This window comes from Streptomyces sp. NPDC098101 (assembly GCF_044760185.1).
Classification (GTDB): domain Bacteria; phylum Actinomycetota; class Actinomycetes; order Streptomycetales; family Streptomycetaceae; genus Streptomyces.
On sequence record NZ_JBIWAS010000004.1, the window covers coordinates 631,267 to 688,937 of the forward strand.

Annotated in this window: 31 protein-coding genes and 1 pseudogene (1 of these 32 running past the window's edge); 6 read left to right on the forward strand and 26 right to left on the reverse strand. The window is 74.1% G+C overall.

All coding sequences use genetic code 11. The annotated features are described in order from the left end of the window. From ACIQVI_RS21210 to ACIQVI_RS21285, 16 genes and pseudogenes are all read right to left on the reverse strand, one after another. A protein-coding gene (locus tag ACIQVI_RS21210; RefSeq protein ID WP_403598009.1) for an alpha/beta hydrolase crosses the window boundary here: on the reverse strand, positions 1 to 813 show its 5' end (the start). The gene continues 825 nt to the left of window position 1, outside the view; the window shows 813 of its 1,638 coding nt (coding positions 1-813); the start codon lies at positions 811 to 813; its stop codon lies off the left edge, out of view. 212 nt (positions 814 to 1,025) lie between these two features. After that, positions 1,026 to 1,706 carry a 4'-phosphopantetheinyl transferase family protein gene (locus tag ACIQVI_RS21215; RefSeq protein WP_403598012.1) on the reverse strand — a complete coding sequence of 227 codons (681 nt, stop codon included), beginning with the start codon at positions 1,704 to 1,706 and terminating at the stop codon, positions 1,026 to 1,028. Between the two features lie 109 nt (positions 1,707 to 1,815). Continuing rightward, complete coding sequence (locus tag ACIQVI_RS21220; protein WP_403598015.1) at positions 1,816 to 3,117, reverse strand: MFS transporter; 1,302 nt, start codon at positions 3,115 to 3,117, stop codon at positions 1,816 to 1,818. 295 nt (positions 3,118 to 3,412) lie between these two features. Continuing rightward, entirely contained in the window at positions 3,413 to 3,754 is a 342-nt protein-coding gene (locus tag ACIQVI_RS21225) for a hypothetical protein (protein WP_403598018.1), read from the reverse strand. Beyond that, on the reverse strand, positions 3,751 to 5,037 hold the full coding sequence (locus ACIQVI_RS21230; RefSeq protein WP_403598021.1) for a glutamate synthase-related protein: 1,287 nt from the start codon (positions 5,035 to 5,037) through the stop codon (positions 3,751 to 3,753). Before ACIQVI_RS21230 ends, ACIQVI_RS21225 begins: the two co-directional genes overlap by 4 nt. Continuing rightward, on the reverse strand, positions 5,034 to 6,047 hold the full coding sequence (locus ACIQVI_RS21235) for an asparagine synthetase A (RefSeq protein ID WP_351972805.1): 1,014 nt from the start codon (positions 6,045 to 6,047) through the stop codon (positions 5,034 to 5,036). Before ACIQVI_RS21235 ends, ACIQVI_RS21230 begins: the two co-directional genes overlap by 4 nt. A gap of 64 nt (positions 6,048 to 6,111) precedes the next feature. After that, positions 6,112 to 7,428 carry a methylaspartate mutase gene (locus ACIQVI_RS21240; RefSeq protein WP_403598024.1) on the reverse strand — a complete coding sequence of 439 codons (1,317 nt, stop codon included), beginning with the start codon at positions 7,426 to 7,428 and terminating at the stop codon, positions 6,112 to 6,114. A 140-nt stretch (positions 7,429 to 7,568) separates the two neighbouring features. Beyond that, a pseudogene (locus tag ACIQVI_RS21245) lies at positions 7,569 to 7,961 on the reverse strand (cobalamin B12-binding domain-containing protein); the annotation flags it as partial. A gap of 177 nt (positions 7,962 to 8,138) precedes the next feature. Continuing rightward, positions 8,139 to 8,354 (reverse strand): MbtH family protein, encoded by a 216-nt coding sequence (locus ACIQVI_RS21250; protein ID WP_053640767.1) that lies wholly within the window; start codon positions 8,352 to 8,354, stop codon positions 8,139 to 8,141. Further along, positions 8,351 to 15,517 (reverse strand): amino acid adenylation domain-containing protein, encoded by a 7,167-nt coding sequence (locus ACIQVI_RS21255; protein WP_403598027.1) that lies wholly within the window; start codon positions 15,515 to 15,517, stop codon positions 8,351 to 8,353. Before ACIQVI_RS21255 ends, ACIQVI_RS21250 begins: the two co-directional genes overlap by 4 nt. A 157-nt stretch (positions 15,518 to 15,674) precedes the next feature. Next, entirely contained in the window at positions 15,675 to 21,320 is a 5,646-nt protein-coding gene (locus ACIQVI_RS21260) for a condensation domain-containing protein (protein WP_403598030.1), read from the reverse strand. A gap of 65 nt (positions 21,321 to 21,385) precedes the next feature. Further along, positions 21,386 to 23,236, reverse strand: a complete 1,851-nt coding sequence (locus tag ACIQVI_RS21265) for an amino acid adenylation domain-containing protein (RefSeq protein ID WP_403598032.1) — start codon at positions 23,234 to 23,236, stop codon at positions 21,386 to 21,388. Between the two features lie 8 nt (positions 23,237 to 23,244). Beyond that, entirely contained in the window at positions 23,245 to 24,279 is a 1,035-nt protein-coding gene (locus tag ACIQVI_RS21270; protein WP_351972316.1) for a TauD/TfdA family dioxygenase, read from the reverse strand. A gap of 60 nt (positions 24,280 to 24,339) precedes the next feature. Beyond that, positions 24,340 to 25,137 carry an alpha/beta fold hydrolase gene (locus ACIQVI_RS21275; protein WP_351972315.1) on the reverse strand — a complete coding sequence of 266 codons (798 nt, stop codon included), beginning with the start codon at positions 25,135 to 25,137 and terminating at the stop codon, positions 24,340 to 24,342. Then, positions 25,134 to 34,658: an amino acid adenylation domain-containing protein gene (locus tag ACIQVI_RS21280; RefSeq protein WP_403598036.1), complete on the reverse strand. Its 9,525-nt coding sequence runs from the start codon at positions 34,656 to 34,658 to the stop codon at positions 25,134 to 25,136. The genes ACIQVI_RS21275 and ACIQVI_RS21280 overlap by 4 nt, the downstream gene beginning before the upstream one ends. 202 nt (positions 34,659 to 34,860) lie before the next feature. Next, on the reverse strand, positions 34,861 to 36,219 hold the full coding sequence (locus ACIQVI_RS21285) for a helix-turn-helix domain-containing protein (RefSeq protein ID WP_403598039.1): 1,359 nt from the start codon (positions 36,217 to 36,219) through the stop codon (positions 34,861 to 34,863). A gap of 317 nt (positions 36,220 to 36,536) precedes the next feature. Here ACIQVI_RS21285 and ACIQVI_RS21290 point away from each other — a divergent pair, with 317 nt between their 5' ends. Then, complete coding sequence (locus tag ACIQVI_RS21290) at positions 36,537 to 36,797, forward strand: hypothetical protein (RefSeq protein ID WP_403598042.1); 261 nt, start codon at positions 36,537 to 36,539, stop codon at positions 36,795 to 36,797. 64 nt (positions 36,798 to 36,861) lie between these two features. On the opposite strand, the gene ACIQVI_RS21295 is transcribed toward ACIQVI_RS21290, so the two are convergent. Next, positions 36,862 to 39,915 (reverse strand): AfsR/SARP family transcriptional regulator, encoded by a 3,054-nt coding sequence (locus ACIQVI_RS21295; protein WP_403598045.1) that lies wholly within the window; start codon positions 39,913 to 39,915, stop codon positions 36,862 to 36,864. A 216-nt stretch (positions 39,916 to 40,131) separates the two neighbouring features. Between ACIQVI_RS21295 and ACIQVI_RS21300 the strand changes: the two genes are divergently transcribed. The 3 genes from ACIQVI_RS21300 to ACIQVI_RS21310 all read left to right on the forward strand — a co-directional run bounded on the left by ACIQVI_RS21300 (position 40,132) and on the right by ACIQVI_RS21310 (position 42,632). Then, positions 40,132 to 40,530 (forward strand): nuclear transport factor 2 family protein, encoded by a 399-nt coding sequence (locus ACIQVI_RS21300; protein ID WP_351972251.1) that lies wholly within the window; start codon positions 40,132 to 40,134, stop codon positions 40,528 to 40,530. A 447-nt stretch (positions 40,531 to 40,977) separates the two neighbouring features. Next, entirely contained in the window at positions 40,978 to 42,063 is a 1,086-nt protein-coding gene (locus tag ACIQVI_RS21305; RefSeq protein WP_403598048.1) for a PP2C family protein-serine/threonine phosphatase, read from the forward strand. Positions 42,064 to 42,140: 77 nt separating this feature from the next. Then, positions 42,141 to 42,632: a GNAT family N-acetyltransferase gene (locus ACIQVI_RS21310; RefSeq protein ID WP_403598051.1), complete on the forward strand. Its 492-nt coding sequence runs from the start codon at positions 42,141 to 42,143 to the stop codon at positions 42,630 to 42,632. Here ACIQVI_RS21310 and ACIQVI_RS21315 read toward each other — a convergent pair. From ACIQVI_RS21315 to ACIQVI_RS21330, 4 genes are all read right to left on the reverse strand, one after another. Then, the gene (locus ACIQVI_RS21315) at positions 42,616 to 43,374 is read right to left on the reverse strand and encodes a sortase domain-bontaining protein (RefSeq protein ID WP_403598053.1); all 759 of its coding nucleotides are present in this window, start codon (positions 43,372 to 43,374) and stop codon (positions 42,616 to 42,618) included. The two genes, ACIQVI_RS21310 and ACIQVI_RS21315, sit on opposite strands and share 17 nt — an antisense overlap. Before the next feature lie 170 nt (positions 43,375 to 43,544). Then, positions 43,545 to 44,636, reverse strand: coding sequence for a DUF1996 domain-containing protein (locus ACIQVI_RS21320; protein WP_351972247.1), 1,092 nt, complete (start codon positions 44,634 to 44,636; stop codon positions 43,545 to 43,547). Positions 44,637 to 44,776: 140 nt separating this feature from the next. Beyond that, positions 44,777 to 46,945, reverse strand: coding sequence for a discoidin domain-containing protein (locus ACIQVI_RS21325; protein WP_403598056.1), 2,169 nt, complete (start codon positions 46,943 to 46,945; stop codon positions 44,777 to 44,779). 123 nt (positions 46,946 to 47,068) lie between these two features. Beyond that, positions 47,069 to 49,261 (reverse strand): discoidin domain-containing protein, encoded by a 2,193-nt coding sequence (locus ACIQVI_RS21330; RefSeq protein WP_403598059.1) that lies wholly within the window; start codon positions 49,259 to 49,261, stop codon positions 47,069 to 47,071. 190 nt (positions 49,262 to 49,451) lie between these two features. Here ACIQVI_RS21330 and ACIQVI_RS21335 point away from each other — a divergent pair, with 190 nt between their 5' ends. Then, positions 49,452 to 50,471: a LacI family DNA-binding transcriptional regulator gene (locus tag ACIQVI_RS21335; protein WP_403598062.1), complete on the forward strand. Its 1,020-nt coding sequence runs from the start codon at positions 49,452 to 49,454 to the stop codon at positions 50,469 to 50,471. 9 nt (positions 50,472 to 50,480) lie between these two features. On the opposite strand, the gene ACIQVI_RS21340 is transcribed toward ACIQVI_RS21335, so the two are convergent. The 5 genes from ACIQVI_RS21340 to ACIQVI_RS21360 form a co-directional block, all read right to left on the reverse strand. Then, the gene (locus ACIQVI_RS21340; RefSeq protein ID WP_403598065.1) at positions 50,481 to 51,497 is read right to left on the reverse strand and encodes a phosphotransferase; all 1,017 of its coding nucleotides are present in this window, start codon (positions 51,495 to 51,497) and stop codon (positions 50,481 to 50,483) included. 87 nt (positions 51,498 to 51,584) lie between these two features. Next, positions 51,585 to 52,961, reverse strand: coding sequence for a GH1 family beta-glucosidase (locus ACIQVI_RS21345; RefSeq protein ID WP_403598068.1), 1,377 nt, complete (start codon positions 52,959 to 52,961; stop codon positions 51,585 to 51,587). Positions 52,962 to 52,996: 35 nt separating this feature from the next. Further along, complete coding sequence (locus ACIQVI_RS21350) at positions 52,997 to 53,836, reverse strand: carbohydrate ABC transporter permease (RefSeq protein ID WP_403598753.1); 840 nt, start codon at positions 53,834 to 53,836, stop codon at positions 52,997 to 52,999. 34 nt (positions 53,837 to 53,870) lie between these two features. Further along, on the reverse strand, positions 53,871 to 54,863 hold the full coding sequence (locus tag ACIQVI_RS21355) for a carbohydrate ABC transporter permease (protein ID WP_403598071.1): 993 nt from the start codon (positions 54,861 to 54,863) through the stop codon (positions 53,871 to 53,873). 11 nt (positions 54,864 to 54,874) lie between these two features. Continuing rightward, positions 54,875 to 56,179: an ABC transporter substrate-binding protein gene (locus tag ACIQVI_RS21360; RefSeq protein ID WP_403598074.1), complete on the reverse strand. Its 1,305-nt coding sequence runs from the start codon at positions 56,177 to 56,179 to the stop codon at positions 54,875 to 54,877. Between the two features lie 170 nt (positions 56,180 to 56,349). Here ACIQVI_RS21360 and ACIQVI_RS21365 point away from each other — a divergent pair, with 170 nt between their 5' ends. Continuing rightward, complete coding sequence (locus ACIQVI_RS21365; RefSeq protein WP_403598077.1) at positions 56,350 to 57,657, forward strand: ROK family protein; 1,308 nt, start codon at positions 56,350 to 56,352, stop codon at positions 57,655 to 57,657. Positions 57,658 to 57,671: the final 14 nt, after the last annotated feature.

Consider the following 57,671-nt stretch of genomic DNA (forward strand, 5'->3'; position numbering starts at 1 on the left):
GGTCCACCGCGTGAACGCCGGCTCCGCGCCCTCCGCCCACACCTGGATCATGCCCCGCCAGATCCGCTCGGGGTCGGCCGCGCTGTCGAGCACGAACCGGTCGGCCCCCTTCGGGAACAGCTGCGCGTAGACCGCGCCCAGGTAGGTGCCGTAGGAGTAGCCCAGGTACGAGATCCTCTTCTCGCCGAGGACGGCGCGGATCACGTCCATGTCCCGCGCGGTGTTGCGGGTGCTGAGGTGGGGCAGTACGGCCCCGTTGCGCTTCCGGCACTTCTCGGCGACGGTCCGCGCCCAGCGGACGTCCTTGTCGAACGTCTCGGCCTTGTAGGGGCGTTGCCAGTTGAGGTCGTCGTCGTTCAGGCCGCAGCCCACCGGGGAGCTCTGGCCGACGCCCCGGGGGTCGAACCCGATCAGGTCGTACCGCTTCTTCACGGCGTCGGGCAGCTCCGACGCCAGGTACAGGGGCATGTCGAGGCCGATGCCGCCGGGGCCGCCGGGGTTGAGGAGCAGGACGCCGCGCCGGTCCTTGGCGCTGGTCGCCCTCGTCCGGGAGATCGCGACGTCGAGCTTCCCGCCGTCCGGGCGGCCGTAGTCGAGCGGCACCTTGATCGTCGCGCACTCGAAGTTCGCCGGGGTCTGGGCGTCGCAGCGCTTCCACTTCGGCTTCTGCTGCGTGTACTGCTTCAGGGGATCGGCGGCGGCCGCCGCCCGGAACGCCGGGGCGGCCGCGGAGGCGGCGGCGGGCGTGAGGGCGGGCAGGAGCGTCGCGGCGACGCCCATGGCCACGAGGGATGCTGTTCGCCTGTTTCTCACCGTGGGTCAGATCCTTGCGGGAGGTGGATGATCCGGTCTCATGCACCCTTGCTCATACGGAAGTTGGACGAATCCTCCGCCGGGTCACGATCGTGTCCGACCTCAGGAGTAGCGCACGGCGCGGCGAATGGTTCCCGAGGCGGAGAACGCGACGGGCCGTTTTCCCGTCCGGGCCGCCCGCGCCCTCCGTGGAGGGGCGGGCGGCCCGGGCGTCACAGGCGGAGGGCCACCGCCGCGTGGTGGCCGTCCGGGACGAGGACGTCGGCGAGGAGCCATCCGGCCGGGGCGGCGGGGACGGGCCCCGCGCCCACGTAGTCGGCCGACGGGTCGGCGCCCAGGCCGATCCCGAGCCCCTTCAGATACGCCTCCTTCCTGGTCCAGACGCGGGCGAACGCGTCGGGCCTGCGGGCCGGGGCGAGGGCGGTGAGCTCCGCCGCCTCCGCCGGGTGGAGCACCTCACCGGCCTCCGCGACCGTGTGCGGCGGCGGCACCCGTTCGATGTCCACCCCGACCGGCGTGGACGCGAGGGCGATCAGGCTCAGTCCCTCGCAGTGCGAGAGCGAGAAGTGCAGGCGCCCGTCCGGGAGTACGGGACGGCCGTGCGGCTCGCCGCAGCAGGGGCACGGTGCCCGGGCGACCGACACGGCCCGGGGCGCGATCCCCAGATGGGCGCCGAGCAGCCGGCGCAGCCCCGCGTGGGCGCACAGGTAGGTGGCCCGGTCGCCGGGCCGGCGGAACTCCCCGGCGCGGGTCAGCTCTGTCCCGTCCAGGAGGAGGGACGCGTACCGGCCGACGGTCTCCTGGTGCGTCCCGGTGGCCACCAGCCACAGCTGCGGCCGCGCGGGCCGGAGGCCGGGGAGGCCGGGCAGGGCCGTGGTGAGGAGCGGGAGCACGGCGGGGACCAGGGGGGCGGAGGACGGAGGGGCGGAAGGCGGAGGGGCGGGCGGTCGAAGGGTGGGTGGTCGGAGGGTGGGTGGGAGAACCGGCTGGGTCATGTCTGCCTCACACGGAAGTGGCGGTGGGCTCCGGGACGGTACGGACGCGGTCGTCGGCACGGGGGGCGTCCGGTTCCGTGCCGTCGCCGCTCTTGTCGCCGCGCAGGGCGAGGGCGGCGGCGACCGGGGAGAGGAGGGCGAGGCCCGCGCACAGCAGCCAGGTCCCGGTCACCCCGAGGTGCAGCGAGACGGGGGTGAAGACGGCCAGGGAGAGCGGCGCCGCGCCGATGCCGGAGAGGGTGAAGGTGGACATCGCGGCGCCCATCCGGCCTTCGGGGACGGCCTGTTGGTAGGCGGTGACGAGGGCGGGCCCGTTGAGGCCGGAGAGGAGTCCGACGGCGCCGGCCGTGGCGGCGAGCACGGGGGCGGTGGGGACGAGCGCCATGGCCGCCATGCCGGCCGCGAGGCCGGTTCCGGTCACCACGAGCTTGGCGTGGGCCGGGATGCGGTGGGCGAGGGCCGCGCCGAGGGCGGCGGACGCGAGCGCGCCGGCGCTGAAGGCGGCCAGGACCAGGGCGACGGCGCCGATGCCCCAGCCCCGGTCGGCGGCGCGCAGGGGCAGGGCGACCTCGGCCGGCCACAGGAACGCCAGGTCCATGCAGAAGCAGGCGACGAACATCCACCGCAGGCGCCGGTGGGCGGCCAGGAGGCGGAAGCCGTCGCCGGACCGGGCCAGGAGGGAGGGCCCCTGCGGGACGCGGGCGGGGCGGGTCATGCCGTGGGTCACGTGGGCGGCGCACCCCAGCCAGACGACGCAGCCGATCGCGGCCGCCGCGATGGCGCCGGGGAGGCCGCCGGCGATGACGAGCCAGGCCCCGAGCGGCGATCCGGCGATGGGGGCCAGGCGCAGCACCATGGAGAAGAGGGAGTTGGCCCGGCCGAGCTGCTCCTGGGAGGCGAGGCGGGGCAGCAGGACCCCGGAGGCCGGGCCGGTGAGGCCGAGCAGGGCGCCGTCGACGAGGGCGATGGCGATCAGCGGCCACAGGCTCTCGGTGGTGACGGTGACGAGCGCCCCGGCCGCGAGGACGGCGACGCGGACGCTCGTCGCGCGGAGCAGGACGGCCCGGGGCCCGAGCACGTCGGTGAGGGCGCCGCCGAACAGGAGCAGCAGGGCGCGCGGGAGGGTGGCGGCGAGGGTGACGGCCGTGACGGCACCGCGGCCGCCCAGCTGGACCGCGGTCCAGCTCATGGCGATCAGCAGGGCGAAGCTGCCCGCCTGAACGGCGGCCTGGCCGACGACGAGGCTGCTGACGCGCGGCCAGTCGACGAAGGGCTTGTCACCGGGCGGGGCGGGGGTCGTCGTTCCCATGGGGTCGGCTTTCTGTCGTCGGAGGAGGCGGGCGCGTGCGGGCACGCGGGTGTACGGGGGGGGCGGTCCGGTGGACGCCTCGGGCCGTTGTGCGGGCCCTGGGTGGGTCCCGGATCGGGTATTTCTGGAGTCGGGTATGTCCGGGGTCGGACAGGTCTCGGTCAGCACAGACCTCGGGCCGGGCGGCCCCTGATCGGGTTCGGTCGGGTCGGGTCTCGGTCAGGAGGGGTCCCAGGCCGGGCGGACCCGGTCAGGGCGGGCCCCTGGTAGGGCGGGCCCGAGGTGGGCGGCCCCGTCAGGGTGGGGACGTCCGGGTCATGGGTGGTGGAGGGATCGGGACGTGGGCGGTTCCGGTGTCGCCGCGGAGGTACGCGGCGACGGCGAGGGCCACCGCGCGGTCGGCGGCACGGCGTACCGCGCGGCGGCCCCGCGGGGACCGGGCGGCGGTCCGGGGGGTGCGGAGTTCGACGCGGCCGCCGAGGTGGCCCCGGCCCGCCTCCGTGAGGGCGCGCTGCGCGCTGTGCCGGGCCGCCGCCGCGGCCCGCTCGTCGGGGGCGGTCACGGCGATGCCGGGCAGCTCCCGTACGGAGAAGCGGGCGTGCACGGTGCGGCAGCCGCGCGGCCGGCGCGCGGTCACGGTGTCACCCCGGCCGGAAGGCCGGGGGACGGGACGGCCGGGTGGCCGTCGGGCCACCACAGGTCCTCGGGCCCGAGGGCGGTCACGCTGTACTTGCCCAACGCGCTGACGAGCAGCCGCAGTTCGAGGGCGATGCTCTCGACGAGGCGTTCCAGGCCGTGCTCGGGGTCCTCGTCGACGGCGACGAGCGCGGCCCGGCCGAGGCCGGCGGCGGTGGCGCCGAGGGCGAGGGCGCGCAGGACGCGGCCGCCCTCCCACATGCCCCCGCTGGCGAGGAGGCACCCGGCGGGGCGCCCGACGCGGCGCAGGCATTCGCCGAGGGGCAGGCCGACCTGGTCGAGGAAGGCGCCCGGGGCCCAGCCGGTGCCGCCCTCGGCCCCGTCGACGGTGACGGCGTCCGCTCCGGCCTCCCAGGCGGTCCGGGCGGCGTGGGCGATGTCGCGGCCGGGGTGGAACTTCACCCAGGTGCGGGCCTTGGGGAAGTTGTTGCGCATGAAGCGGAGCTGCTGGCGGAGGATCTCGTCGGTGAAGGTGCCGGGGGTGGCGCAGCGCAGTTGGCGCGCGCCCTCCGGGTCGAAGACCTCGCGCACGGTGAAGCGGCGGGCGAGCCGCTCCGCCTCGGCCCGGTCGACGACGGTCATGCCCCCGAGGCCGGGCTTGGCGCCCTGTCCGGTCTTCAGCTCGAAGGCGAGGCGGCCGGTCTCCAGGAGGGGGCGGGCGGCGGGGTCGCTGTAGAGGAGGTTCCAGACCTCGGAGTCGGCGTCCTCGGTGGACTGCTGGACGACGACGCCGCCGGCGCCGTCGGGCGCGGCGTCGAGGTAGGCCTCGACGCGGGCGAGGAGGGCGGAGCGGGTGGCGTCGCCGGCCCGGCGGTAGCCGTGGACGGGGATCATGTTCTCCCCGACGACCATGGGGATGCCGAGGCGGGCGGCCTGTCGGCTCGCGTGGACGGCGAGGTCGCCGCTGCCGGCGCGGGTGGAGCCGAAGGCGGACAGGTAGAGGGGCAGCCGGGCGGTGAGGCCGCCGGTGCGGGTGGTGAGGTCGACGTCGGTGAACTCCGGTTCGCGGGCGAGGTCGATGAGCTTCTCCAGCCGCTCGGGCATGAAGACGGGCGGGACGATGCGCGCCCGGTCGAGGGCGTCCCCCGGGCCGGGGGCGGAACCGCTCGGACCGAAGAGGCGCGTGCCGTACGCGGCGGGGTCGGGGAAGACCTCGGCGGTGCCGCCCCGGGCCCGGGCGCGTACGGCCTCCTCGGGGAAGCCGGGGGCGTCGAGGCCGGTCACGGGGCCACCGCCCCGGGGAGCTTCGGGTAGGCGCTGACCTGCCAGAGGGCGTCGAGCCCGGTGAGGAAGCGGACCAGGCGCTGGAGGCCCATGCCGAAGCCGGCGCTGGCCGGAATGCCCTCGCGGGCCTCCTTGAGGTACCAGGCGTACTTGGCGGGGTTCTCGCCGCTCTCCCTCATGCGGGTGACGATGGTGGCGTAGTCGGACTCGCGCTCGCTGCCGGAGACCAGTTCGCCGTAGCCGTGCGGGGCGATCAGGTCGAAGTTGCGCAGGACGCCGGGGCGTTCGGGGTCCTCGCGGTCGTAGAAGCCCCGGGAGCCCTTGGGGTAGTCGTCGATGAAGAAGGGCCGGTCGCTCTCCAGGGAGAGGATCCGCTCGCCGGTCCAGTCGATCTCGCCGTCGGGGTTCTGCGGGTGGCCGGAGGCCAGGAGGCGGGCCACGGCCTCGTCGTGGGTGCGGACGTCGTACTTCCCGGCGCGGACGTCGGCGAAGTCGCCCTCCTGGCGCCCGAGTCCGGTGAGGAGGTCGGGGACGGCCGTCCAGACGTGTTCGGCGACGTGGGTGAGCAGCCCGGCGGCGATCTCCTGGGCGTCCTCACGGCTCGCGTCGGCGATCTCCACGTCGATCTGGTGGAACTCGACGAGGTGGCGGCCGGTGGTGGCGGTCTCCTCGGGCTCCACGCGGACGTTGGGAGCGATGTAGAAGAGCTTCGGGAAGCCGCGCAGGGACGCCTGCTTGTAGAGGATGGCGCTGGTCATCAGCTTGTAGGGGTGCCCGTAGTAGTCGACGTCCAGGGCCTTGGCGCCGCGCCCGCCGGGGTCGGTGACGGGGCCGACGAGCGGCGGCAGGAGTTCGGTGAAGCCCTGGCCGTACAGGAAGTCGCGGGCGGCCCGGAGGGCTTCCTGCTGGACGAGCATGGCGGTCCGCAACTGCGGCGAGCGGAGGTGTTCGCCGAGCGGGGGCGGTACGGCCGGTGCGGCCGGCAGGTCGGCGGGGCGGGGCTGGTCCATGACGGGACTCCTGTTCGTGACGGGCGCGGGTGGGTGCGGACGGGCGCGGGCGACGGGCGGGCGTTCAGACGGTGAGCGGGGCGGCGCGCGGGCGGTCGCGGCCGTCCTCGTCCCCGTCGCGGTGCCACGGGCCGTCGTAGCGGCCGGCGACGTGGTGGAGGGCGGTGAGCAGGCCGTCCGCCGTGAGGGGGGTGGCGTCGGCCGCCGGGTCGGCGGGGATCGGCATGGCGCCGGTACGGGCCCAGCGGAGCCGGCCGGCGGGGTCGATGAAGCCGCGGGAGCGGCCGGGGTTGTCGGGGTGGAGGCAGAAGGGGACGTCGAGCAGTCCCCGGGCGAAGGCGTCCGGCAGGGCGCGGGACAGGTCGGGGTGGAGGCCGAGGACGGTCTCGATCAGGGTGCGGGCCTCCGTGTACACCTCGCCGTCCCCGTCCGTCGCGGGGCCGGATTCCGGGGGTCCGGCGAGCGCTGCGGCCGCGGCGGCGGTCTCCAGGGCGCGGACGTTCTCCGCGACGGTGGGGATGCGGTGCGCCTCGGCGGCGGTCTTGACGATCAGCCGGCCGGCGCCGGAGCGCACGGCGAGGCGGGCGGAGGCCTCCAGGAGGCGGGTGGCGCCCCGTTCGGTGCGGGGGAAGACGCCCATGTACGTGTAGAGGACGACGTGGTGCTCGACGCCGGCGGGGAGGAATTCGGCGGCGAGGCGGCGCAGGGCCCGTACGGCCTCCTCGTCCTGGCCGGGGTCGGTCTGCTGGGCGTAGCTCAGGGAGACGCTGCGCAGCCCGTACTGGGCGAAGAACAGGCACTCCAGGACGCTGGTGGCGACCAGGAGGCCGGGCGGGCAGAGCTGGCCGAGCAGGCAGCCGCCGAAGCTCTCCAGGTGCGGGGTGGTGCCGGGGCGCGCCGTGCCGGCGAACAGCTCGCAGGCGCGGGCCCAGGCCTCGACGGACTCCCGCAGGGGGGTGCGGCCGTAGGGCAGGCAGTACGAGACGGGGCCGCCCTCGGTGGCGGTCAGACCGGCGGCGGTGAGGGCCGCGATGATCGTTCCGGGCCGGGCGGAGCCGTGGCGGACCTGTACGGGGAAGTCCTCGTCGTGGAGCCCTTCGAGGAGGTCGCGGGTGGTCTCCGGGGTGTGGGTGGCGATCGGGTAGCCGTTGAGGGAGGCGCCCTCGGCCACGGCGGCGCGGGCGGCGGCGAGGTCGCCGACGCGGGTGTAGCTGTCGACGGTCAGGGTGCCCACGGTGTGGGCGGTGGCGGCCCGCGTCCGCGCGAGCCCCGCCCGCATCAGGCCCGGGTCCCCGAAGCCCATGCGGGGCTGGACGACGAGCCGCCCGGCGGCGGCCGAGTCCGCGACGAACGCCCCGAAGGAGGAACCGGCGGCGGTCAAGCCGGCACCTCCCGAAGGGATTCGACGGCTTCCCGCCGAGGTCCGACGACTTCCGAGCGGGCCCCACCGCTCTCCGGACGCGCCCCGACGGCTTCCCGGAGCGACCCGACGGCTTCCCCGCGCGGCGCGGCGGGAGCCCGCCGCGCCCCGGCGGCCAGGAAGGCGCGCAGGGCGTCCAGGTCCTCGCCGAGGACCGCGTCGCAGCCGGCCTCGGTCAGGTGGGTGACGTCCGCCTCCTGGCGGTGTCCGGCGACGCCGAGTTTCCCGCCGAGGACCACGGGCACGGCGGCGAGGGCGGGCTCCGCGCGGAGGCGGCGGACGGCGGTGAGGCCGTCGCGGTAGCCGTGTCCGTTGACGCTGCTGAGCACCACCGCGTCGGGAGCGTGCCGCAGACAGGCGGCGGCGAGCAGCTCGGCGTCCACGCAGGGACCGAGCCCGACGACCTCGTGCCCCAGCTCCTCGAGGAAGAGACCGAGGTACACCAGATTCCACGTATGGGAATCCGACGCGGTTCCGCTCAAGAGAATCTTCATGCCTGAAGAATAGATTTCGGCACACCCCCGGAGGGGAAGTCGGACCGGCAGCAAGGACCGGCACTTTCATGTCGCGGCCGAAGCGCCGGCACCCTTGCCACGGAAAACGGAAAGGCGCCGCGTCCCGCTGCGGAAGCGGGTGCGGCGCCTTTCCGGGTCTCCCCCGGCGGGGCGGTGTCAGGCGTACTGGGCGACGAGGCCGCGCGGGCGGATGTCGGTCCAGTGGGTGGTGACGTACTCCAGGGCCTCGGCCCGGCCGGTGGGGCCGTGGACGCTGGTCCAGCCGCCGGGGACGTCCGCGAAGGCCGGCCACAGGGAGTGCTGGCCCTCGTCGTTCACGACGACGTGGAAGGTTCCCTCGGCGTTGTCGAACGGGTTGACGGAATCGCTCATGACTGGCTCCTCATTTCCTTCTTCTGCAGGGCGGAGAGTTTCTCCGAGAGAATGCTTCCGATGTGGGCGAATGGTTCTTGTCCGGCCATTTCCAGGTGCCCGCATTCGACGGTGTGATTGTCGACGATTCCCTGGACGTGGGGAATCCAGGTGGCGGCGAGGGCGCCTTCCGGTTCGCCCGGCCGGCGGGCGGTGAAGAACACCGCGTCGGTGTCGGCGACCCCCGGCACGTGCCGGGCCATGAGCCCGGCGTGGGTCTCGGAGGCCCGCAGCACCGCCCGGAGCTCGGTGTCGGAGAAGCCGGCGAGGACGGGGTCCTCGCGGCGGATCCGCGCCACCGCCTCGGCGAGGTCCCCGGCGGGTGCCGCCGCCCGTTCCTCCGGCGGCAGTACGGAGACGCTGCCGGGTCCGGTCTGGTGGACGTCCATCAGGGCGAGGAGCTCGACCCGTTCGCCGGCCTCGCGGAGCCGTACCGCCATGGTGTGGGCGACGATGCCGCCGTACGACCAGCCGAGCAGCCGGTAGGGGCCCCAGGGCTGGATCCGGCGGATCCGCTCCAGGTAGTCGTCGGCCATCTCCTCGACGCTGCGCGGCCGGTGGCCGGGGTCGCTGAGGGCGCGGGCCTGGAGGGCGTACAGCGGCTGGTCGTCGCCGAGGTGGCGGGCGAGGCCCGCGTAGGCCCAGCCGACGCCGGTCCCGGGGTGCACGCAGAACAGCGGGCGGCGGGTGCCCCGGGTGCTGAGCGGCAGCAGGACGCCCAGGGCGGCGGCCGTACCGTCGTCGCTCCCGGCTCCGTCTTCGTACGGGCCGAGGAGTCCGGCGGGGGTCGGCAGCCGGAAGAGGTCGCGGACGGTGCGCTCGACGCCCAGGACGCCGCGCATCCGGTTGACCAGGCGGACGCCGAGCAGGGAGTGGCCGCCCAGGGTGAAGAAGTTGTCGTCGATGCCGACCTCCGGCACGTCGAGGATCTCGGCGAACAGGGCGCACAGCACCTCCTCGCGCGCGTTGCGGGGCCGCCGTCCGCCCTCGGCCGGGGCGGGCCGGTGGGGGGCGGGGAGGGCCGCGCGGTCGGGTTTGCCGTTGACGGTCAGCGGCAGGGCGTCGAGGACGACGACGGCGGAGGGCACGAGGTGTTCGGGGAGCGTGGCGCGGGCGGCGGCGAGGAGTTCGGCCTCGGTGACGGAGCCGCCGGCGCGGGGGACGGCGTAGCCGACGAGGGTCTTCTCGCCGGGCCGGTCCTCGCGGACCACGGCGAGGGCCTGGCCGACGGCGGGGTGGTCGGCGAGCGCCCGCTCGACCTCGCCGGGTTCGATCCGTACGCCGCGCAGCTTGATCTGGCCGTCCGCGCGGCCGAGGAAGCGGAGTTCGCCGTCGGGGGTCCACAGGACGCGGTCGCCGGTGCGGTACATGCGGCTGCCGTCGTTCTCGAACGGGTCGGGGACGAACCGTTCGGCGGTCGTGCCGGGGCGGCCGACGTAGCCCCGGGCCAGGTGCGTGCCCGCGAGGTACAGCTCGCCGGGGACGCCGGGCGGCACGGGCCGCAGCGCGTCGTCGAGGACGTGGCCGCGGGTGTTGTCCATGGGCCGGCCGAGGTGGACGCCGGCGCCCCGCAGGGCGCGCTGTCCGGTGGTGAACCACTGGTTGTGGGAGGCGAAGGTGGTCTCGGTGGGTCCGTAGGAGTGGACGAGGACGGTGTCGGGGCAGTGGGTGAGGACCCGCTGCACGGCGGCCGGGGAGGCGACGTCCCCGCCGGTCCACACCTCGCGCAGGGCCCGGAGGGTGTCCAGGCCCTCGTCGGCCATGACGTGGAACAGGCCCACGGTGAAGTAGGCGCAGGTGACGCCGTGCCGGTGGACGGCGCGGGCGGTCTCGGCGAGGTCGGTGCCGTCGCCGGGGATGATCACGAGGCTGCCGCCGGAGAGCAGCGGCGGCCACGTCTCGAAGACGGAGGCGTCGAAGCCGGTCGCGGAGTGCACCAGCATCCGCCGGGGCCCGCCGGTGGCGAGGTCGCGGTCGGCGGCGAGTTCGAGGACGTTGCGGTGGGTGACGCCGACGCCCTTGGGCCGGCCCGTCGATCCGGAGGTGAACATCACGTACATCAGGTCGTCGCCGGTGGCGGGGGCGTCCTCGTGGTGCTCCTCCCCCGGTGCCGTGCCGGGCGCGTCGACGTCGAGCACGGCGGCGGGGAACCCCGCCGGGAGGGCGGCGGCGCGCGCCGTGTCGGTCGCCACCAGGCGGGCCCCGGCGTCCTCGGTCATCAGCCGGATCCTGGCCCCGGGCAGGCGGGGGTCCAGCGGGAGGTACGCGGCGCCGCACTTGAGGACGGCGAGCGCCGTCACGACCAGGGGCACGCCCCGGTCGAGGAGGACGCCGACGGTGTCGCCCCGGCGCGTCCCGGCCGCGCGGAGGCGGGCGGCGAGCGCGTCGGCGCGGGCGTCGAGTTCGCCGTATCCGACGGTCCCGTCGTCGGTGACGAGCGCGGGGGCGTCGGGGGTGCGCGCGGCCCGGCGGGCGATCCGCTCGTGGACGGTGTCCGGCCCCGGGGGCGGCACGGTGGCGGTGTCGTTGTGCTCGCCGACGAGCCGGAGGCGGTCGGCGTCGGTGAGGAGGTCGACGTCCCCGATCCGTACGCCGGGGTCGGTCGCGGCGGCGCGCAGGGTGCGGTCCAGGTGGGCGGCGAGCAGGGCGGCGGTGGGGGCGTCGAACAGGTCCGTGGCGTACTCCAGGCCGCCGGTCAGGCCGCCGGGGCGGCCTTCGGCGTCCCGCAGCTCGGTCAGGGCGAAGGTGAGGTCGAACTTGGTGGAGACGGTGTCGAGGAGGGCGGGTCCGCCCTCCCGGAAGAGGTCGCGGGCGGCGGCCGCGCCGGGGGCGTCGCGGGTGTAGTCGTGGTGGAGCTGGACGACGACCTGGGCCAGCGGGTGGTGGGCGGTGGTGCGGACGGGGTTGAGGTGTTCGACGACGCGGTCGAAGGGGAGTTCCTGGTGGGCGTAGGCGGCGAGGTCGGCGCGCCGGACGCGTTCGAGGAGTTCGGCGAAGGTGGGATTGCCGGAGGTGTCGGTGCGCAGCACCAGGGTGTTGACGAAGAAGCCGACCAGGTCGCCCAGGTTCTCGTCGTCGCGTCCCGCGGTCATGGTGGCGAGCGGCAGGTCGGTGCCGGCGCCGTGCCGGGTGAGGACGGCGGCCAGGGCGGTCTGGAGGACCATGAGGAGGGTGGTGCCGCTGCGCCGGGCCAGGGACTCCAGGGCCCGGTGGGCGGCGGGGTCGAGGGCGACGGGGGCGTGTCCGCCGCGGTGGGTGGCCTCGGCGGGCCGGGGCCGGGCGGAGGGCAGTTCGAGGACGGGCGGCGCTCCGGCGAGGGTCTTCTCCCAGAACTCCAGGTGGTCGCGGGCGGCGGGCCCTTCGGTCAGGTCGCGCTGCCAGAGGGTGTAGTCGGCGTACTGGACGGGCAGCGGCTCCCGGTCGGGGGCGCGGCCCTCGGCGCGGGCGAGGTAGGCGGTGGTGAGGTCGGCGAGGAGGGGGCCGGTGGACCAGCCGTCGGCGGCGATGTGGTGGACGAGGAGGACGAGGACCTGCCCGTCGGGCGCGTCCTCCCCGGTGTTCAGGAGGGTGGCCCGCAGCGGGGTGTCCTCGGCCAGGTCGAAGACGTGTCCGGCGGCTTCGGCGACGGCTTCGGGGAGCCGCGCGGCAGGGACGGTCCGCACGTCGAGCGGGGGCCGGACCCCGGTCAGGACCTCCTGGTGGGGTTCGCCGTCGACGGTCCGGTAGCGGGTGCGGAGCACCTCGTGGCGGTCGGAGAGGTCGGCGAGCGCCCGGGCGAGGGCGTCCGGGTCGAGCGGCGCGGCCGGCCGCAGGACGAGGGGGATGTTGTAGGAGGTGCCGGGGCCTTCGAGGGTGTCGATGAACCACAGGCGGCGCTGGGCGTACGAGAGGGGGAGCCGGGCGGGCCGGTCCGGGCGCGGGACGGGCCGGGGCCGGGGGGTCGCGGCGGTGCCGTCGGGGCCCGGGGCGGTCTCGCGGCCGGCGATGCGGCGGGCGAGGGCCTCGGGGGTGGGGGCGAGGAGGAGGTCGCGGACCTGGACGTCGGCGCCGAGGCGGGCGCGGATCCGGTTGGCGAGGCGGACGCCGCTCATGGAGTGGCCGCCGATGGTGAAGAACCCCTCGTGCGGGTCCACCCGGTCCAGGCCGAGGACCTCGGCGAACAGCTCGCACAGGACGTCGACGTGGGCCGGGGGCGGTTCCGTGCCGGCGTGCGCGGCGGCCAGGGCCTCCTCGGCGGCGGTCTCGACGGCGCGGGCGGCGGTGCGGGCGCGCCGCCCGTCGAGGGCGAGCCGGTCGGCGGGGGTGACGAGCGCGGTGTCCGGGACGGGGTCGCCGGGCCGGTCGGCGGCGGTGCGCAGGGCGCGTTCCAGGGCGGCGAGGAGGAGCAGGGCGGTGTCCTCGTCGAGGACGTCCGTGGCGTACTCCAGGGCGATCCGCAGTCCGGCGGGGGCGCCGTCGGCGTCGCGGAGTTCCTCGCAGGCGGCGGTCAGGTCGAACTTGGTGGTGGCCGGGCCGTCCGCGGCGAACCGGCCCTCGCTCGCGCCGAGCCGGAACGTGTCGTCGCCGGTCCCGGTGGTGCGCAGGGTGAGCATCACCTGGAAGAGGGGGTGGACGCCGGGCGTGCGGGGCGGGTTGAGGTGCTCGACGAGGAGGTCGAAGGGGAGGCCCTGGTGGTCGAAGGCGGCGAGGACGGTGTCGCGGACCCGTCGCAGGAGGCCGGTGAAGGCGGGCCCGCCGGAGGTGTCGGTGGGCAGCACGAGGGTGTTGACGAAGAAGCCGACCAGGTCGTCGAGGGCTTCGTCGTCGCGTCCGGCGACGGGGGTGCCGAGGGCGACCCGGTCTCCGGCTCCGGCCGCCCGCAGGGCGAGGCCGAGGGCGGCCTGGAGGACCATCAGCACGCTGGCGTGGTGCTCCTCGGCGAGGCGGACGAGCCGGGCGTGGACGTCGGGTCCGAGGAGGGCGGTCACCTGGGCGCCGGCGTGGTCGCGGACGGCGGGCCGGGGCCGGTCGAGGGGCAGGTCGGTCGCTTCGGGCAGGCCGTCGAGGGCGGCCCGCCAGTGGGCGAGGCCCCGGGCGGTGAGGGAGTCGGGGTCGTCCGGGGTGCCGAGGACGTCGTTCTGCCAGAGGGTGTAGTCGGCGTACTGGACGGGCAGCGGCTCCCAGTCGGGGGCTTCGCCTCCGGTACGGGCGGCGTGGGCGCGGGCCAGGTCGGTCATCAGGGGGGTGAGGGACCAGCCGTCGCCCGCGACGTGGTGGAGCAGGACGGCGAGGGTGGCGCCGGGGCCCTCGTCGGGGACGAAGAGGGCGACGCGCAGGGGCAGTTCGCGGGAGAGGTCGAAGGTCTCGGCGGTGAAGGCGGCGACCCGGTCGGGGAGTTCGGCGGCGGGGCACTCGACGGTGCGGAGCCGGACGGCGGCGGGGGCCAGGACGTGCTGGTACGGCTCGTCGTCGGGCGCGAGGAACACGGTGCGCAGCACCTCGTGCCGTTCGGCGAGGTCGGTGACGGCGGCGGCCAGGGCGGTCCGGTCGGGCACCTCGTCCAGGTGGAGGACGACCGGCATGTTGTAGGCGGCGGACGGGCCGTCGAACTGGTTGACCAGCCAGAGGCGCCGCTGTGCGTGGGAGAGCGGCACCCGGTCCCCGGCCGGCAGGGGCTCCTCGTGGACGACGGGGAGGCGCGGGGCGGTGGTGCGGAGCTTCTTCCGGTCGATCTTGCCGGAGCTGGTGCGGGGCAGGGCGACGACGACGCTGACGGCGGGCACGGCCGCGGGCGGCATCCGGTCGCGCACCCGGGCGCGCAGCTCCTCCGCGCCGGTGCCGCCCTCGGTGACGACGAAGGCGACGAGCCGCTTGACGCCCTCGGCGTCCTGCTGGGCGACGACGGCGGCCTCCCGGACGGTGGGGTGGCCGGCGAGGACGGAGTCGACGGCGGCGGGGTCGATGCGCTGGCCGCCGATCTTCACCTCGTCGTCGAGGCGCCCGTGGTAGAGGATCTGCCGGTCCTCGCCGACGGTGACGAGGTCGCCGGTGCGGTAGGCGCGCTCGCCGTCCAGGGTGGTGAAGCGGCGGGCGTTCAGCTCGGGCCGGTGCAGGTATCCCCGGGTCAGTCCGCCGCCCAGGAGCCAGAGTTCACCGGCGACGACGGCGGCGCGGACGCCGGGCAGGGGCCGTCCGATGGGGACGGGGCCCGCCTCGTGCCGGGTGAGGTCGGCGACGGTGGCGACGACGGTGGTCTCGGTCGGGCCGTAGCCGTTGAGGAGGCGGATCCGGTCGCCGGCCAGGCCGCGCCACTGGGCGATCCGCTCGGGCAGGACGGCCTCGCCGTAGACGAGGACGGTGCGCAGCTGGTCCGGGAGGCGGACGGAGCCGGTGGTCAGGACGTGGACGAGCTCGTGCCAGTAGGCGGCGGGCAGGTCGAGGAGGGTGATGCCGTGGCGCGCGCAGCCGGCGAGGAGTTCGCCGACGTCGAGCATGTCGTCGGTGCGCAGGACGAGGGTGCCGCCCGCGCCGAGGGTGGGGAAGACCTCCTGGACGCTGGCGTCGAAGTGCAGCGGGCTGAACTGGAGGACCCGGGAGTCGGGGCCGATGCCGTAGGCGGGGGTCGCGCCGGCGACGAAGTGGGCGAGGGAGTCGTGGGCGACGACGACGCCGTTCGGGGTGCCGGTGGAGCCGGAGGTGTAGATGACGTAGGCGGCGCCCTCCTCCGTACCGGGCCCGTCGAGGACGAGTTCGCCGTGCCGGGCGACCTCGGCCGGGGTGGGGGCCAGGTCGCCGCAGGCGTCCCGGAGGATGGCCGCGTTGCGGGCGTCGGGGGCCTGGACGTCGAGCGGCAGGTAGGCGGCGCCGGTGGTGAGGACGGCGAGGAGGCCGACGATCGCGTCGACGCCCCGGGGCCGGTGGAGGGCGACGAGGCGGCCGGGGCCCGCGCCCAGGGCGGCGAGCTCCCGGGCCCTGCCGTCCACGGCCTCGGCGAGCCGCGCGTACGTCAGGCGGGTGTCGGCGTGGACGAGGGCGGGGGCGTCGGGGCGGGTGCGGACCTGGTGGGCGAACAGGTCGAGCACGGGCGGGGCGGGGGCGGGAGAGGGTCCGCCGTCGAGCAGGTCGTCCGTTCCGCTGGGGGGCATTCTGGGTTCCTCCGGTAAGGGGCCGAGAGACCGGGGCGAACGGTTCCTCTCGCCTCCGTGCCCTTCACGCTAGGCGCGGCTCCCCCGCTCCCGGGGCAGTCGGACCGGCGGCTCCGGGCGGCAGAAGGCGCCGTCCGGAGCTGCCGGTGCCGGTCCGTCAGCGGCCCTGGCGCGCCCCCGCCCTGGTCCGCCGCCGCAGCGCCGGGACGGCGGGCGGACGGGGCGGCACCGGTCCGGAGGAGGCGGGCGGCACGTCGGCGGGAGCCCGGCCCGTATCGGCGGACGTCCGACCGGCGTCGGCAGGAGCCCGGCCCGCGTCGGCGGGCACCCGGTCCGCGTCGGCGAGGCGCCGCGCGAGCGAGGCCGCGGTCGGGTTGCGGAAGACGTCCCGCAGGGTGAGGTCCCGGCCGAGTTCGGCGCGGATCCGGTTGAGCAGCCGGACCGCGAGGAGGGAGTGCCCGCCGGACTTGAAGAAGTTGTCGTCCCGGCCGAGGGGCCGCCCGCCGAGGACGTCGCGGAAGAGGGCGAGCAGCTCGTCCTCCCGGGCGGCCGCGCCCGGCGCCTCCCCCTCCGGAACGAGGTCGGGGTGCTCGCCGGGGGCGGGCAGCCGGTCCACGACGACGACCCGGGCGGGGACCAGGTACTCGGGCAGCCGCTCGGCGGCGAAGGCCCGCAGCTCCGCCTCGCCGGGAGCGCCGGAGCCCCCGGGACCACCGGAACCACCGGGACTCCCGGGCGTACCGGGCGTACCGGTGACGGTGACGTACGCGTACAGCCGGTCCTCGCGGACGGCGACGCTCGCCCCGGTCACGCCGGGACGGCCGGTCAGGACGTCCTCGATCCGTCCGGGCTCCACCGGGTAGCCGCCCGCGGTGAGGACGGCGACGGGCCGCAGGGTGCCGTCGGCGGCCGGGAAGGCCCGCCGGCCGGTGGGCCGCGCGCCGCCGCCGGGGGCCGGCGCATACACCTCGCCGGGCACCCGTACGGGTGCGGGGCGCCCCTTCTCGTCCCGTACGGCCTCCGGTCCCGAGGGGGCGGCCGGGCCGTACTCCGGGCCGGACAGCGGGAGTCCGGGGTCGGCGGCGAACGCGTCGAGGGTCTCGACGAGGCGCCGGGCCAGGAGGCGGGCGGTGTCCTCGTCGTAGAGGGCGGTGGCGTATTCGAGGGCGCCGCGCAGCCCGGCCGGGGCGCCGTCCGCGCCGGTGAGTTCGGTGAGCGCGAAGGTGAGGTCGGACTTGGCGCCGACCGCGCGGAACGCGACCGGTTCGCCGTCCAGGACGCTCGGGGCGCCGGGGGCGGCCGGGGTGCTCGCGGCGTGGACCTGGAGCATCACCTGGACGAGCGGGGCGTGGGCGGCGGAGCGGTGCGGGCTGAGGTGCTCCACGAGCCGGTCGAAGGGGAGGTCCTGGTGGCTGTAGGCGGCGAGGCCCGTCTCGCGGACGCGGTGCACCAGGTCGGTGAAGGCCGGGTCGCCCGAGGTGTCGGTGCGCAGCACCAGCGTGTTGACGAAGAAGCCGACGAGGGGGTGCAGGGCGTCGTCGGCGCGGCCGGCGACGGTGGTGCCGATCGCGATGTCGGTGCCCGCGCCGTGCCGGGTGAGGAGGGCGGCGAGGGCGGCCTGCACGACCATGAAGAGGGTGGCGCCGCCGCTCCGGGCGCGGCGCAGCAGGGCCCGGTGGGTGGCGGCGCTCACGTCGAAGCCGGTGAGGGCGCCGGCCCCGTCGCTCTCCGCCGGGCGCGGCCGGTCGGTGGGCAGGGCGAGCAGCGGCGGCAGTCCGTCGAGGGCGGTGCGCCAGTGGGCGAGTTGCCCTGCGGAGAGCCCGTGTTCGCCGTCGAGGAGGTCGCGCTGCCAGAGGGTGTAGTCGGCGTACTGGACGGGCAGCGGCTCCCAGTCGGGGGCACGGCCCTCGGTACGGGCCCGGTAGGCGGTGTCGAGGTCGGCGAGGAGGCACGGGGTGGACCAGCCGTCGGCCGCGATGTGGTGCAGGAGCAGCACCATCACCTGGCCGCCGTCGGCGCCGGTGACGAGCCGGGCCCGGAAGGGGATCTCGGCGGCCAGGTCGAAGACGTGCCCGGCGGTCTCGTCGACGGCCGCCCGCAGCGCGTCGGGGCCGTCGGCCCGGACCTGTTCGAGGACGGGCACGGCGCCGTCGAGGACCTGCTGGTGGGGTTCGCCGCCGGTGGAGCGGTAGACGGTGCGCAGCACCTCGTGCCGGGCGGCGACGTCCGCGAGGGCGGCGGCGAACACGGCCGGGTCCAGGGGGCGGTGGAGCCGGGTCACCACGGGGATGTTGTAGGTGGCGGACGGCCCTTCGAGCCGGTTCAGGAACCACAGCCGGCGCTGGGCGGAGGAGAGCGGGATCCGCTCGGGCCGCGCCTCCTCCGGCACCGGCCGCAGAGCGGGACGGGCGGGCCCGGCCTCCTGCTCACCGAGCCGCCGCAGGAGCTGGCGGGGCGTCGGAGCCAGGAACACGTCACGGATGGCGGCCTGGAGACCGAGGGCCTTGCGGATCCGGTTGGTGAGCTTGCCCGCGAGCAGCGAGTGTCCGCCGAGCTTGAAGAAGTTCTCCCCCGGCAGCACCTCCTCCCGCCCCAGGATCTCCGCGAACAGTCCCCGCAGGATCTCCTCCCGGGGATCCGTGACGGCCCCGACCCCGTCCCGTACGCCCTTTCCGGACGCGGTACGGCTCCGCCCGGCGGCGGCGAGGGCCTCGTGGCGCCGGTCCAGGTCCCGGCGCTCCTCGTCGGTGACCAGGCGGACGGCGTCGAGCGGCGTGTCGGCGGGCCGCTCGGCGAGGGCGGTCAGCGCCCGCCGGAACAGGTCGAGGAGGAGGAGCGCGGTCCCCTCGTCGTACAGGTCGGTCGCGTACTGGAGTCCGAGCAGCACGCCGCCCGGTTGGCCGTCGGGGCCGAGGGTCTCGGCGCAGTGGAAGCCGAGGTCGAACTTGGCGGTGGCCAGGTCGGCGCCGTCCAGGGTGCCGGAAATGCCGCCGAGGCCACGGGCCGTGTCCTGCGCCTCCCCGGCGGTCTGGGCGCTGACCACGACCTGGAAGAAGGGGTGCCGGCCAAGGGACCGTTCGGGGTTCAGGTCCTCCACGAGCAGGTCGAACGGCAGGTCGTCGTGCGCGAACGCGGCGAGGTCCGCGTCCCGTATCCGCCCGACCAGCTCCCCGAGCGTCGGATCGCCCGACAGGTCGGTGCGCAGGGCAAGGGTGTTGACGAAGAACCCGACCAGGTCGTGCAGGGCCTCTTCCGGCCGCCCGGCGACCGGCGTCCCGACCACCAGATCGGATCCGGCGCCCGCCGCCCGCAGGGCGAGGGACAGCGCCGAGCGCACCACCATGAAGAACGTCGCCCGCTGCGCGCGGGCGAGGCCGCCGAGCGCCTTGTGGACGCCGGCGTCGACCTCCGTGGTCACCAGGGCGCCCCGCCGCTGTCCGGGCTCGGTCGTCCGGGGCCGGTCGGCGGGCAGCCGCGTCTCCGCCGGAGCGCCGTCGAGCGCCGTACGCCAGAAGTCCAGCCTGCTGCCCAGGAAGTCGTGTCCGGCGTCGAGGAGGTCGCGCTGCCAGAGGGTGTAGTCGGCGTACTGGACGGGCAGCGGCTCCCAGTCGGGGGCACGGCCCTCGGCGCGGGCCCGGTAGGCGAGGTCCAGGTCCGCGAGGAGGCGGTCCACGGACCAGCCGTCCGTGGCGATGTGGTGGACGAGCAGCACCAGCACCGCCGTCCCGTCCTCCACCTCGAACAGCCTGACGCGGAGGGGTGGTTCAGTGGTCACGTCGATCGTCGTCCGGGCGAAGTCCGTCGCCCGCGCCCGCGCTTCGCCGACGGGGGTGCGCTCCTCGACCTCCACCCGTGTCCCGGGCGCGTCCACGACCCGCTGGTACGGTTCGCCGTCCCGCGCCGGATACACCGTCCGCAGCACCTCGTGCCGCCCGGTCACGTCCCGCAGGGCCGCCTCCAGGACCGCCGCGTCGGGCAGGGCGTCCAGCCGGAGCACGACGGGCGCGTTGTACGCCGACGACGGGCCTTCGAGCCGGCCCAGGAACCACAGCCGGCGCTGGGCGTAGGAGAGCGGGATCCGTTCGGGCCGCGCCTCCTCCGGCACGGGCCGCAGGGCGGGACGGGCGGGACCGGCCTCCTGCTCGCCGAGCCGTCGCAAAAGCTGGCGGGGCGACGGAGCCAGGAACACATCACGGATGGCGGCCTGGAGGCCTAGGGCGCCGCGAATGCGGTTGGTGAGCTTGCCCGCGAGGAGGGAGTGTCCGCCGAGCTTGAAGAAGTTCTCTCCCGGCAGCACCTCCTCGCGTCCCAGGATCTCCGCGAACAGACCGCGCAGGATCTCCTCGCGGGGGTCCGTGGCGGTACGCGCCCGGTCGCCGTCGCGCGGCTCCTTCCGGGCGCCGGCGCGCTGCCGCCGGGCCTCGGCGAGTGCCCGGTGACGGCGGTTGAGCCCTCGGCGCTCCTCGTCGGTGAGGAGGTCCACCCGTCCCAGCGGCGTGCTGTCCGGCCGCCCGGCGAGGGCGGTCAGCGCCCGCCGGAACAGGTCGAGGAGGAGGAGCGCGGTCTCCTCGTCGTACAGGTCGGTCGCGTACTGGAGTCCGATGCGCAGCCCGTCCGGCCCGCCGTCCGCCCCGAACAGCTCCAGGCAGTCGAAGCTCAGGTCGAACTTGGCGGTGGCCAGGTCGGCGCCGTCGAGGACGGCCGGGATGCCGCCCAGGTGGTAGGGGTCGTCCTGCGCGGTCCGCGCGCTGACCATGACCTGGAAGAAGGGGTGCCGGCCGAGGGACCGTTCGGGGTTCAGGTCCTCCACCAACAGGTCGAACGGCAGGTCCTCGTGCGCGAATGCGGCGAGGTCCGCGTCCCGCACCCGCTCTACCAGCTCACCGAGCGTCGGATCGCCCGACAGGTCCGTGCGCAGCGCCAGCGTGTTCACGAAGAACCCCACGAGCTCGTGCAGCGCCTCCTCCGGCCGCCCGGCGACCGGCGTCCCCACCACCAGGTCCGACCCGGCGCCCGCCGCCCGCAGGGCCAGGGACAGCGCCGACCGCACCACCATGAAGAACGTCGCCCGCCGGGCACGGGCGAGGGCGGTCAGGCCCCGGTGGGTCCCGGCGTCCAGGTCCAGGGTCACCGCCGCGCCCCGCCGCTGCCCGGGCTCGGTCGACCGGGGCCGGTCGGCGGGCAGCCGCGTCTCCGCCGGGACGCCGTCGAGGGCCTCGCGCCAGAAGGCCAGTTGCTCGTGAGCGGTGCTGTCGGGGTCCTCGGGGTCACCGAGCATGTCCCGCTGCCAGAGGGCGTAATCGGCGTACTGGACGGGCAGCGGCTCCCAGTCGGGGGCACGGCCCTCGGCGCGGGCCCGGTAGGCGAGGTCCAGGTCCGCGAGGAGGCAGCCCACGGACCAGCCGTCCGTGGCGATGTGGTGGACGAGCAGCACCAGCACCGCCGCCCCGTCCTCCACCCCGAACAGCCTGACCCGTACGGGCAGTTCGTCGGTCACGTCGAGGGTGAGCCGTGCGAACTCCGTCGCCCGCGCGTCCACCTCCCCGGCGGCCACGCCCCGCTCGACCTCGAACGGCACCCCGGGCGCGTCCACGACCCGCTGGTGCGGCTCGCCGTCCCGCGCCGGATACACCGTCCGCAGCACCTCGTGCCGCTCCACCACGTCCCGTACCGCCGCCTCCAGCACCCCCGCGTCGGGCATCGACCCCAGCCGGAGCACCACGGGCGCGTTGTACGCCGACGACGGACCTTCGAGCCGGCCCAGGAACCACAAGCGGCGCTGGGCGTAGGACAGGGGGATCACGATTGCTGCTCCTCGGGAGTGGCGGAGGCGGGTGGGTGAGCCGGTGACGGGGGCGGGGGCTGCGGTCAGGCATCCTTCGCGGCCGTCAGCTCCTCGATGTGGGCGGCGAGGTCGCGCAGCCGGGGGTGGGCGTAGACGGCCTTGACGGGCAGCGCGACGGAGAGTTCGGCCCGGACCCGGGAGACCAGCTTGATGGCGAGCAGGGAGTGGCCGCCGAGCTTGAAGAAGTTGTCGTCGGGGCCGATCGACGCGGCTCCCAGGACCTGGGTCCACACGCGGGCGATCAGCTCCTCCGCCGCGCCGCTCGGCTTCCCGGCCGCCCCGGGCCCCCGGTCCGCCGGCGTGTCGACGCGGGTGGGGAGCGCGGCCCGGTCGAGCTTGCCGCTGGGGGTGGTGGCGAACCGGTCCACGGCGACGTACGCGGCCGGGACCATGTACGCGGGCAGGGCGGCGGTGAGCGCGGCGCGGAGCGCGGCGGCGTCCCCGCCCCGGTGGTAGGCGATCAGGCCGGGGGTGCCGCCCGCGTCCTCGCCGAGGACCACGGCGGCCTCGGCGACGCCGTCCACCCGGGTGAGGGCGGCCTCGATCTCGGGGAGTTCGATGCGGTGGCCGCGCAGCTTGATCTGGCCGTCGGCGCGGCCGAGGTAGACGAGCCGGCCGTCGGGGAGCCGCCGGCAGCGGTCGCCGGTGCGGTACGCGCGTCCGCCGGACGGGTCGGCGACGAAGCGTTCGGCCGTCAGGCCGGGGCGGTTGCGGTAGCCGCGGGCCAGGCGCGGGCCGGTGAGGTACAGCTCGCCGGCCTCCCCCTCCGCCACCGGGGCGAGGCGCGCGTCGAGGAGCCGGGCCCGGAGGCCGGGCAGGGCGGTGCCGATGTGCGGTTCGCCCGGCCGGTCGACCCATCCGGCGGTGGCGTCGACGGTGCACTCGGTGGGCCCGTACACGTTGAGGGCGCGCAGGAGGCCGGAGGCGTGGGCGGCGGCCAGGCGGTCCCAGAGCGCCGGGCCGATGGCCTCGCCGCCGACGAGGAGCGTCAGCGGGCGCGGGCCGCCGTCCGGGGTGAGCAGGTCGAGCAGCGGGTCCGCGTGCGAGGGGGTGACGTCCAGGTCGGTGAGGGCCTGTTCGTCGACGAGGGCCGCGAGGAGGGCCGGGTCGCGGCGGGTCTCCTCGTCGATCATGACGAGGGTGTCGCCCCGGCAGAGCCGTATCCACTGCTGGACGGACGCGTCGAACGACGGGGAGGCGTTCCAGCCGACCCGGCGGCCCTCGCCGGTGGCGGCGCCCGCCCCTTCGAGCTCGCGCAGCAGCAGGGAGACGGCGCCGCGGCCGATCTCCACGCCCTTGGGGCGGCCGGTGGAGCCGGAGGTGTAGATGACGTAGGCGAGGGTGTCGGCGGTGACCGGGACGGGGGCGTACGGGGCGGGGGCGGCGTCCCGGGCGTCCGCGTCCGTCAGCTCGGCGAGCGTCACGGCGCGGGTGCCGGGGGCGGGGGATCCGGCCGTGCCGTCCGTCACCACCAGGTCGGCGCCGGAGTCCTCGACCAGGTAGCGGCGGCGCTCGGCGGGCAGGGCGGGGTCGACCGGCAGGTAGGCGGCGCCCGCGGTGAGGGTGCCGACGATGGCGGTGACGAGTCCGGCGCCGCGCGGCAGGCAGAGCGCGACGACGCTCTCCGGTCCGGCGCCGAGGGCGGCGATCCGGGCGGCGAACGCGGCGGCCTCGGCGCGCAGTTCGTCGAAGGTGAGGGTGCGGTCGTCCGCGACGACGGCGGTGCGGCCGCCGGGGGCGGTGGCGAGCCGGGCGAGCAGGTCGGCCGCGCCGGTGCCGGCGGCGCACGTGCCGCAGGAGCAGGAGTCCGCGGCGTGCTCCCCCGGGAGGGGGGCGGGCCGGGTGGCGGGGCGCTCGGGGAGGACGGCGGTCATGGCGGGGCTCACCTTCCGTACGGGGCGGTGGAGGGGGCGGAGGTCGGGGAGCAGGCGGACAGCGGCACCGGCTCGCCCATGGCGACGAGGATCTTGCGGTCCCCGGTGTACGACTCGCGGCCGTGGGCGCAGAGGATGTTGTCGACGAGCATCAGGTCGCCGGTCCGCCAGCTCTCCCGCACGGTGACCGCCTGGTAGGCGTCGTTGACGGCGTCCACCTCGGCGTCGGTGAGGGCGGTGCCGTCGCCCAGGAGGGTGTGGAAGGGCAGGCCGTCCTCGCCGAACGTCTCGGTGAGGACCTCGCGGACGTCCTCGTCGAGGCTGCGGGCGTTCCAGAACGCGAAGTGGTTGAACCAGACGCGCTCGCCGGTCACCGGGTGGGTGATGATCGCGGAGCGGCGCTGGCGGGTGCGCAGGGTGTCCTCGTCGAGCCATTCGTAGCCGATGGCGTGGTCGTCGCAGTACGCCTCGGCGCCCGCCGGCTCGTCCGAGGAGAACGCCTTGCGCCAGGGCATCCCCGCCAGGTCGGAGTAGTTGCGGACGAGGAGCCAGCCGGCCTCGGCGAACCGGTCCACGAGGTCCGGCGGGAGCAGGGCGAGGGCCTTCCGCATGTCGCCGACGGTGGTGGCGCCGCCGGTCTCGGCGGCGGTGACGCAGCCGAAGAGCAGCACGCCGGGGAAGTCGAGGGTGTAGCTGTTCTCGTTGTGGAGGCGGATCGGCTGGGCGGCCGGGAGGTCGGTGGAGGAGAAGACGCCCTCGCCGAAGTCGGTGCGCGGGGTGGCCTTCTCCTTGTAGCCGGCGCGCTCGGCGATCAGCGCGTCCCGCGCCTCGGCGAAGGTCGCCGCGTCCGTGACGGGCAGGCCGCGCAGCATGACCGCGCCGGAGCGGTGCAGCTCGGCCTGGATGTCGGCGCGCCGGTCGGACAGCCACGCGGCGGCCTCGGCCATGGTGCCGAAGGCGGGCGTGTGGAGGATCGCCGGCTTGCCCGGCTCGCGGACTACGGTGACGCCGGCGGCGGCCGGGCTGGGGGCGAACGTGGTCATGGCGGGTTCCTCGTCTTCCGTGGGAAGGGGGTTCGATGGGTGTTTACGGGGGGGCGCGGGTCAGGCGGCCGTGGTCGCGGAGGCGCGCAGGGCGTCGAGGACCGGGTTCAGCCGGGCGAAGAAGCCGGGCAGGTCCTGCTGGAAGTAGAAGTGGTCGCCGGGCAGCACCTCGGGCTCGACCGGCCGTCCGGAGACGAGGGACCAGCCGTCGAGCATGTCGGCCGGGACGATCGGGTCGGCGTCGCCGCCGAACACCGCGACCGGGCAGTCGAGCCGCACGCTCGGGGCGGTGCACCGGTAGACGTCGTCGATGGCGAAGTCGGCGCGGATGGACGGCAGGACGATCTCGCGGAGCTCCGGGTCGTCCAGGATGCCGTCGTCGGTGCCGCCGCGCTCCTTGATGGCGGCGACGAGCTGGTCGTCGTCCAGCCGCTCGGGGTGCACCGGGCACTGGTTGGGCAGGACGGGCGCCCGGCAGGCGGAGGCGATCAGGCCGTACGGGGTGCGGCCGCCGGCCTGGAGGGCCCGGGTCACCTCGAAGGCGACCAGGCTGCCCATGCTGTGCCCGAGGACCACCAGGGGGCCGGTGTCCGAGGGGAGGGCGTCGACCACGGGGAGCGCCAGGTCGTCCACGGACTCGGGCAGGTCCTCGCTGTAGCGGGCGCCCCGGCCCGGGTACTGGCCGATCAGCAGCCGGACGTCGGCCGGCAGGTGCTCGCGCCACGTGCTGTACGCGTGGGCGTTGCCTCCCGCGTGCGGCAGCACGAGCAGCGACAGGCGGTGCGGGGCGTCTCCGGGGAGGTCCCAGACGACGTCTTCGGGGGCGGGGGCGGAGGCGGGGTCCGGGAAGGAGGTCATGAGCTGATCCGTTCTGTCTCGGTACGGCGGCGGAGGGCGGGTCGGGCCTTCTTCGCCGGGGCGGCGGTGGTCTTGAGCGCTTCGACGTGCGCGGCGAGCCGGGCGGGGGTCGGGTGCTGGAAGACGTCGCGGACGGTGAGCCGCACGTCCAGGGCACCGGCGATGTGGTTGGTGAGGCGGGCCCCCAGGAGGGAGTGGCCGCCGTGGTGGAAGAAGTCGTCGTCGACGGTGAGGTCGGCGGGGGCGTCGAGGACGCGGACGAAGAGGGCGAGCAGGGTCTCTTCGAGCGGGGTGCGCGGGGCACGGCCGGAGACGGCGACGACGGCCGGCTCGGGAAGGGCACGCTTGTCGATCTTCCCGTTCGGGGTGAGGGGCAGCCGCTCCAGGAACGTGAGGTGGGCCGGGACGAGGTGCTCGGGCAGCCGGTCCGCCACGTGCCCCCGGACCTCTTCCGGAGGGACGTCGCCGTCGGTGACGACGTACGCGGCGAGCCGGTCCTGGTGGACGGTGACGACCGCCTGGGTGACCCGGGGATGGGTCAGAAGTGCGGCCTCGGTCTCGCCGGGCTCGACCCGGAAGCCCCGGATCTTGATCTGGTCGTCCACCCGGCCCTCGTAGAGCAGATGACCGTCCCGGTCGAAGCGGGCCAGGTCACCGGTCCGGTAGAGCCGACCGGACCCGAACGGGTTCGGTACGAAACGGATGGCCGTCAGATCCGGCCGACCGAGGTAGCCGTGCGCCAGGCCCTCACCGGCGAGATAAAGCTCCCCGGTCACACCCGGCGGGCACAGGTTCAACCGGGCGTCGAGGACGTAACTCCCCTTGTTGACCAGAGGAGTTCCGATCGGGACGAGGGAGTGCGGTTCGTCGCCGGGGGCGATGGGGTGGGTGGTGGTGAAGCCCATGGACTCGGCGGGCCCGTAACCGTTGACGATCTCGATGCCGGGCTTGAGCCGCTGGAGCTTGTGCACGTGCGCCGGAGAGGCGGCCTCGCCACCGGTGAAGGCGACTGTGACCGAGGCGAACGCTTCCGGGTGCTCGTCCACCAGGAAGTTGAACAAGCTCGCCGACAACTGCAACATCGTCACACCGTGACGGCGGGACAACTCGCTGATCAGTACGGGCTCGGGCCGCTGCCCCGGCTGAAGCACGGAGGTTCCGCCATGCAGCAGTGCACCCCAGAACTCCAGACTGAACGCGTCCCAGGAGACCGGCGAGCACTGCAAGAACACCTCACCCGGCCCGAACCTGCCGTACGACTGACCACTCACCGTCGACACCAGATTCCGGTGCGAGGACAGGATCCCCTTCGGACGGCCCGTCGACCCCGACGTGAACATCAGGCAGGCGGAGTCGTCCGGGCCGATCGGCAGACCGAGGTTGCCGGTCCCGAGGGACGGGAGCTCGGCCGGGGCCTCCGTGTGGGTCGCCCAGGGTCCGTCGATGCGCGCGGCGAGGGACAGGCAGGTGAGGAGGTGGCGGATGCCGGCGTCGGTGGCGGCCGAGCGCAGCCGCTCGTCGGGGAAGTCCGGGTCCAGGAGCGTGTACCCGGCTCCCGTCTTGACCACGGCGATCACGGCCGCCGCGAAGTCCGCGCCCCGCTCAAGCAGCACACCGGCCATGTCGCCCCGGCGCAGCCCGCGCTCCCGCAGCAGCCGGGCCCAGCGGTTGGCGGTGCCGTTCAGCTCGGCGTACGTGACGCTTCGCTCGCCGTCGATCAGGGCGACGCGGTCCGGATGGCGGGCGGCCTGCTCCTCGAACCGCTCGACCAGCGAGGCGTCACCCACCTCGGCCGTCGTCCCGGCCCACGGACCGGTCAGCAGCTCACGCTCCGCACCCGACAACACGTCCAGGCCCGAGAGCCGGACACCCGGCTCGTCCAGCACCTGAACCAGCACCTCACCGAGAGCCGTCGCCAAGCGCCGTACCGTCACCTCGTCGAACAGCTCCCCGGCGAAGAGCACAGCACCGTGCAGGCGCCGGCCGTCGTCGGAGCGGAGCAGGAACTCCAGGTCGAACTTGACCGATCCGTTCGCGAGGCCCGAGAGCTCGGAGGTACGGACACCGGCCAGGTCCAGTCGCGGGGCTGTGCTCGCCTCAAGGCCGAGGCAGATCTGGAAGAGGGGGTGGCGGGAGAGCGTACGGGTGGGGTTGACCGCCTCCAGGACGAGGTCGAAGGGGGTCTCCTGATGGGCGAAGGCGTCCAGGTCGGCGGTACGGACCCGGCCCAGGAGTTCGCGGAACGTCGGGTCGCCCGCGCTGTCGGTCCGCAGGACCAGCGTGTTCACGAAGAACCCGACCAGGTCGTCCAGCGCCTTGTCCCCACGACCCGCCACCGGCGAACCGATCGCCAGGTCGGACCCCGCACCCCACCGGGTCAGGGCCGCGACCAGGGCCGCGTGGACCACCATGAACGGCGTGCACCCCTCGCTCCGGGCGAAGGCGGTCACCCGCGCGAAGACGTCCGCACCGAGATCGACGTCGACCTGACCGCCCAGGTGGGAGGCCTTCGCCGGCCGGGGCCGGTCCAGGCTCAGCCCGTGCTCCTCGGGAAGGCCTTCCAGCGCCCCGCGCCAGAAGCCGAGTTCCCGGCCGAGCACGCTGTCCGGGTCGTCCGCCGTGCCCAGTACGCGCCGCTGCCAGGCCGCATAGTCGGCGTACTGAACGGCCAGCGGGGCCAGGACGCTGGTCTCCGCTCCCCCGACCCGGGCCTCGTAAGCCCGCTCAAGATCCGCGAAGAACACCCCGCTCGACACACCGTCGGTCGCGATGTGGTGCACCACCAACAGCAGCACCGACGACCCGTCACCCAGGTCGAACACCACCGCCCGCACCGGAATCTCCGCCGCCAGGTCGAACACCCGACCCGCCTCCGCAGCCAACTCGGCATCAATGAGGCCGCCTTGGGTGCGTCGGAACTCCACGCTCACACGTGCCTGCTCCGGCGGAAGGATCCGCTGGTGCGGCTCGCCGTCCACGGTCTCGAAGACCGTCCGCAGCGGAGCATGACGCTCCACCACGTCCCCCAACGCACCCTCCAGCGCCGCCAGCTCCAGCGCACCACCCTCCAGACGCACCACCATCGGCACGTTGTAGGCCGCGCTGTCGCCGTCGAGCTGCGAAAGGAGCCACAGCCGCCGCTGTGCGTACGAGGCCGGGGACAGACCGTCCCCCTCCCCCGCCACCAGCGCCGGAAGGGCATCCCGTACGTCCCCCTCACCCGCGACCAGCTCCGCGAGGCCCGCCACCGTCGGGCTTCCGAACACGTCCCGGATCGTCAGCCGGACGCCCAACGCGTCCGCGATGTGGTTCGTCAGACGCGCCGCCAGCAGCGAATGGCCGCCGTGGTGGAAGAAGTCGTCGTCGACGGTGAGGTCGGCGGGGGCGTCGAGGACGCGGACGAAGAGGGCGAGCAGGGTCGCTTCGAGCGGGGTGCGCGGCGCACGGCCGGAGACGGCGACGACGGCCGGCTCGGGAAGGGCGCGCTTGTCGATCTTCCCGTTCGGCGTGAGGGGCAGCCGCTCCAGGAGGATCACGTGCGCGGGTACGAGGTGCTCGGGGAGCCGGTCGGCCACGTGCCGCCGGATCTCCTCCGGGTGGATGTCGTCGTCGGTGACGACGTACGCGGCGAGCCGGTCGTGGTGGACGGTGACGACGGCCTGGGTGACCCGGGGATGGGTGACGAGCGCGGCCTCGGTCTCGCCGGGCTCGACCCGGAAGCCCCGGATCTTGATCTGGTCGTCCGCCCGGCCCTCGTAGAGCAGATGGCCGCCCCGGTCGAAGCGGGCCAGGTCACCGGTCCGGTAGAGCCGGCCGGATCCGAACGGGTTCGGTACGAAACGGATGGCCGTCAGGTCCGGCCGACCGAGGTAGCCGTGCGCCAGGCCCTCACCGGCGAGGTAGAGCTCCCCGGTCACACCCGGCGGGCACAGGTTCAACCGGGCGTCGAGAACGTAACTCCCCTTGTTGACCAGAGGGGTTCCGATCGGGACGACGGTGTGGGGCTGATCGGTGGCCTCGATGAGATGAGTCGTCGTAAAGCCCATCGACTCGGCCGGCCCGTAACCGTTCACCACTTCAACGCCGGGCTTGAGCCGCTGGAGCTTGTGCACGTGCGCCGGAGAGGCGGCCTCGCCACCGGTGAAGGCGACTGTGACCGTGGCGAAGGCCTCCGGGTGCTCGTCCACCAGGAAGTTGAACAGACTCGCCGACAACTGCAACATCGTCACGCCATGACGGCGGGACAGCTCACTGATCAGTACGGGCTCGGGCCGCTGCCCCGGCTGCAACACCGAGGTCCCGCCGTGCAGCAGCGCACCCCAGAACTCCAGACTGAACGCGTCCCACGACACCGGCGAGCACTGCAAGAACACCTCGCCCGGCCCGAACCTGCCGTACGACTGACCGCTCACCGTCGACACCAGGTTCCGGTGCGACGACAGGATCCCCTTCGGCCGGCCCGTCGACCCCGACGTGAACATCAGGCAGGCCGTGTCGTCGCCGGTCAGCTCGACGCCCAGGTTCTCCCCGGACAGGTCGCCCAGCTCCCCGGGCGAGCAGGAGACGGTCCGCCACGGTCCCTCCAGGCGTCCCGCGAGGCGGGGGCCGGTGACCAGGACACCGATGCCGGCGTCGGTGGCGGCCGAGCGCAGCCGCTCGTCGGGGAAGTCCGGGTCCAGAAGCGTGTAACCGGCTCCCGTCTTGACCACGGCGATCACAGCCGCCGCGAAGTCCGCACCCCGCTCAAAGAGCACACCGGCCATGTCGCCGCGCCCCAGGCCGTACGAACTCAGGTGACGGGCCCAGCGGTTGGCGACGGTGTTCAGCTCGGCGTACGTGATGCTCCGCTCGCCGTCGACCAGCGCGACCCGCTCGGGGAACCGCGCCACCTGCTCCTCGAACCGCTCGACCAGCGAGGCGTCACCCACCTCGGCCGTCGTCCCGGCCCACGGACCGGTCAGCAGCTCACGCTCCGCACCCGACAGCACGTCAAGCCCGGAGAGCCGGACGCCCGGCTCGTCCAGCACCTGAACCAGGACTTCACCGAGGGCCGTCGCCAAGCGGCGTACCGTCGCCTCGTCGAACAGGTCGGCGGCGAAGAGCACGGTGGCCCGGAGCGACTTCGCGTCGCCGGAGCGGAGGAAGAACTCCAGGTCGAACTTGGCGGATCCGTTGGAGACCTTTTCGACGGGCCCGGTCCGCACGCCCTTCAGCGCGAAGGCCGCTTCTCCGTCGGATTCGAGGCCGAGGCAGATTTGGAAGAGAGGGTGGCGGGAGAGCGTACGGGTGGGGTTGACCGCCTCCAGCATCAGGTCGAAGGGGGTCTCCTGGTGCGCAAACGCGTCCAGGTCGACAGCTCGCACCCGGCCGAGCAGTTCGCGGAATGTCGGGTCGCCCGAGCTGTCGGTCCGCAGGACCAGCGTGTTCACGAAGAACCCGACCAGACCCTCCAGCGCCTTGTCCCCACGACCCGCCACCGGCGAACCGATCGCCAGATCGGACCCCGCACCCCACCGGGTCAGGGCCGCGACCAGGGCCGCGTGGACCACCATGAACGGCGTGCACCCCTCACTCCGGGCAAAGGCCGTCACCCGCGCGAAGACATCCGCACCCAGATCGACCTCGACCTGACCGCCCCGATGGGACGCCCGTGCCGGCCTCGGCCGGTCCAGGCTCAGCCCGTGCTCCTCCGGCAGCCCCTCCAGCGCCCCGCGCCAGAAGCCGAGCTCCCGTCCCAGCACGCTCCCGGGGTCGGCCGCATCGCCCAACACCCGTCGCTGCCAGGCCGCGTAGTCGGCGTACTGGACGGCCAGCGGGTCCAGGACGCTGCTCTCCGCTCCCCCGATCCGGGCCTCGTAGGCCCGCTCCAGATCCGCGAAGAACACCCCACTGGACACACCGTCGGTCGCGATGTGGTGCACGACCAGCGACAGCGCGGCCGACCCGTCAGCCAGGTCGAACACCACCGCCCGCACCGGGATCTCCGCCGCCAGGTCGAACACCCGGCCCGCCTCCGCGGCCAGTTCCGCGTCCAGGTGCGCCGTCTCCACCCGGCGTCGCCGGATCGTCGGCTTCGCGCGTTCGGGCGGAAGGATCCGCTGGTGCGGCTCGCCGTCCACGGTCTCGAAGACCGTCCGCAGCGGAGCATGACGCTCCACCACGTCCCCCAACGCCGCCTCCAACGCCGCCAGGTCCAGCGCACCACCCTCCAGCCGCACCACCATCGGCACGTTGTAGGCCGCGCTGTCACCGTCGAGGCCGGCGAGGAGCCACAAGCGCCGCTGTGCGTACGAGGCCGGGGGCGGCCCGTCCCCGTCTCCCTCCCCCGCCACCAGTGGGGGAAGGACGTCTCGTACGTCTCCCTCGTCCCCGACCAGTTCCGCGAGGCCCGCCACCGTCGGGCTCCCGAACACGTCACGGATCGTCAGCCGCACGCCCAGCGCGTCCGCGATGTGGTTCGTCAGCCGCGCCGCCAGCAGCGAATGACCGCCGAGCGCGAAGAAGCTGTCGTCGATGCCGATCGGGTCCGTCGTCTCCAGCGTCGTGCCGAAGAGGGCGACGAGGGTCTCCTCCGTCCGGGTGCGCGGGGCGCGCCGGGTGGTGAGGAGGGCCGTCGGGGCCGGCAGGGCCCGCTTGTCGATCTTGCCGTTGGGGGTGACGGGCAGCCGGTCGACGAGGGTCAGATAGGTGGGAACGAGGTGCTCGGGGAGCCGGTCGGCCACGTGCCCCCGGATCTCCTCCGGGTGGACGTCGCCGTCGGTGACGACGTACGCGGCGAGGCGCTTCTCGTGGACGGTGACGACGGCCCGGGTGACCCGGGGGTGGGTCAGGAGCGCGGCCTCGGTCTCGCCGGGCTCGATCCGGAAGCCCCGGATCTTGATCTGGTCGTCCGCCCGGCCCTCGTAGACGAGACGTCCCTCGCCGTCGAAGCGGGCCAGGTCGCCGGTCCGGTAGAGCCGGCCGGGTCCGAACGGGTTCGGCACGAAGCGGGTGGCCGTCAGGTCCGGGCGCCCCAGGTAGCCGTGGGCCAGGCCCTCGCCGGCCACGTACAGCTCTCCGGTGGTTCCGGGCGGGCACAGGTTCAGGTGGGGGTCGAGGACGTAGGCGGGCTTGTCGACCAGGGGGGTGCCGACCGGAATGACGGCGTGGGGCCGGTCGGCCGGTTCGACGGCATGGGTCGTGGCGAAGATCATCACCTCGGCGGGGCCGTATCCGTTGAGGACCGTGATGCCGGGCCTGATCCGCTGGAGCTTGTGGACGTGGGCCGGGGAGGCGGCCTCACCGACGGTGAAGGCGGTGGTGACGGTGGCGAACGCCTCCGGGTGTTCGTCGGTGAGGTAGTTGAAGAGGGTGGCGGACAGCAGGAGCGTGGTGACGCCGTGCCGGCGGGCCAGTTCGGCGACGAGGGCCGGTTCGGGTTTCTGTCCCGGCTGGAGCACGACGGTGCCGCCGTGGAGGAGGCCGCCCCAGAGCTCCAGGCTGAACGCGTCCCAGGAGACCGGTGAGCACTGGAGGTAGACCTGGTCCGGGCCGGTGGGCAGGTAGGGCTGGCCGATCAGGGTCGACGTCAAGTTGCGGTGGGACGACAGGATCGCCTTGGGCCGGCCCGTCGAGCCCGAGGTGAACATCAGGCAGGCCGGGTCGTCGGGGCCGACGGGGAGGCCGGGGTTTCCGGGGCCGTAGGAGAGGAGTTCGCCGGGGGCCTCGGTGTGGGTCGCCCAGGGGCCGTCGAGGCGTCCGGCGAGGGACGGGCGGGTGAGGAGGTGGCGGATGCCGGCGTCGGCGGCGGCCGCGCGGAGGCGCTCGTCGGGGAAGTCGGGGTCGAGCAGGACGTGGGCGGCGCCGGTCTTCAGTACGGCGAGGAGGGCGGTGGCGAAGCGGATGCCGCGCTCCAGGAGGATGCCCGCCAGGTCGCCGCGGCTCAGGCCGCGTGCGCTCAGGTGGCGGGCCCAGCGGTTGGCGGCGGCGTTGAGTTCGGCGTACGTGACGCTCCGGTCGCCGTCGATCAGCGCGGTCCCGTCGGGGTGCCGGGCCGCCTGCTCCTCGAAGCGTGCCACGAGGGTCGTGCCGGCGGTTCCGGTGGTTGCGGCGGGGTCGGTCACCGGTCCGGCCCACGGGCCGGTGAGCAGGGCGCGTTCGGTCTCCGTCAGGACGTCGAGGTCGGCGATCCGGCGCTCGGTCGGCCGGTCGGGGGCGAGGACGGTGGTGAGGAAGGCGGCGAAGCGGTCCTGGTGGGCGGCGACGGACGCCGGGTCGACGTCGTGGACCGGGGTGTCGAAGTCGATCCGCAGGCCGTGCGCGGCGCCGAGGTCGAGGACGGCGACGGCGAGGTCGTCCACCGGGCCGTTGCTGACGTTGTGGTTGAGGGTCGGACGGCCGCAGACGGTGAGTTCCGCGTGGAAGCCCATGATGTTGAGGACGGGCGCGGCGAGGCGGCGGGAGCCGTCGACGACCCCGGCGTCCCGGCACAGGTCCTCGTAGCGGGTCAGCTGGTGGCGCAGGCCGTGCTTGACCTCGGCGGCGGCCGCGCGGACCAGGGCGCCGAGGGTTTCTCCGGGGCGTATCCGGAGCCGGAGCGGCACCACGTTCGACGACATGCCGGGGGTGCTGCGGGCCTGCCGGGTCGTGCGGCCCGTCACCGGCAGGGCGAGGACGAGTTCCTCGCGGCCCGTGACGCGGTGCAGGTAGACCGAGAAGAGGGCCACGAGGAGGACGGACCAGGAGACCCGTTCGCCGCGGGCGACCGCCCGCAGCCGGTCGGCGTCCGCCGCGGACACCCGCACGCTGCGGCGCGCGAAGGGCAGGCCGCCGTGCGCGGCGGGGGCCCGGCCGGTGCCCCGGACGAGGCCGGCGGGCGCGTCGGGGGCGCCGACGAGGTGTTCGCGCCAGGCGGCCAGGTCGGCGGCGGCCCGGTCGGAGTTCCGGTACTCCGCGTCCTCGGCGAGCAGGTCGGTGAGGCCGCCGAACGGGGAGGGCCCCCAGGGTTCGCCCGCGACGGCCCGCTCGTACAGCTCGATCAGGCGGGCGAGGGCCATGGACACGCCCACGCCGTCGACGACCAGGTGGTGGAAGCCGTAGAAGTAGAAGTACCGCTCCTCGCCCAGTTTGAGCAGGGCGCAGCGGACGGGCGGGCGGCGGGTCAGGTCGAAGGGGGTGCTGATCATGCCGTCGATCAGCCGCCAGGCCTCGGCCTCCGGGTCGTCGGCCGCGCTGACGTCGGTGAACGGGAGGTCGTGGGCGCCGGCGGCGTCGGCGTCGGCGGGGTCGATGAGCTGCCACACCTGCTCGCCGTCGTCCTCGAAGCCCCGGACGCGGAGGAAGTCGGCCTCCTCCGCGAGCCGGCGCCAGGCCGCCGCCATCAGCTCCGGGTCGACCGGTCCGAGGATCTCGCGGCACTCGGCGACGTTGTACTTGACGCCGGTCGGGTCGAGGGCGTGTGCCGTCCAGATGTCACGCTGGGCCACCGAGAGCGGCAACCGGACGGCGGCCGGAGCGGGTGCGACGGGCGTGTCGAACGGCATGGAGGGCTCCTGGAAGAGGAAGTCGCGGCGGCTGGCTGGAGGCGGGGGCGGTGACCCCGGGGACGGTGGCCCCGGGGGTGGGCGGTGCCCCTGGGGCCGGGCGGTGACTCCGGGGCGGGCAGTGGCCATACAACCCGTGGGGGCGGGCCGGGAGCGGCAGTTGCTCCGGCGGTCCGGGAGCGGTTCGGCAGCGCGGCGGCAGTCAGGCGGCAGCGGTTCCGGCAGGAGCGGGGGCACCGGCCGTCGGTGCGCACGCGGTCGCCGAGGCGAGGGCCCGTACGACGCACAGCACGCGGAACGCGGAGCGGCCGCCGTCCGTGCTGGACCGGATGACGCCGCCGACGAGCAGGTCGCGGACCGTGCGGCCGCAGTGCGGCAGGGGCAGGCCGGTCAGCCGGACGACGTCCTCCAGGAGAAACTCGTCCCGGCCGGCCGCGCACAGCTCGGTGATCAGGCTCCGGTGCCCGGCGGGCAGCCCGGCCAGGGTCCGGCCGACGCTCTCCCGCAGGTGGGAGCCGGAGCGGCCGTCGGCCAGGTGGTCGAGGAGCGGGGCGGGGTCGGACTCGACGATGCCGCGCAGGGTGGGCAGGTCGCAGACGGTGAGCCAGGAGGCGGCCGCGGCGAGGGCCAGCGGGTGGCCGTCGAGGCGGTGGCAGACCCAGGCGATGTCGGTGAGGGCCCGGTCGTCGGGGACGATGTCGGGGCGGACGCGGCGGAGCCGGTCGAGGAAGAAGCGGGTGGCGGGGGCGTCGGGGCGGGCGGCGCCGGTCGGGGCGGGTGCCTCCAGGGGCGCGAGGAGGAAGAGGCGTTCGCCGGGGACGTTCCAGGGCGTGTCGGCGGTGACGAGGAGGCGGAGTCCGGGGAGTTCGCGGAGCAGTCGGCCCAGCCGCTGGAAGTCGAGCCGTCCGGTGTCGGCGCCGTCGAGGACGAGGAGCGCCGCACGGTCGCCGAGCAGGGCGGTGAGGGCGGGCGGGACGGTGTCGGACGGTCCGTCGCCGTGCAGGAAGCCGGCGCAGTCGGCGGCCGGGGCGGCCGCCGGGTCTTCGTCGGCCGGCAGGCAGTCGGCGACCGCCCCGGGGGCGGTGTGCCACAGGACGGGGAGGCCGGCGTCATGGAGTCTGGACGCCGCCTCCAGGGCGAGTCTCGTCTTGCCGACGCCGCTGAGGCCCACGACGGTGATCAGGCGTTCGGCGCCGGAGCGCAGTTCCTCGGTGATGACGGCGGCCTCGGCCCGCCGTTCGATCAGCGGGTGCAGGGGCACGGGCGGTGCCGACCGCTCCAGGGGCAGGTGCCGGACGCCGCCGCGCCGTACCGCGTCCTCCAGGGCCGTGCGGGCCCGGGGTCCCAGGCGCAGGGCGTCGGAGATGAGCCGGACGGTGTCGGTCCTCGGGCGCTGGGCCTTGCCCTTCTCCAGGTCGCGGATGGCGCGCACGCTGATGGTGGACAGGTCGGCCAGCTCGCGCTGGGTCAGGCCGATGCGGAGCCGGTGGCCGCGTATGAGGCTGCCGAGCGCGGCGGTGGCCGCGGTGGCGCCCTCCGGGGAAAGAATGGTCGTCGCCATGGAAAGCCCCCACTGGTCGGGTCGGGGCGGGGCCCTGGCGGCGGCCCGGTCGGGCCGCCGGCCGGCGCAAGGCCTCGCCGTCTGCTGCTCTCCATCGTGGGGACGGGGCTATCCAGGGGATATCCCGCGAATAACCCCCAGGTCAGGGGCGGTGCGCGAACTCCCGTGATAGCGGACGGGATACCGGCGGGCGCGGGGCCGTCCGGGAGGGGGCGCCGTGATAGTGGGGGGATAGGACAGCGGACGGTCCCGTGAATCCGGTCGTTCCTAGCGTGGTGGTCACAAGGAAGCACCGCCCCACCGAGAAGGAGAATCCGATGTCGAAGACCACCGCCGCCCGCACCGCCCTCCGCACCGCCGTCGCCTCCGCGCTGATCGTGCTCGTGACCGGTGTCGGCGCCCAGGCGAGCTGGGCGGACGAGCCCGTGGACACGACGCCGGCGGTCTCGTACGGAAACGGGAACGGGAACACGAACGGGAACGGGACCGACGGCAGCACCGGCACCGGCACCACCGGCGGCACCACCACGGGTACGACGGGCACCGCGGCCACCACCGACAACAACCCGTGGGACTGACCCCGCGCACCCCGGCGGTGAAAGTGCACCCCCGGGATCGGCCGGCTCCGGTTCCCCCCAGGGGTCAACCGGCTCCGAGCAAACGTTTCGCCTCCGCCAGTTCCCGCCCCATCCGCCGCTCCCGGAAGACCTCGACGGCCGGCGCGAGCAGTTCCCGGGAACGCCCCGGTTCCTCCAGGAGCCGGGCGAGGTCCAGACGCACCAGCGCGCCCCCGCTCAGGTCCATGATCTCCTCCCGCGCGGCGACGGCCCGGTCGTAGAAGTCCCTGGCCCGGTCGGGGCGGCCCATCACGGCGAACGCGTGGCCGAGGTCGCGCAGCAGGTGCCCCTCGCCGATCACGTCGCCGGAGTCCCGGCAGAGTTCCAGCACCTCGGTGAAGGTCAGGACCGCCAGATCGCTCCGGCCCTGTTCCAGGAGCAGTTGTCCGACGCGCCGCAGGGTCCGCGCCCTGCCGCCGGTGTAACCGACCCCCTCGTAGATGTCCAGCGCCTCGTCCAGCTGCGTCTGCGCCGCCTCGATCTCCCCCTGGCGCATCCGGATGTGGGCGCTCTGGGTCAGGACGATCGCCCGGCCCACCACGTCGCCCGCCCGGTCGAAGTCGGCCAGGGACCTCCGGTACAGCTCGAGGGCCGAGGTGTCGTCGCCGTTCGTGCGCGCGATGAGCGCCATGTCGCGCCGGCACAGCGCCTCGCCCCGGGGCTCGTCGAGCGCCTGGAAGACGTCGAGCGCCGAGTTCAGCGCCTGGCGTGCCGTGTCGAACTGGTTGCGGCTCATGTAGAGCGAGCCGAGCGACGCGCGGACGGCGGCGGTGCCCCGCAGGTTGCCCGCCTTGCGGACGGCGGCGAGGGCCGTCAGGTGCGTCTGCTCCCACAGGTCGTAGTGGCCGCGCACCTCGAAGAGCGTGACGAGGGAGGTGGCGAGGTCCCAGCTGAGGTCGTGGAGCCCTTCGTCGGCGGTGTGCTCGACCATCCGGCACAGGGCGGTCTGTTCCGCGTCGAGCCAGGCCAGCGGATCGGCCAGGACCGCCTCGGTGTAGGAGGCGGGCGGCTCCCAGCGGGGGGCGTCGCCGTGCAGGACGGTGAAGTCGCCCCCGTACACCGTGCGGTGGGCCTGCTGGGTCAGGTGCATCCAGCCGCCCGCCATGCGGGCCAGGGCCTCCCGCCGGACCTCCGGCGGGTGGTGCGCCGCCAGTTGCTCCCGCGCGTACACCCGGATGATCTCGTGGAAGCGGTACCGGAAGCCGCCGGTGCGCTCCACCCCGTCGACGTCGAGCATCTGCACGTCGACGAGGGGTTCCATGAGGTCGGAGGGGAAGGGGCGGTGGTCGTCGAGCAGGGCGCCCGCGAGCCAGCTGGGGAGGGTCGGCGCCTGGGCCATGCTGAGGAGCCGCAGCAGCCTGCGGTCCTCCGGGCCGAGGCCTTCGTACGTGAGGGACAGGCTGGCCCGCATCGTCATCTCGCCGTGCGTCAGCTCGTCGAGCCGGTGCCGTTCGCTGGCGAGGCGCTGCACCATGGAGGCGAGGGTCCAGTGGGGGCGGGCCGCGAGCCGGGCGGCCACGATCCGCAGGGCCAGCGGGAGCCGTCCGACCGTGCGGACCAGGGCCTCCGCCGCCTGGGCCTCCCCGGCGACCCGCTCCCGGCCGATGATCCTGGACAGCAGTTCGAGGGCCATGTCCTCGTCGAGGACGTCCAGCTCCACCCGGTGGGCGCCGGGGAGCGCGGTGAGCCGGGCCCGGCCGGTGACGAGGACGGCGCAGCCCCGGCTGCCGGGCAGCAGCGGGAGCACCTGGCCCTCGCCGGCCGCGTCGTCGAGGACCACGAGGACCCGGCGGGAGGCGAGCCGGGTGCGGTACATCTCGGCGCGCTCGTCCAGGGCCTCCGGGATCAGCTGGCCGGGGATGCCGAGGGCCCGGAGGAAGCGGCCGAGGACCTCGGCGGGGGTGGCCGGGGTGCCGGTGGTGCCGCGCAGGTCGCAGTAGAGCTGCCCGTCGGGGAAGCCGGTCTCGGCCAGGGTGTGGGCGACGTGCACGGCGAGGGTCGACTTGCCGGTGCCCGGTTTGCCGGTGATGGCGGCGAGTCCGACCGTGGTGCGGTCCGGTCCCCCGGTCAGCGCCCGTTCCAGAGCGGCCGTCCGGGCACCGTCCGACACGAAGTCGGCCACGGCGGCGGGGAGTTGGTGGGGGACGGTGTCCTGGCGTACGGCCTCCGGGGCGGGATCCGGCGCGGGGGCGGCCGGTCCTTCGTCCGCCGGGGTGCGCGCGGGCTCGTCGGGGGCCGTCCCACGCGGCCGCTCGCGGACCGCGGCGGTGGCCGGGCGGGACGGGCCCGCGGCCGGGCGGGCCGGCGCGGCGTCGGCGGCGACGGGCGGGGGCAGTTCGCCCGCCAGGATCGCCGACTCCAGTTCGCGGAGCTCCCGGCCGGGCTCCAGGCCCAGTTCGTCGGCGAGGATCCGTCGGCCGGTGCGGAAGGCCTCCAGGGCCTCGGCCTGGCGGCCCGACCAGTACAGCGCCTGGATGAGCTGACCGCGCAGCTTCTCCCGCAGCGGGTGTTCGTGGGTGAGCATCTGGAGTTCGCCCACGAGCCGGTCGTAGCGGCCGAGTTCGAGTTCGAGCTGGATGCGGAGCTCGGTGGCGGTCAGCCGTTCCTCGTTGAGCTGGCGCGCCCGGTTCGCCAGCGGGCCGCCGTCGAGGCCGGACAGGCACTCGCCCTGCCACAGCGTGACCGCGCTCCTCAGCAGGCGCACGGCCTCGCGGGAGGCGCCCTCCTCGCGCAGCCGCCGTGCCCGTAAGACGAGACCGGTGAAGAGGGCCGCGTCCACGTTGCCCGCCTCGGTGTGCAGGACGTAGCCCGGGGGCCGGGTCGTGATCGTGGCCTCCCCGGCGGCCCCGGCCAGCAGTTTCCGCAGCCGCGACACGCAGATCTGCACCTGGGTGCGGGCGGTCTCCGGCGGGTTGTCCTCCCAGATGAGGTCCACGAGGTGGTGGGTGCCGACCACCCGGTTGGCGTCGAGGAGCAGGGCCGCGAGGATCACCTCCTGGCGGCCGGGGGGCACCCGCAGGGGTCCGTCGGGGCCGTGCACCTGGAGGGGTCCGAGGAGCCGGAAGGGAAGGCGCGACACGTCCGGAAGTCCCGGGTCTCTCTCACCTGCGCCGTCAGTCACCGATTCCCCCACGAAACAAATGAGTTGACACTTGAGACCCAAGTGAGGACAGTCTCCACATCCACCCCCGCTCTGTCCATGCCGTGAAGATCCCGGTCGGAGATAGAGGGGTGATAACCCGGAGTTGGTGACGCGCCCCAGAATCCTGCACCGAGAGTGAAAGGGGCTCAGCCGTTGAACCGCCACGATGAAACAACCCTCGGTCTGCCGGGACAGGTCGACCTGGTCACCGCCGCGGGCGTCGACCACGTCCGTCTCGTCTACGACTACCTCGACGCCGGTGACCTGGACTCGTGCGCCTCCCTGCTGCACGACGGCGTGGTGTTCGAGCTGCCCGGGATGCCTCCCGTCCGGGGGCGTACGGCGGTCCTGCGCTCCCGGCTCGGCCACACCCCGCCGAGGGGCCGCCACGAGATCGACCGCGTCGTCGCCCAGAACCGCAGCGTGGTGGCCGCCGGGCGGTGCGTCGACCCGGACGCCGGGGGGCGGGAGCTGCACTTCGTCGACTTCTTCAGCATCACCGACGACGGCATGGTCCGCGCGTGTACGCGGTACTACCACGTGGCGCCCTGAGCCGCCGGGCGCCCCGGGCAGGAGGTCCCGGCCCCGGGGGCCTTCCGTACCTACCGCCGGGGCCGTACGGGAAGGAAGGTGGCCACGACGGCACATGCCGCGCACGACGGCGCAGGAGGCAGGGGAAGGAGCGGCGAGGTGTACGGATCCGTGGACACGGGACGAACCGATCGGACCCGCCCGACGGGCGTCGCGGACACGGCGGGCACAGTCGGTGTGGCGGGTTCTGCCGGTGCGGCTGGGCCTGCGGGCTCGACCAGCCCGGCCGGTACAGCTCGTACGGCCGGCTCGGCCAGGCCGGTCGGTACTGCCGGTGCAGCTGGGCCTGCCAGTGCGGCCGGTACTGCCTGTGCGGCCGGCCCGGTGGAGCCCCCCGTCCCCGCTCACCGCTCTCACCGCGCCCGGCGCCCCCGGCGCCCGGTCGAGCTTCGTTATCTGCTCGGGCGGGTGCTGCCCTTCGTCGTGCTCGTGGCCGCGCCGCTCGCCGACGTGCTGACCTCGCCGGAGGAGCGTTTCGACCGTCTGCTGATCGCGGCGCCCGCGTTCGCCGCGGTGACCTGGGGCGCGCGCGGGACGCTCGCGATCGGCGCGCTGGCGATGGGGACGACCACGGTGCTCGCCCTCGGCCGGGGCGAGCGGCTCTTCCCCGCGCTCCTGGCGGGTCAGACGGTCCTGGCCGTCGTCACCCTGGCCGCGGCCCTGTCCAGCCAGGCGCGCCGGCGGCGGGAGGCCGAGTTGCGCCAGGTGAGCGAGGTGGCCGAGGCCGCCCAGTGGGCCCTGCTGCGCCCGCTGCCCCGGCGGCTCGGCGGCGTCGACCTCCGGCTGCTGTACGAGGCGTCCGCGGCCGGCGCGCACGTCGGCGGCGACTTCTACAAGGCCCTGAAGGTCAGGGGAGGCGTACGGATCATGCTCGGGGACGTCCAGGGCAAGGGCCTCGCGGCCGTCGAGGCCGCCTCGCTGCTGCTCGGCTCCTTCCGCGAGGCCGCGTACACGGCCCCCGGCCTGCCCGCGATCGCGGAGCGCCTGGAGGCGAGCATGGCCCGCTACGCCGAGCGGGCGCCGGAGTCGACGGCGGCCGACCGCTTCGCGACCGTGCTGCTCGCCGAGATCCCCGACGACGAGCCGGTCGTACGGCTCCTCAGCTGCGGCCACCCGGCCCCGGTCGTCCAGCGCGGCCGGGTCGTGCGCACGGTCGAGCTGTCCTCGCCGTCCGTCCCGATCCACCTGCCGGTCCCGGTCGACGCGCCGTTCACGGTGGACGAGGTGCCGTTCGCCCCCGGTGACCGGATGCTGATGTTCACCGACGGCGTCAGCGAGACCCGGGACCGGCACGGCGCCTTCTACCCCCTGGAGCAGCGGCTGCGCGGCTGGGCGGCCGAGCCCGCCGACCGCGTCCCGGGCCTCCTCAAGGAGGACCTGGCCCGCTTCGGCGCGCGCGGCCTGGACGACGACACGACGGCCGTCCTGGTGGTCCGGGGCGCGCCCGGGGAGGAGGCCCCGCCCCGGCACGAGGACCGTCTGGTCGCCCTCTGAGGCCCCCGGGGCCCGGCGCGGGCCGCACGGCCGCGTAGGGTCGGCCCGTCCGTCGACCGAAGCCCGAGGAACCCGCCATGGACCTGCTCCCCTTCTCCGCCGAACACGCCGCCACGGTGGCGGCCTGGCCCGCCTCGTCCCGGGAGGCCCTCCTGTGGTGCGGGCGCCGGGAGTTTCCGGTGACCGGGGAGACGGTGGCCGGATGGCAGGAGGACCAGGAGGTCCACGGCCACGTCCTCGTCGGGGACGGGGCCCTGCTGGGGTACGGCGAGGTGTGGACCGACGCCGAGGAGGACGAGGCCGAGCTGGCGCACGTCGTCGTGGCCCCGGAGGCGCGCGGCAGGGGCGTGGGGCGGGTGCTGGTGCGGGCGCTGCTCGACCGGGCCCTCGGCGCCGGTTTCGAGGACGTCTTCCTGCGGGTCCACCCGGACAACGCCGCCGCGCTGCGCTGCTACGAGGGCGCGGGCTTCGTCCCGGTCGACCCCGGCGAGGCCGCCGGGTGGAACGCGGTCCAGCCGGTGGCGTACGTGTGGCTGACCTGGCCCGGGCGGGTCACGGAGACGCCGTAGGGGGTGCCCCGCCGGCCGGGCGGGTGGCGACGAGGACGCCGATCTTGTCGATGCGGTGCTCCGGGTTGCCCAGGGCGTCCCGCCAGTGGTTGCCGGCCGCGTCGTCCTCGGGCGTGGCGCAGGTGGAGAGGGTGATCATCGCCCGGGTGGGCCTCTCCCCCGGCTTCCCCGGGACGGGGGCGCGCTGCGCGGCGAGGGAGTCGGCGGACCGGAAGGACGTCGAGCGGGTGTCGACGATCCGGTACTCGTACACGGCGTCGTCGGCGGTCACGACGACCGTGTCGCCCTCCTCGACGTCGGGGAGCAGGCGCAGGGGTCCGCCGGCCGAGAGCCGGTGCGCGGTCACGAGGTAGTTGCCGACGTCGCCCGGCCCGACGCCGCCCCGGTCGCCGTGGGGGCTCGCCGCCACCCCGCGGTCCTGGATCCGGGTGCCGGCCCGGTCGTCGCTGGTGCCCTCGTACGGGAGGACGGGCAGGTCGGCCACCCCGATGGAGGGGATGTCCAGCTCGGCGCGGCGCGGACGTGCCTCGGGGACGGGCGAGGGGGACGGCTCGGCGGTGGCGGGCGTCGCCGTGACGGGGCCGGTACGGGGAGTGGCGGAGGGGGCCGTCGTGGGCTCGCGGACCGTGGGCGGGGCGGTCGTGGCGCCCGCCGGGCCGTCCGGGAAGGGGCCGCAGCCGAGGGCCACGAGGGCCGCCGCGGCGGTGGCGACGGCGAGGCGTGTGCGACGGGTTCGTGTCATGGGGACGAGCCTTCCGGTGACGACGTGCGGCTCACCGAGGATTGTCCCGTAAAAGGGGCCCGGGGGGTACTGGATCATGCGCTGCCCCTCCCCGGCCGCACGGGCACGGCCCGGGCGCCGTGGAAGGGGCGTCCGGGCCGTGCGCGGGTCGTGGTGCGGGGTTCGTCGGGTCAGGGCAGCCGGTGGTCCTCGTTCAGGACGACGCCGCGTTCGGGGCGGTACAGGTCGAAGCCCCGGGTGTCGCACTGCAGGCCGCCGACGATGCAGTGGTCGACCAGGGCCTTGAGGGTGCGCTCCTCCCACGCGTTGAAGAAGTCGTAGTGGAAGGAGTAGCCGCGGCCGCTGGCCAGGCGGACCTGGCTCATGTCGCCGTTGACCGGCCACGCCATCTTGAACTCGATCATCGGCAGGGCGACCGGGTGGGAGGCCGGGCACATGTTGTCGTTGGTGCCGGGCTTGACGACCGGGTACGCCATGTGGCTCTGGTGGTCGGGGGTGTCGAGGTACAGGCCGTTCCAGCAGCTGGGGGCCTGCATCCGCAGGTTGAGCTGGACGTCGGGCCGGCTCGGACAGTTCGCCGGGATGTCGGTGTTGAAGAAGCTGTCACCGCATTCCCAGCCCTCGACGAACCCCTTGTGGGACCGGAACTCCTGGGCGGTCTGCATCGGGTTGCCGACGACGAACCGCAGCCCCTTGGGGAAGGGCCGCACGCTCCGGTAGTCGGTCACGCCCGCCTTGTAGTAGATGACCTGGGGGCCGACGGGCAGGATCTTCTGGTCGCCCTTGTAGAGCGAGGGCATCCAGTACGCGGAGGCGTCGGCGGGCGCCTTGCAGGTGGTGTTCCCTCCGTAGAGCGAGCCGGTGGTGCTGGCGGCGTTGGTGGAGGTGTTGCCCATGAACGTGTGGTCGTGGGACTTGCCGAACTGGCCCGGGTAGACGATCGGGTCGTCCGGCGCGGTGTGGGTGACGGAGCACCCGGCCTGGAACTCGTGGTGGTAGGCCGGGGGCGGGGTGGCCGTGGACGGGACGACGCCGGTGACCTGGGGTACGGCGGGGATGTAGCCGTCGCCGTCGGCGTCGTCGCCCGAGGCCTGGGTGGAGGCGGCCATCCGGTGGCCTTCGTGCTGGGCGGCCGCGACGACGGCGGGCGGGAGGCCGCCGTCCGGGTCGGTGGCCTGCGCCATCGTGCCGATGCCGAGGGCGCCGGCGATGAGGGCCGTGCTGACGAGGAGTACGGAGAGCCGCTTCGGACTCGATCTCATGGGGATCTCCTGCCCGTGGGGGTGGTTCCGCGTGAACGCGAGGGCTCCACGCGACTGGTGTGGTGGTTTCCCGTGCGGTGGTGCCGGGGTGGCGGGGCCGAGCGGCGGGCCCCGCCACCCGTCATGGGGGGGCGGCGTCGTCAGGCGTAGATGCCGAACTCGTGGAGCGAGTAGCCCCAGCCGGTGCCGCGCGCGGTGAGCTGGAGCTTGACGTACCGGGCGGTGGCCCCGGTCTCGATGGTGTCGATGTCGCCGTTGCCCGTGGTGGTGGTGTGGAGGGTGCGCCAGGTGGTGCCGTTGTCGGAGACCTGGACCTCGTAGGACTTGGCGTAGGCGGGGTCCCAGACCAGCTGGAGCCGGTTGAAGGAGCGGACCGAGCCGAGGTCGACCTGGATCCACTGGGGGTCGCTCCAGTCGCTGGCCCAGCGGGTGCCGGGGTTGCCGTCGACGGCGTTGGAGGCGGGGCAGGGGCAGTCGCCGTAGGAGGCCTGGGAGGAGGAGGCGGTGGCGGGCCTGCCCAGGGCGATGTTGGTGCCGGCGACGGGCGGGGCGACGACCTTGACGGACTTGGTCTCGATGCCGGCGTTGCCGCGGCCGTCCTCGGACTGGATGTACACCTTCCAGACGCCGAGCTTCTCGGGCGCGGTGACGGCGAAGTTGCCGTTGCCGGTGGAGCGCCACTTCGCCTCGATCAGCCGCTTGTCGCCGTTGGCGTAGTTCCCGCTGAGGAAGATCTTGTGGGTCAGGGGGTCGTTCTCGGGGTCGCGGATGTCGGCGCGGACCGTGAACTCACCGCCGGCCGGGGCCGCGGAGGCCGGGCTGACGGTCATGTTGGTGATGACCGGCGGGGTGTTGTCACCGGCGGTCGTCCCGGCGTACGCCTTCTTGACCGCGTAGTACGACAGGCGCTTGAGGCCGTCGGGGAGGAGGTTGAACCAGACGCCGCCGAAGTCGTGTTCGAGTCCGTAGTGGAACATCGTCGCGCCCAGGGCCACGCCCTGGTGTCCGGTGACGCAGTTCCAGGCCTTGGTGTAGCCCTCGGCCTTCTGGACGTCGGTCGGCTCGTCGGGGACGCCGTTGACGTCGTCGGGCACCTCCCACTCGCCGGCGTTGCCCGTCTCGGTGATGATGTACGGCTTGTCGTACCCGCCGTCGATCCAGTCCTGGCGCACGCCGCAGACGTCGCCGTACGCGTTCATCGAGTACAGGTCGAGGTCCGGGGCGTTGCGCTTGTAGTACGGCCAGGCGCCGGTCCAGGCGTCCGTGGAGGTCACGGGGTGGTCGGGGTCGAGGGAGTGGATCTTCTTGGCGACGTCGTTGACGAAGGTCGTGTACGCGTTGCGCTGGGCCTCCAGCTCGGCGCCGCCGTAACAGTTCTGCAGGCCGAGGACGGACTCGTTGCCGACGTTCCACATGAGGGTGGCCGGGTGGGACTTGTAGGTGTCGACCCACTTGGCGAACTCGGTGAGCATGGTGTTCTTGTACGCGGTGTCCGTCACGTAGTTGACGCAGCCGCCGGAGCCGGGGCCGCCGCCCGGCTGGAGCCAGAAGCCGTTCATCACCTTGAGGCCGTTGGCGGCGGCCGCGTCGAGCAGGGGCTTGCTGGAGGCGTCGGTGCCCCAGGTCCGGACGGTGTTGACGCCCATGGACCTCAGGTCCGGCATGTAGCGGGGGGCGTCGGCCATCGACGGGCCCCAGGTGAGGCCCTTGACCGTGTAGGGCTGGCCGCCGACGGTCAGCCGCCAGTTGCCCTGCGAGCCGGTGACGCGGACGGCGCCGCCGGGCTCGGGCTGGGTGGTGCCGCTCTCGCCGTAGACCCGGAACTCCCAGAGGGAGTAGCCGTATCCGGTGGCGCGGGTGACGCCCTGGAGGCGTACGTAGCGGCCGGTGCCGGAGACCGCGAGTTCGTCGGTGCCGCCGTCGCCGGCGGTGACGGACCTGACGGTGCGCCAGTCGGTGCCGTTGTCGGAGAGCTGGATGTCGTAGGCCTTGCCGTAGGCGCCCTCCCAGTTCAGTACGACGCGGCTGATGTTCGCGCGGGCGCCGAGGTCGACCTGGAGCCACTGGGCGTCGCTCCACTGGCTGGCCCAGCGGGTGCCGGTGAGGTCGCCGTCGACGGCGGCGGAGGCGGCGTAGCCGGCGCCCTCGGTCGAGGAGGCGGTGGCGGTCTTCCCCTGGGAGAGGAGGGTCTCGGCGGCGGTGGCGGGCGCCGCGGTCAGCACGGTGGCGGAGGTGGCGAGCAGGGCGCCGAGGGACACGAGCGAGGCCGTGGCGCGGGCCCGCCTTCGTGCGGTCGAAGCGGTGGTCATGACGGCTCCTGGACGGAGGGGAGGGGGGATCGCCTTCCGGGCGGCGCGGCGGGGACCTGGAGCGCCGCCCGGAAGGGGTGGGGGGCCGGGACGCGCCGGTCGGGGCGCGTCCCGGCGGGACCGTCAGGGGAAGGAGACGACGGTCGAGGGCACGGTGGAGGTGCCGGCGGGGATGGTGGACGCCCCGGTGTTGTTGATGACGTGGTTGTAGTGGCCCATGCCGCCGAGGGACACCACGAGGAGGCTGTGGAACTTCACCCCCGGCTTGACGGGTGCCTTGAAGCCGTGGTCCTGGACGATGGTCGGGTCCACGTTGTAGTTGCAGTAGCTGCCGAGGCCCCACGCCTCGTGGGTGTTCACGGAGTCGTCGACCCGGTAGGCGGCGTAGCCCTTCGTGGCGCCGTTCTGGATGGCGGCCTGGTTGGGGGCGTCGTACGCCTTCTCGTTCTGGTAGAAGATCGTGCGGCCGCGCTCGCCGTACCACTCGACGTCGTACTTGTTGAAGTGCTCGACGAACAGGCCGGTGGCGAGCACGTCGTCGCCGTTGACGCGGACGCCGTAGTCGGCGCGGTTGGTCTCCCAGCCCCAGCCCTCGCCGTGGTCGGCGCGCCACACCCAGGTGTGGTCGATGATGGCGTCGTCGCTGTTGACGACCACGCTGGTGGTGGCCTTGCCGACGTGGGCGCCGCCGATGCGGACGTAGACGTCCTGCACGGTGGTGGGGTTGGCGGCGTGGTCGGCGGAGGAGTTCTGCGGGCCGAGCTCCAGCAGCGTCGGGGAGTTGACCGGGCCGGCGTCGATCAGGAAGCCGGCGAGGCGGACGCCGTCGACGTCGGCGACCTTCATCGCGGTGACGCCGTTGTCGGGGATGATCGTGGCGAGGCCGAGGCCGAGCACGATGGTGTTGGCGCGGTTCACGTTGATGGTCTGGTCGACGTGGTAGACGCCCGGGGTGAACAGCAGGTGCAGGCCCTGGGCCAGTGCCTGGTTGATGGTGGCGGCGGTGGCGCCGGGCTTGACCACGTAGAACTGGTTCAGCGGGATGGACTCGCCCTGCGGGGTGCCGTTGGCCCAGCTGGTGCCGCGCGCGTTGGTCCGCTTGGCGGGCGCGAAGACCTTGTACTCGTTGCCGTCGAGGTAGAGGTAGGGCTTCTCGCGGGAGATCGGGGTGGTGTCGAGCGTGGTGTAGCGGGGCTCCGGGAAGGAGGTCGCCGGTGCGCCCTCGACGCCCGAGAAGGTCTGGTTCCAGACGCTGTTGGACCAGCCGCCGATGGAGCTCTCGCGGGTGTACCACTGCTGCTGCGAGTAGTTCCCGACCTGGCCGTCGATCTTCGAGTCGGCGATGTAGCCGCCGCTGGCCCAGCCGTAGCCGTTGGGCGCGAGGTTGAGCCCGCCCTTGACGTGCATCCGGCGGAAGGAGGAGGCCTGGGAGACGGCCCACCGGTTGGTGCCGTTGACCGGGTTGAGGGTGAGTCCCTCGGCGCCGCGCCAGAAGTTCTGGGTGGCGTTGCCGTTGAACCAGCCGGCGTCGACGGTCACGTCACCGTTGATGGTGGTGTCGCCGGGGCGGAGGCCGAGTCCGGCGATCTGGGTGTAGAAGCCGATCTGGGCGTTGAGGTTGTTGTACGTGCCCGGCTTGAAGAGGAAGGCGTGCCGGCCGGAGCCGAACTGGGCCGACTCCTGCTGCTGGAAGACCTGGTCCAGCTTGGCCTGGATGCCGGGGGTGGAGGGGTCGAAGACGTGCACGTTGGGGCCGAGGTCGCCGCCGCCGGGGAGGGTCGGGCCGGTGGTGTCGGTGGTGCCGTACACCTGGAACTCCCAGAGGGAGAAGCCGTATCCGGTGGCGCGGGTCTGTCCGTTCATGCGGACGTAGCGGCCGGTGCCGGAGAGGGTGACGTCGTCGGTGCCCCCGTCGCCGGCGGTGACGGTGGTGACGGTCCGCCAGTCGGTGCCGTTCTCGGAGGCCTGGATCTGGTAGCTCTTGCCGTAGGCGGCCTCCCAGCGCAGGGTGGCGCTGCTGAGCGTGGCGCTGCGACCGAGGTCGACCTGGAGCCACTGGGCGTCGCTCCACTGGCTGGCCCAGCGGGTGCCGAGGTCGCCGTCGACGGCGGCGGACGCGGCGAAGGGTCCGCCCTCGGTGGAGGAGGCGGTGGCGGTCTTGCCCTGCGAGAGCAGGGCGGGGGCCGCCTGGGCCGTCGTGGCGGGGGCGAGGGCGAGCAGGCTGCCCGCCAGCGACGTGACGAGTGCGCCGACGGTGGCGCGTCGGACGGTTGAGGCGGGACGCCGGAGGACCGGCGGGGACCCGACGGAGGACATGGGTCTCCTCTGGGATACATGGGGGAAACGTGGGAGAGCGCTCTCCGAAACCTTGCCCGTAGGGCGAGTTGACGGTCAAGGCGTGTGACACGACTTTTCTTTTGGCTTTCATTAAGTCACGACACCGATGGCTTCCGGCCGGTCCCGATCCGTTCTCCCACCGGACACACCGCACCGTTAAAGTGCGGAGGTGGGGAATCGAGTACCGACTCTGGAAGACGTCGCACGTGAGGCGGGGGTGTCGCGCGCCACGGTGTCCCGCGTCGTCAACGGGGTGCGGAACGTGGCGCCCGACATCCAGCGGAGCGTGCGCGACGCCATCGCCCGCACCGGCTACACGCCCAACCAGGCCGCCCGTTCCCTGGTGACGCGGCGGACCGGGGCCGTCGCCCTCGTCCTCTCCGCGGCGGGCGGGGCCTTCGCCGCCCGGGTCTTCTCCGACCCGTTCTTCGGGCGCGTCGTGGACGGCGTCCTTCCCGTGCTGCGCGAGCGGGCGATCCAGCCGGTGCTGCTCGTCTCCGATTCGGAGCAGGCCAGGACCCAGCTCGTCGAGTACCTGCGGCAGGGCGGCGCGGACGGGGCGCTCGTGGTGCCACTCGACGACGAGGACCCGCTGCCCGCGATGCTGGTGGCGGCGGGCCTCCCCACGGTCCTCTTCGGCAGGCCCCGGGGCGGCGGGCGGTACGGCTTCGTCGACCTCGACAACGAGGCCGGGGCGCGGCTCGCGGCCGAGCACCTGTGGGCCACCGGCCGGCGGCGCCCCGCCACCATCGCCGCCCCGGTCACCGCGCCCGCCGCGGCCGCCCGCCTGGACGGCTTCCGCCGGGCGTTCGCCGCCCGCGGGGTGACGGACGTGCCCGTCGTACGGGGCCTGTTCTCGGTCGACAGCGGCCGGAGCGCCATGGCCGAGCTGCTGGCGGACCGTCCGGACCTCGACGCGGTGTTCGCCGCGAACGACCTGATGGCCCGGGGCGCCTGCGAGTACCTCCGCGAGCGGGGCGTGGACGTGCCCGGCGCGGTCGCCGTCGTGGGCTTCGACGACTCGACGGTCGCCCGGGACGCCCGGCCCCGGCTGACCACCGTGCGCCAGCCGGTGGAACACATGGCGGCCGCGATGGCCGGCCTCCTGCTCGAGGCCCTGGAGGCCACCCGCTCCGTCCCCGCCGCGAAGGTCTTCCCACCGACCCTGGTCGTACGCGAGTCCGCCTGACCTCTCCCGTCACGCCTCCGGGGCCAGGGCGTCCAGGACCGCGAGCTGTTCCGTGACGCGGTCGGTGGACCAGGTGTCGAGCCAGGTCGCGAAGCCGCCGCCGTAGGCGCGGGGGACGGCTTCCACGCGCATGACGAGGGCGAGGTACACGCGGTAGAGGGCGAGCCGCGCCCGGGCGCCGGGGCCGAGGGCCGGGAGGGGTGCGACGGAGCGGTAGCCGGCCATGAGGTCGGGGTCGTCCTCGGCCGCGCCGAGCGGGTCGAGGCCGACGAGTTCGGCCAGGGGGTCGCCGAAGAAGGCGCGTTCGCCGTCGATGAGGCCGGCCAGGTGCCACCGGTGGTCCCCGGCCCGGCCGAGGACGACGTTGCCCTCCCAGGCGTCGAAGTGGACGAGGGCGGGACGGCGGACCTCGGCCAGCCGGCGGCCGAACCTCCGGGGCAGGTCGGCGAGGACCCCGTCCGGAGCGGGCAGGGCGACGCCGAACCGGCGGGCGTCGCCGAGGACGGCGTGCAGCATCGCGGTGAAGGCGCTGGGCCAGTCGGGGGCGGAGAGACCGGCGGCAGGTCGCGGGTATCCGTGGGCCGGCCCGGTGACGGCGGCGATCCGGGCCAGGGACTCCCCCAGCTCGCGGCGGAGCGCGGCGCGTTCGGCCGGGGCAAGCCGGTCGCGGGCGGCGTCCCAGGTGGTGCCGTCGAGGTGGGAGAGGAGCAGCCACTCGGCGGGGGCACGGGGGCCGGCGGGCTCGTGGTGGAGGACGGCGGGCACCCGGACGCCCGCGCCCGCGGCGAGCCGGTGGAAGAGCGCCTCGGTGCCGAGGAGCCCCCGCTCGTACGTGAGGGCGGGGGCGCTCTCCGGAGGCGCGGTCTTGAGCACCGAACGGCGGCCGTCGGCGAGTTCGAGCAGACGGGTGGAGTTGTAGAAACCCCCGCCGAGGGCGGTGTCCCGGGTGACGGTCACCGGTCCGAGGGCCCGCCGCAGCCGCTCGGCGACGGCGGTGTCGGTGTCGGGCTCCGGTGGTCGGGACATGGGCGCTCCTTCTGGGAGGAGGGGGCGGGCGAACGCGCGGCGGCCTCCGGAGGAGTGGTCCTCCGGAGGCTCGTGGTGGGGTGCCGGTCAGCCGGCGGTCGTCTCCCGGTGGGCGCGGATGATGTCCGCGTAGCGCCGGCCGCTCGTCTTCACGGTCCGCTTCTGCGTGGCGTAGTCGACGTGGACGAGACCGAAGCGCTTGTCGTAGCCGTAGGCCCATTCGAAGTTGTCGAGCAGGGACCAGGCGTAGTACCCGGCGAGCGGGACGCCCTTGCGGACGGCGCGGGCGCAGGCCGCGAGGTGCTGCTCCAGGTAGCCGGTGCGCTCCGGGTCGTGGACGGCGCCGTCGGGGCCGACGGCGTCGGGGAAGGCCGAGCCGTTCTCGGTGACGTACAGCTCGCGCACGCCGTAGTCCTCGGTGAGCCGCAGCAGGAGGGCCTCCAGGCCGCCGGCGTCGATCTGCCAGTCCATGCCGCTGCGGGGCACGTCGGGCAGGCGCACCTCGCGGGCGTACGGGACGGGTCCCTCGGGGTCGTCGGCGACGGTCACCGGGAAGTAGTAGTTGAGGCCGTGCCAGTCGAGCGGGGCGGCGATGAGCTCCGCGTCGCCCGGCTGCTCGGGGAGTTCGACCCCGTACAGCTCGCGCATGTCCGCCGGGAAGCCGCGGCCGTACACCGGGTCGAGCCACCAGCGGTTGGTGTGGCCGTCCATGCGGGCCGCGGCGGCGAGGTCCTCGGGCCGGTCGGAGGCGGGCGCGACGGTGGAGTGGTTGGTGACCAGGCCGATCCGGGCGCCGGGGGCGGCGGCGCGCAGGGCCTGGGTCGCGAGGCCGTGGCCGAGCAGCAGGTGGTACGAGGCGCGGACGGCGGCCGTGAGGTCGGTGAGGCCCGGGGCCATCCGGCCCTCCAGGTGGCCGATCCAGCCGGAGCAGAGCGGTTCGTTGAGGGTGGCCCAGCGGGTGACGCGGTCGCCGAGGCGCTCGGCGACGGCGGTGGTGTAGGCGGCCAGGTGCTCGGCGGTCTCGCGGACGGTCCAGCCGCCGCGGTCCTGGAGGGCCTGCGGCAGGTCCCAGTGGTAGAGGGTGACGGAGGGGGTGATGCCGGCGTCGAGGAGGCCGTCGACGAGCCGGTCGTAGAAGTCGAGCCCGGCCTTGTTGACGGGTCCGTCGCCGCCGGGCACGACGCGGGGCCAGGCGACGGAGAGCCGGTAGGTGTCGGTGCCCAGCTCCTTCATCAGGGCGATGTCCTCGGGCCAGCGGTGGTAGTGGTCGCAGGCGGTGTCGCCGTGGTCGCCGTTGTCGATCGCGCCGGGGACCCGGGAGAAGGTGTCCCAGATGGAGGGGGCCCGTCCGTCCTCGGCGACGGCGCCCTCGATCTGGTAGGCGGAGGTCGCCGTGCCCCAGGCGAAGGACGGCGGGAAGGCCTCCAGGTCGAGCGCGGGGCGGGGACCGGTGGATTCGGACACGGGGAACCTCTTCGTGGTCGGTGTGGAGAGGGACGTCACTTGACCGCACCCGCGGTGAGGCCGGCGACGAGGTAGCGCTGGAGGAGCAGGAACCCGACGACGACGGGGACGCTCACCACGAGGGAGGCGGCCATCACCTGGTTCCAGTAGACGTCGTTCAGGGTGGCGTAGCCCTGGAGGCCGACGGCGAGGGTGCGCGTGCTGTCGTTGGTCATGACCGAGGCGAAGAGGACCTCGCCCCAGGCCGTCATGAAGGCGTAGATCGCGACGGCGACGATGCCGGGCGTCGCGGCCGGGATGATCACGCGGAACAGCGCCTTGATCGGCCCGCAGCCGTCGACCTTGGCCGCCTCGTCCAGCTCGCGCGGGATCGAGTCGAAGTAGCCGGTCAGCATCCAGATGGAGAACGGCAGCGAGAAGGTCAGATAGGTGAGGATCAGGCCTTCGCGGGAGCCGAACAGGGCGATGCCGGTGGCGTTGCCGAGGTTGACGTAGATGAGGAAGAGCGGCAGCAGGAAGAGGATGCCGGGGAACATCTGCGTCGAGAGGACCGTCACCGTGAAGACCCGCTTGCCGCGGAAGGAGTAGCGGCTGACGGCGTACGCGGCGAAGATCGCGACGATCACCGAGAACACCGTGGCCGCGCCCGCGACGACGATCGAGTTCACGAAGTAGTCGGCGAGCGGGACGGTCTCCCAGATGTCGAAGTAGGGCCGGATCGTGAGCCCGGAGGGGATCCACTCGAACTTCCCCGAGACGTCCTTGAGGGGCTTGAGGGAGCTGGAGACCATCACGTACACCGGCAGGACGACGAAGCCGGTGAGCAGGGTGAGGAAGATCCGCCGGGTCCAGAGGAACGAGCGGGGCGCCGCCATGGGCGACCGGACGGGCGTGCGGCGGGCCGCGTGCTCAGACATCGGAGGTCTTCCTTCCGCGGGTGGTGAGCAGGAGGTAGACGCCCGTGACGACGAGGAGGAAGAGCAGCAGCAGGACGGACATGGCCGAGCCGGTGCCGAAGTTCCACGTCTGGAAGGACGACTGGTAGATGTGGAGCGAGATCAGGTCGGCGGCTTCGGGGGCCGCCTTGCCGAAGAGCACGAACGGCGTGTTGAAGTCGTTGAACGTCCACAGGAAGAGGACGAGGACGAGGACCTGGTTGACGGAGCGCAGGGACGGCAGGGTGATGTGCCGGATCTGCTTCCACACGCCGGCGCCGTCGAGGGCGGCGGCCTCGTACATGTCCCGGGGGATGTTCTGGAGTCCCGCCATGACGGTGAGGAAGGCGAAGGGCCAGCCCTTCCAGACGGAGACGATCAGCAGCGCCCAGAAGCTGTTGTCCCCGATGAGCCAGAAGGCGGGGCTGTCGCCGATGCCGAGCTGCTCGTGCAGGACGTGGTTGATGACGCCGTTGTCCCGCTGGAACATGAACGACCAGGTGATGACGGCCGCGTAGACCGGCAGGGCGTACGGGACGAGGAACAGGGTCCGCAGGAACGCCCGGCCGCGGAAGTTCTCCTGGAGGAAGACCGCGGCGGCCGTTCCGAGGAGCCAGCACAGTCCGACGGACAGGACGGTGAACAGACAGGTCGTCAGGAAGGACTTGAGGAGCGCCTGTCCGACGGGGGCGTCGAAGTCGATCGCGACGCTGTAGTTGTCGAACGCCGTCCAGGGCGCCTCGGACCAGTTCCGGATGTAGAACTGGGTGAGCTCGCGGAAGCTCATGGTGATGCCCATGAGCATCGGGACGAGGTGGACGAGGAGTTCGAGGAGCAGGGCGGGCAGGAGCAGCAGGTACGGCAGTGCGACGCGGCGGCGCCCGGAGCGGCGCGGGGTGCGCGCCTCTCCGGGTACGGCCTTGCGCACCGTCCGCTCACTCGGAGGAGTGACGACGGTTTCGGTCATGGTGGGAAGGCCTACTTCTTGGGCATCTGCTGCTGGGCCTTTTCGAGCTTGGCCTTGACGGACTCCGTGGTGACCGGACGGCCGGCGGCGGCGTCGGCGAAGAGCTCCTTGACCGCGGTGCCGACGACGGTCTCGAACTGGGACTCCTCGGGAACCTGCGGCAGGGCGGCGGCGCTGGTGGAGAGGGTGTCGCGGATGACGGTGAGCGAGGGGTCGGCGAACGCGGCGTCCTTCTGGGCGCCCTTGACCGGCGGGACCGAGCCGTACGCCTTGTTGAGGACGATCTGCTCCTCGTCGCTCGTCATGTACTTCACGAACTTCAGGGCGCCGTCGAGGTTCTTGGTGTTCTTGAAGACGGCGAGGTTGATGCCGGCGACCATCGAGTTGGTCTGCTTGCCCTGGCCGGGCTTGCCGGACGGGACGGGGGCGGGGGCGACGCCCCACTCGTCGGGGCCCATGCCCTGCGCGGAGAAGGTCTGCGACGGGGTCTGCCACAGGACCATGCCGGTCTTGTTCTTGGCGAAGTCGCTGAGGGACTGGTTCTGGGAGTACTCGGCGTTGCCGGGGGCCACGATCTTCTGGGCGGCCATGAGGTCGACGTACTGCTTGACGGCGGCGACGGCGCCGTCGGAGGTGAAGTCGGGCTTGCCGTCGGCGGTGAAGAAGTCGGCCCCGTGCTGCTTGCCGAGGACGAAGACCTGGTGGATGTTGTTGGAGAGGTTGGAGCCCTCGACGCCGATGCCGTTCTTGCCCTTCGCGCCGAGCTTCTTGCCGGCCTCGGCCACCTCGTCCCAGGTGGTCGGCGGCTTGACTATGCCCGCCTCCTTGAAGAGCTGCTTGTTGTAGTAGAGCGCGTAGGCCATGGAGTAGAGCGGGACGGCGGCCGGGTCCTGGCCGGAGACGCCGGTGGAGCCGAGCGCGGAGTCGACGAAGCGGTCCTTGCCGCCGATGGCCCCGAAGTTCTTCGCGTCCCAGGGCAGCAGCGCGCCGGTGGACTGCAGGGAGGCGCTCCAGGTGTTGCCGATGTTGAGGACGTCGGGGCCCTGGCCGGAGGTGGTCGCGGTGAGGATCCGGTTGAGCAGGTCGGACCACGGGATCACCTCCAGCTTGACCTTGATCCCGGTCTCCTTCTCGAACTGGTCGAGCTCGGGCTGCAGGACCTTCTTGTCGACCTCCAGGCTGGCGCCCTGGTTGGAGGCCCAGTAGGTGAGGGTCTTCGGGGAGGACCCGCTGTCTTCTCCCCCGCCGCAGGCGGTGGCGGTGAGGACGAGGGAGAGCGTGACGGCACCGGTGACAGCGGCTCTGATTCTGCGCATGGCTCCTGGGCCCTTTCGGGGACGAGGGAAGGGCCGACACGGGGAGCCCCTGGACCGCTCTCCGTAACATCGGCTTAATTTAGGATGTGAGTTAAACCCCATGAGAAGGTCGCGTCAAGGCTTGTACTGCGGGTATGTTGAAACGAACGACATGAGAGACGGGGACCAGAGTGCACGCGAGAAGTGGCCGCACGGTGCGTGACCTGCGGCGCGAGAACCGCACCGCCGTTCTGCGCAGGCTGTACTTCGACGGACCGATGAGCCGGCTCACGCTGGGCCCCGCGACCGGGCTCAGCTCCGGCTCGGTCAGCAACGTGGTCGCCGAACTCGTCGCGGAGGGCCTGGTCGAGGAGGCCGGCAGCGTCGACTCGGCCGGCGGGCGCCCCCGCACCCTCGTGCGCATCACGCCCGGCAGCGGCTTCATGATCGGCGTCGACATCGGCGAGACCCGGATCAGGATCGAGCTCTTCGACCTCGCCCTCACCGAACTCGCGCGCGCCGAGCGCCCGTTGGCCAGCTCGGGACCGCGCACCGCGCGCTACGACGTCGACCTCGTCGTGGCGCACCTGCGGGAGGGCATCGCGGAGGTGCTGCGGATCGCGGAGGTGCCGGCCGAGCTCCTGCTCGGCGTCGGGGTCGGCGTGCCCGGCATCGTGGCCGGGACCCCGGAGGACGGCGCGGTCGTGCACGGCCAGACGGTCGGCTGGGACGCGGTTCCGCTGGAGCGGCTGCTGCGCGAGAGCGTGGAGCTCCCGGCCTCGGTGCCGTACTGGATCGACAACGGCGCCAAGACCCTCGGCCAGGCCGAGATGTGGTTCGGCGCCGGGCGCGGCGCCCGCAGCGCCGTCGTCGTCCTCTTCGGCTCCGGCGTCGGCGCCTGCGTCGTCACCGACCCCATGGGCCCCGGCCGGGCCCTCGAATGGGGCCATCTGACGGTACGGGTACGGGGCCGCCGGTGCCGCTGCGGCTCGCAGGGGTGCCTGGAGGCGTACGCGGGTGCGGAGGCGCTCCTGGAGCGCTGGCGCGAGGCGGGCGGGCGGCCTCCGGAGGGCGCGGACGAGGAGACGGCCCTGACGGCGATGCTCGCCGCCGCGTATCCGGCCGACAGCGCGACCCCGCCCGACGCCACCGCCCTCGCCGTCCTGGAGGAGACCGCCGAGTTCCTCGGCGCCGGATTCGCCGACCTCATCAACCTCTTCCAGCCCGAACGCATCCTCGTCGGCGGCTGGGCCGGACTCCAGCTCGGCACCCGCTTCCTGGAGACCGTGACCGGCTACGCCCGGGAGTACGCCCTGAGGTATCCGGCCAGCCGCACCGGCATCGGCCTGGGAACCCTCGGCCCCGAGGCCGTCACCGTCGGCGCGGCCCTCCTGCCCCTGGTCGACTTCTTCGCCCAGGGCGGCCGCCGCCCCGAGACCGAGCCCACCCCGCCCTCCCCCGCCTGGAAGACCGCCCTGCGGGACCGCGTGTCGTCCTGACCCCGACAGCGGTG

What these genes read in the sequence shown, in the direction of transcription:
- ACIQVI_RS21310 (WP_403598051.1), top strand. Translation starts at nt 42,141, where the DNA reads ATGGACCTGCTCCCCTTCTCCGCCGAACACGCCGCCACGGTGGCGGCC.
- ACIQVI_RS21320 (WP_351972247.1), bottom strand. Translation starts at nt 44,636, where the DNA reads ATGAGATCGAGTCCGAAGCGGCTCTCCGTACTCCTCGTCAGCACGGCC.
- ACIQVI_RS21330 (WP_403598059.1), bottom strand. Translation starts at nt 49,261, where the DNA reads ATGTCCTCCGTCGGGTCCCCGCCGGTCCTCCGGCGTCCCGCCTCAACC.
- ACIQVI_RS21250 (WP_053640767.1), bottom strand. Translation starts at nt 8,354, where the DNA reads ATGAGCGATTCCGTCAACCCGTTCGACAACGCCGAGGGAACCTTCCAC.
- ACIQVI_RS21290 (WP_403598042.1), top strand. Translation starts at nt 36,537, where the DNA reads ATGTCGAAGACCACCGCCGCCCGCACCGCCCTCCGCACCGCCGTCGCC.
- ACIQVI_RS21280 (WP_403598036.1), bottom strand. Translation starts at nt 34,658, where the DNA reads ATGCCGTTCGACACGCCCGTCGCACCCGCTCCGGCCGCCGTCCGGTTG.
- ACIQVI_RS21325 (WP_403598056.1), bottom strand. Translation starts at nt 46,945, where the DNA reads ATGACCACCGCTTCGACCGCACGAAGGCGGGCCCGCGCCACGGCCTCG.
- ACIQVI_RS21340 (WP_403598065.1), bottom strand. Translation starts at nt 51,497, where the DNA reads ATGTCCCGACCACCGGAGCCCGACACCGACACCGCCGTCGCCGAGCGG.
- ACIQVI_RS21355 (WP_403598071.1), bottom strand. Translation starts at nt 54,863, where the DNA reads ATGACCGAAACCGTCGTCACTCCTCCGAGTGAGCGGACGGTGCGCAAG.
- ACIQVI_RS21265 (WP_403598032.1), bottom strand. Translation starts at nt 23,236, where the DNA reads ATGACCGCCGTCCTCCCCGAGCGCCCCGCCACCCGGCCCGCCCCCCTC.
- ACIQVI_RS21235 (WP_351972805.1), bottom strand. Translation starts at nt 6,047, where the DNA reads ATGGACCAGCCCCGCCCCGCCGACCTGCCGGCCGCACCGGCCGTACCG.
- ACIQVI_RS21350 (WP_403598753.1), bottom strand. Translation starts at nt 53,836, where the DNA reads ATGGCGGCGCCCCGCTCGTTCCTCTGGACCCGGCGGATCTTCCTCACC.
- ACIQVI_RS21270 (WP_351972316.1), bottom strand. Translation starts at nt 24,279, where the DNA reads ATGACCACGTTCGCCCCCAGCCCGGCCGCCGCCGGCGTCACCGTAGTC.
- ACIQVI_RS21220 (WP_403598015.1), bottom strand. Translation starts at nt 3,117, where the DNA reads ATGGGAACGACGACCCCCGCCCCGCCCGGTGACAAGCCCTTCGTCGAC.
- ACIQVI_RS21255 (WP_403598027.1), bottom strand. Translation starts at nt 15,517, where the DNA reads ATGCCCCCCAGCGGAACGGACGACCTGCTCGACGGCGGACCCTCTCCC.
- ACIQVI_RS21360 (WP_403598074.1), bottom strand. Translation starts at nt 56,179, where the DNA reads ATGCGCAGAATCAGAGCCGCTGTCACCGGTGCCGTCACGCTCTCCCTC.
- ACIQVI_RS21315 (WP_403598053.1), bottom strand. Translation starts at nt 43,374, where the DNA reads ATGACACGAACCCGTCGCACACGCCTCGCCGTCGCCACCGCCGCGGCG.
- ACIQVI_RS21275 (WP_351972315.1), bottom strand. Translation starts at nt 25,137, where the DNA reads ATGACCTCCTTCCCGGACCCCGCCTCCGCCCCCGCCCCCGAAGACGTC.
- ACIQVI_RS21285 (WP_403598039.1), bottom strand. Translation starts at nt 36,219, where the DNA reads ATGGCGACGACCATTCTTTCCCCGGAGGGCGCCACCGCGGCCACCGCC.